At 55.7% G+C, this 54989-nt stretch carries 62 protein-coding genes (2 of these 62 running past the window's edge); 16 read left to right on the top strand and 46 right to left on the bottom strand.

Annotated features, from left to right (window positions below):
- The 4 genes in view from astB to WFN61_RS04435 are tightly spaced (each overlapping or abutting the next) and all read right to left on the bottom strand, a layout consistent with a single transcriptional unit that may run on beyond the window.
- Positions 1-647, bottom strand: partial view of an N-succinylarginine dihydrolase gene (gene astB, locus WFN61_RS04450; RefSeq protein WP_337037891.1) — the 5' end (the start) only. 679 nt of this gene lie to the left of the window's left edge; only the first 647 of its 1326 coding nucleotides appear in the window; its start codon is at positions 645-647; the stop codon falls past the left edge of the window.
- Positions 644-2122 carry a succinylglutamate-semialdehyde dehydrogenase gene (astD, locus tag WFN61_RS04445; RefSeq protein WP_312282119.1) on the bottom strand — a complete coding sequence of 493 codons (1479 nt, stop codon included), beginning with the start codon at positions 2120-2122 and terminating at the stop codon, positions 644-646. Before astD ends, astB begins: the two co-directional genes overlap by 4 nt.
- Entirely contained in the window at positions 2119-3153 is a 1035-nt protein-coding gene (astA, locus tag WFN61_RS04440) for an arginine N-succinyltransferase (RefSeq protein WP_312235424.1), read from the bottom strand. The genes astD and astA overlap by 4 nt, the downstream gene beginning before the upstream one ends.
- Positions 3150-4370, bottom strand: a complete 1221-nt coding sequence (locus WFN61_RS04435) for an aspartate aminotransferase family protein (protein ID WP_144812158.1) — start codon at positions 4368-4370, stop codon at positions 3150-3152. The genes astA and WFN61_RS04435 overlap by 4 nt, the downstream gene beginning before the upstream one ends.
- A 409-nt stretch (positions 4371-4779) precedes the next feature.
- On the opposite strand from WFN61_RS04435, the gene xthA reads away from it, so the two are divergent.
- On the top strand, positions 4780-5586 hold the full coding sequence (xthA, locus tag WFN61_RS04430) for an exodeoxyribonuclease III (RefSeq protein WP_312235426.1): 807 nt from the start codon (positions 4780-4782) through the stop codon (positions 5584-5586).
- Between the two features lie 43 nt (positions 5587-5629).
- Here the strand turns inward: xthA and WFN61_RS04425 are convergent, their stop codons facing one another.
- Positions 5630-5899: a YnjH family protein gene (locus WFN61_RS04425; RefSeq protein ID WP_312633820.1), complete on the bottom strand. Its 270-nt coding sequence runs from the start codon at positions 5897-5899 to the stop codon at positions 5630-5632.
- 227 nt (positions 5900-6126) lie between these two features.
- On the opposite strand from WFN61_RS04425, the gene gdhA reads away from it, so the two are divergent.
- The gene (gdhA, locus tag WFN61_RS04420) at positions 6127-7470 is read left to right on the top strand and encodes an NADP-specific glutamate dehydrogenase (protein ID WP_337037885.1); all 1344 of its coding nucleotides are present in this window, start codon (positions 6127-6129) and stop codon (positions 7468-7470) included.
- Between the two features lie 91 nt (positions 7471-7561).
- Here gdhA and WFN61_RS04415 read toward each other — a convergent pair whose 3' ends face one another.
- Genes WFN61_RS04415 through WFN61_RS04405 form a run of 3 tightly spaced genes read right to left on the bottom strand, consistent with a single transcriptional unit; the run spans position 7562 to position 11121 of the window.
- Positions 7562-9469: a DNA topoisomerase III gene (locus tag WFN61_RS04415; protein ID WP_312274899.1), complete on the bottom strand. Its 1908-nt coding sequence runs from the start codon at positions 9467-9469 to the stop codon at positions 7562-7564.
- Positions 9470-9472: 3 nt separating this feature from the next.
- A complete protein-coding gene (gene selD / locus WFN61_RS04410; RefSeq protein ID WP_144812175.1) occupies positions 9473-10516 on the bottom strand; it encodes a selenide, water dikinase SelD in 1044 nt (347 codons plus the stop codon).
- Between the two features lie 53 nt (positions 10517-10569).
- Positions 10570-11121: an NAD(P)H nitroreductase gene (locus WFN61_RS04405; protein WP_337037880.1), complete on the bottom strand. Its 552-nt coding sequence runs from the start codon at positions 11119-11121 to the stop codon at positions 10570-10572.
- Between the two features lie 163 nt (positions 11122-11284).
- On the opposite strand from WFN61_RS04405, the gene sppA reads away from it, so the two are divergent.
- From sppA to pncA, 3 genes are read left to right on the top strand one after another with little or no spacing between them, the layout of a single operon-like run.
- Complete coding sequence (gene sppA / locus WFN61_RS04400; protein ID WP_222890253.1) at positions 11285-13138, top strand: signal peptide peptidase SppA; 1854 nt, start codon at positions 11285-11287, stop codon at positions 13136-13138.
- A gap of 55 nt (positions 13139-13193) precedes the next feature.
- Positions 13194-14210 carry an asparaginase gene (ansA, locus tag WFN61_RS04395; protein WP_238084433.1) on the top strand — a complete coding sequence of 339 codons (1017 nt, stop codon included), beginning with the start codon at positions 13194-13196 and terminating at the stop codon, positions 14208-14210.
- 10 nt (positions 14211-14220) lie between these two features.
- Positions 14221-14862: a bifunctional nicotinamidase/pyrazinamidase gene (pncA, locus tag WFN61_RS04390; RefSeq protein ID WP_337037879.1), complete on the top strand. Its 642-nt coding sequence runs from the start codon at positions 14221-14223 to the stop codon at positions 14860-14862.
- Positions 14863-14910: 48 nt separating this feature from the next.
- On the opposite strand, the gene WFN61_RS04385 is transcribed toward pncA, so the two are convergent.
- A complete protein-coding gene (locus WFN61_RS04385; RefSeq protein ID WP_312177406.1) occupies positions 14911-15183 on the bottom strand; it encodes a YeaC family protein in 273 nt (90 codons plus the stop codon).
- Positions 15184-15224: 41 nt separating this feature from the next.
- A complete protein-coding gene (gene msrB, locus WFN61_RS04380) occupies positions 15225-15638 on the bottom strand; it encodes a peptide-methionine (R)-S-oxide reductase MsrB (protein WP_144812193.1) in 414 nt (137 codons plus the stop codon).
- 341 nt (positions 15639-15979) lie between these two features.
- On the opposite strand from msrB, the gene gapA reads away from it, so the two are divergent.
- Both gapA and WFN61_RS04370 read left to right on the top strand, forming a co-directional pair.
- The gene (gapA, locus tag WFN61_RS04375; RefSeq protein ID WP_042392940.1) at positions 15980-16975 is read left to right on the top strand and encodes a glyceraldehyde-3-phosphate dehydrogenase; all 996 of its coding nucleotides are present in this window, start codon (positions 15980-15982) and stop codon (positions 16973-16975) included.
- 74 nt (positions 16976-17049) lie between these two features.
- The gene (locus tag WFN61_RS04370; RefSeq protein WP_337037875.1) at positions 17050-17934 is read left to right on the top strand and encodes a D-hexose-6-phosphate mutarotase; all 885 of its coding nucleotides are present in this window, start codon (positions 17050-17052) and stop codon (positions 17932-17934) included.
- Between the two features lie 45 nt (positions 17935-17979).
- On the opposite strand, the gene WFN61_RS04365 is transcribed toward WFN61_RS04370, so the two are convergent.
- Together WFN61_RS04365 and WFN61_RS04360 are read right to left on the bottom strand one after the other, a co-directional pair.
- On the bottom strand, positions 17980-18834 hold the full coding sequence (locus WFN61_RS04365; RefSeq protein WP_312273082.1) for an aldo/keto reductase: 855 nt from the start codon (positions 18832-18834) through the stop codon (positions 17980-17982).
- An 87-nt stretch (positions 18835-18921) separates the two neighbouring features.
- Positions 18922-19668 carry a MipA/OmpV family protein gene (locus tag WFN61_RS04360; protein ID WP_144812203.1) on the bottom strand — a complete coding sequence of 249 codons (747 nt, stop codon included), beginning with the start codon at positions 19666-19668 and terminating at the stop codon, positions 18922-18924.
- 443 nt (positions 19669-20111) lie between these two features.
- Here WFN61_RS04360 and yeaG point away from each other — a divergent pair, with 443 nt between their 5' ends.
- The 3 genes from yeaG to ycgZ all read left to right on the top strand — a co-directional run bounded on the left by yeaG (position 20112) and on the right by ycgZ (position 24311).
- Positions 20112-22046 (top strand): protein kinase YeaG, encoded by a 1935-nt coding sequence (gene yeaG / locus WFN61_RS04355; RefSeq protein WP_144812206.1) that lies wholly within the window; start codon positions 20112-20114, stop codon positions 22044-22046.
- A 126-nt stretch (positions 22047-22172) separates the two neighbouring features.
- Positions 22173-23453 carry a YeaH/YhbH family protein gene (locus WFN61_RS04350; protein ID WP_144812209.1) on the top strand — a complete coding sequence of 427 codons (1281 nt, stop codon included), beginning with the start codon at positions 22173-22175 and terminating at the stop codon, positions 23451-23453.
- 606 nt (positions 23454-24059) lie between these two features.
- Positions 24060-24311 carry a regulatory protein YcgZ gene (ycgZ, locus tag WFN61_RS04345; protein ID WP_144817392.1) on the top strand — a complete coding sequence of 84 codons (252 nt, stop codon included), beginning with the start codon at positions 24060-24062 and terminating at the stop codon, positions 24309-24311.
- Positions 24312-24515: 204 nt separating this feature from the next.
- Here ycgZ and WFN61_RS04340 read toward each other — a convergent pair whose 3' ends face one another.
- Positions 24516-24839 carry a hypothetical protein gene (locus WFN61_RS04340; protein ID WP_337037871.1) on the bottom strand — a complete coding sequence of 108 codons (324 nt, stop codon included), beginning with the start codon at positions 24837-24839 and terminating at the stop codon, positions 24516-24518.
- Between WFN61_RS04340 and WFN61_RS04335 the strand changes: the two genes are divergently transcribed.
- Positions 24827-25066 (top strand): hypothetical protein, encoded by a 240-nt coding sequence (locus WFN61_RS04335; RefSeq protein WP_144817390.1) that lies wholly within the window; start codon positions 24827-24829, stop codon positions 25064-25066. The genes WFN61_RS04340 and WFN61_RS04335 overlap by 13 nt on opposite strands.
- An 87-nt stretch (positions 25067-25153) precedes the next feature.
- Here the strand turns inward: WFN61_RS04335 and WFN61_RS04330 are convergent, their stop codons facing one another.
- The 25 genes from WFN61_RS04330 to WFN61_RS04210 all read right to left on the bottom strand — a co-directional run bounded on the left by WFN61_RS04330 (position 25154) and on the right by WFN61_RS04210 (position 48109).
- A complete protein-coding gene (locus tag WFN61_RS04330; protein ID WP_337037869.1) occupies positions 25154-26356 on the bottom strand; it encodes a tail fiber domain-containing protein in 1203 nt (400 codons plus the stop codon).
- Positions 26357-26424: 68 nt separating this feature from the next.
- A complete protein-coding gene (locus WFN61_RS04325; protein ID WP_337037868.1) occupies positions 26425-27399 on the bottom strand; it encodes a hypothetical protein in 975 nt (324 codons plus the stop codon).
- The gene (locus tag WFN61_RS04320) at positions 27399-31205 is read right to left on the bottom strand and encodes a phage tail protein (protein ID WP_337037865.1); all 3807 of its coding nucleotides are present in this window, start codon (positions 31203-31205) and stop codon (positions 27399-27401) included. Before WFN61_RS04320 ends, WFN61_RS04325 begins: the two co-directional genes overlap by 1 nt.
- A gap of 53 nt (positions 31206-31258) precedes the next feature.
- Entirely contained in the window at positions 31259-31846 is a 588-nt protein-coding gene (locus WFN61_RS04315) for a tail assembly protein (RefSeq protein WP_337037864.1), read from the bottom strand.
- Positions 31846-32556 carry a C40 family peptidase gene (locus WFN61_RS04310; protein WP_337037862.1) on the bottom strand — a complete coding sequence of 237 codons (711 nt, stop codon included), beginning with the start codon at positions 32554-32556 and terminating at the stop codon, positions 31846-31848. Before WFN61_RS04310 ends, WFN61_RS04315 begins: the two co-directional genes overlap by 1 nt.
- Positions 32557-32558: 2 nt before the next feature.
- Positions 32559-33317: a phage minor tail protein L gene (locus tag WFN61_RS04305; protein ID WP_337037861.1), complete on the bottom strand. Its 759-nt coding sequence runs from the start codon at positions 33315-33317 to the stop codon at positions 32559-32561.
- Positions 33314-33652: a phage tail protein gene (locus tag WFN61_RS04300; protein ID WP_337037859.1), complete on the bottom strand. Its 339-nt coding sequence runs from the start codon at positions 33650-33652 to the stop codon at positions 33314-33316. Before WFN61_RS04300 ends, WFN61_RS04305 begins: the two co-directional genes overlap by 4 nt.
- A gap of 2 nt (positions 33653-33654) precedes the next feature.
- Complete coding sequence (locus WFN61_RS04295; RefSeq protein WP_337037857.1) at positions 33655-36918, bottom strand: phage tail tape measure protein; 3264 nt, start codon at positions 36916-36918, stop codon at positions 33655-33657.
- Between the two features lie 55 nt (positions 36919-36973).
- Complete coding sequence (locus WFN61_RS04290; protein WP_337037854.1) at positions 36974-37315, bottom strand: zinc ribbon domain-containing protein; 342 nt, start codon at positions 37313-37315, stop codon at positions 36974-36976.
- A 68-nt stretch (positions 37316-37383) separates the two neighbouring features.
- Positions 37384-37653, bottom strand: a complete 270-nt coding sequence (locus WFN61_RS04285) for a phage tail assembly protein T (protein ID WP_337037852.1) — start codon at positions 37651-37653, stop codon at positions 37384-37386.
- 23 nt (positions 37654-37676) lie between these two features.
- Positions 37677-38072: a phage tail assembly chaperone gene (locus WFN61_RS04280; RefSeq protein WP_337037851.1), complete on the bottom strand. Its 396-nt coding sequence runs from the start codon at positions 38070-38072 to the stop codon at positions 37677-37679.
- 49 nt (positions 38073-38121) lie between these two features.
- Positions 38122-38577 carry a phage tail tube protein gene (locus WFN61_RS04275; RefSeq protein WP_144817378.1) on the bottom strand — a complete coding sequence of 152 codons (456 nt, stop codon included), beginning with the start codon at positions 38575-38577 and terminating at the stop codon, positions 38122-38124.
- Between the two features lie 60 nt (positions 38578-38637).
- A complete protein-coding gene (locus tag WFN61_RS04270) occupies positions 38638-38967 on the bottom strand; it encodes a DUF3168 domain-containing protein (protein WP_337037849.1) in 330 nt (109 codons plus the stop codon).
- Entirely contained in the window at positions 38964-39413 is a 450-nt protein-coding gene (locus tag WFN61_RS04265) for an HK97-gp10 family putative phage morphogenesis protein (protein ID WP_337037847.1), read from the bottom strand. Before WFN61_RS04265 ends, WFN61_RS04270 begins: the two co-directional genes overlap by 4 nt.
- On the bottom strand, positions 39410-39751 hold the full coding sequence (locus WFN61_RS04260; protein WP_337037845.1) for a phage head closure protein: 342 nt from the start codon (positions 39749-39751) through the stop codon (positions 39410-39412). Before WFN61_RS04260 ends, WFN61_RS04265 begins: the two co-directional genes overlap by 4 nt.
- Positions 39748-40074 (bottom strand): head-tail connector protein, encoded by a 327-nt coding sequence (locus WFN61_RS04255; RefSeq protein WP_337037842.1) that lies wholly within the window; start codon positions 40072-40074, stop codon positions 39748-39750. Before WFN61_RS04255 ends, WFN61_RS04260 begins: the two co-directional genes overlap by 4 nt.
- A gap of 9 nt (positions 40075-40083) precedes the next feature.
- The gene (locus WFN61_RS04250) at positions 40084-40266 is read right to left on the bottom strand and encodes a DUF7210 family protein (RefSeq protein ID WP_337037840.1); all 183 of its coding nucleotides are present in this window, start codon (positions 40264-40266) and stop codon (positions 40084-40086) included.
- 52 nt (positions 40267-40318) lie between these two features.
- Positions 40319-41539, bottom strand: coding sequence for a phage major capsid protein (locus tag WFN61_RS04245; RefSeq protein WP_337037839.1), 1221 nt, complete (start codon positions 41537-41539; stop codon positions 40319-40321).
- 9 nt (positions 41540-41548) lie between these two features.
- Positions 41549-42397 carry a head maturation protease, ClpP-related gene (locus tag WFN61_RS04240; RefSeq protein ID WP_337037835.1) on the bottom strand — a complete coding sequence of 283 codons (849 nt, stop codon included), beginning with the start codon at positions 42395-42397 and terminating at the stop codon, positions 41549-41551.
- An 8-nt stretch (positions 42398-42405) separates the two neighbouring features.
- On the bottom strand, positions 42406-43719 hold the full coding sequence (locus WFN61_RS04235) for a phage portal protein (RefSeq protein ID WP_337037832.1): 1314 nt from the start codon (positions 43717-43719) through the stop codon (positions 42406-42408).
- A complete protein-coding gene (locus WFN61_RS04230; protein WP_337037829.1) occupies positions 43719-45476 on the bottom strand; it encodes a terminase large subunit in 1758 nt (585 codons plus the stop codon). The genes WFN61_RS04235 and WFN61_RS04230 overlap by 1 nt, the downstream gene beginning before the upstream one ends.
- A complete protein-coding gene (locus WFN61_RS04225) occupies positions 45476-45949 on the bottom strand; it encodes a phage terminase small subunit P27 family (protein WP_337037828.1) in 474 nt (157 codons plus the stop codon). The genes WFN61_RS04230 and WFN61_RS04225 overlap by 1 nt, the downstream gene beginning before the upstream one ends.
- Before the next feature lie 197 nt (positions 45950-46146).
- Complete coding sequence (locus tag WFN61_RS04220; protein ID WP_337037826.1) at positions 46147-46812, bottom strand: HNH endonuclease; 666 nt, start codon at positions 46810-46812, stop codon at positions 46147-46149.
- 17 nt (positions 46813-46829) lie between these two features.
- A complete protein-coding gene (locus WFN61_RS04215; RefSeq protein WP_337037824.1) occupies positions 46830-47186 on the bottom strand; it encodes an HNH endonuclease in 357 nt (118 codons plus the stop codon).
- Positions 47186-48109: a phage tail tip fiber protein gene (locus WFN61_RS04210; protein ID WP_337037821.1), complete on the bottom strand. Its 924-nt coding sequence runs from the start codon at positions 48107-48109 to the stop codon at positions 47186-47188. The genes WFN61_RS04215 and WFN61_RS04210 overlap by 1 nt, the downstream gene beginning before the upstream one ends.
- Positions 48110-48421: 312 nt before the next feature.
- Between WFN61_RS04210 and WFN61_RS04205 the strand changes: the two genes are divergently transcribed.
- From WFN61_RS04205 to WFN61_RS04200, 3 genes are all read left to right on the top strand, one after another.
- Entirely contained in the window at positions 48422-48583 is a 162-nt protein-coding gene (locus WFN61_RS04205) for a YnfU family zinc-binding protein (RefSeq protein ID WP_312227072.1), read from the top strand.
- Positions 48584-48682: 99 nt separating this feature from the next.
- Complete coding sequence (locus tag WFN61_RS20930; protein ID WP_409418497.1) at positions 48683-48859, top strand: YnfU family zinc-binding protein; 177 nt, start codon at positions 48683-48685, stop codon at positions 48857-48859.
- Positions 48860-48918: 59 nt separating this feature from the next.
- Entirely contained in the window at positions 48919-49188 is a 270-nt protein-coding gene (locus WFN61_RS04200) for a hypothetical protein (protein WP_337037815.1), read from the top strand.
- A 107-nt stretch (positions 49189-49295) separates the two neighbouring features.
- On the opposite strand, the gene WFN61_RS04195 is transcribed toward WFN61_RS04200, so the two are convergent.
- From WFN61_RS04195 to WFN61_RS04180, 4 genes are all read right to left on the bottom strand, one after another.
- Complete coding sequence (locus tag WFN61_RS04195) at positions 49296-49532, bottom strand: hypothetical protein (RefSeq protein ID WP_337037813.1); 237 nt, start codon at positions 49530-49532, stop codon at positions 49296-49298.
- 205 nt (positions 49533-49737) lie between these two features.
- Entirely contained in the window at positions 49738-50103 is a 366-nt protein-coding gene (locus WFN61_RS04190; RefSeq protein WP_337037811.1) for a hypothetical protein, read from the bottom strand.
- A complete protein-coding gene (locus tag WFN61_RS04185; RefSeq protein ID WP_337038094.1) occupies positions 50093-50590 on the bottom strand; it encodes a lysozyme in 498 nt (165 codons plus the stop codon). Before WFN61_RS04185 ends, WFN61_RS04190 begins: the two co-directional genes overlap by 11 nt.
- 6 nt (positions 50591-50596) lie before the next feature.
- On the bottom strand, positions 50597-50827 hold the full coding sequence (locus tag WFN61_RS04180) for a class II holin family protein (protein WP_282984726.1): 231 nt from the start codon (positions 50825-50827) through the stop codon (positions 50597-50599).
- Positions 50828-51286: 459 nt separating this feature from the next.
- Between WFN61_RS04180 and WFN61_RS04175 the strand changes: the two genes are divergently transcribed.
- Positions 51287-52108 (top strand): hypothetical protein, encoded by an 822-nt coding sequence (locus WFN61_RS04175; RefSeq protein WP_337037806.1) that lies wholly within the window; start codon positions 51287-51289, stop codon positions 52106-52108.
- Between the two features lie 23 nt (positions 52109-52131).
- Positions 52132-52617 (top strand): hypothetical protein, encoded by a 486-nt coding sequence (locus WFN61_RS04170; protein ID WP_337037804.1) that lies wholly within the window; start codon positions 52132-52134, stop codon positions 52615-52617.
- A 19-nt stretch (positions 52618-52636) separates the two neighbouring features.
- On the opposite strand, the gene WFN61_RS04165 is transcribed toward WFN61_RS04170, so the two are convergent.
- The 4 genes in view from WFN61_RS04165 to WFN61_RS04150 are tightly spaced (at most 17 nt apart) and all read right to left on the bottom strand, a layout consistent with a single transcriptional unit that may run on beyond the window.
- Positions 52637-52981: an antiterminator Q family protein gene (locus WFN61_RS04165; RefSeq protein ID WP_337037802.1), complete on the bottom strand. Its 345-nt coding sequence runs from the start codon at positions 52979-52981 to the stop codon at positions 52637-52639.
- A 17-nt stretch (positions 52982-52998) separates the two neighbouring features.
- Positions 52999-53988, bottom strand: a complete 990-nt coding sequence (locus tag WFN61_RS04160; protein WP_337037800.1) for a DUF968 domain-containing protein — start codon at positions 53986-53988, stop codon at positions 52999-53001.
- A complete protein-coding gene (locus WFN61_RS04155; protein WP_337037798.1) occupies positions 53985-54686 on the bottom strand; it encodes a phage antirepressor KilAC domain-containing protein in 702 nt (233 codons plus the stop codon). The genes WFN61_RS04160 and WFN61_RS04155 overlap by 4 nt, the downstream gene beginning before the upstream one ends.
- Positions 54687-54702: 16 nt before the next feature.
- A protein-coding gene (locus WFN61_RS04150) for a RusA family crossover junction endodeoxyribonuclease (protein WP_337037796.1) crosses the window boundary here: on the bottom strand, positions 54703-54989 show its 3' portion. It continues 100 nt past the right edge of the window; 287 of the gene's 387 nt are visible here — the last part of the coding sequence; the start codon falls outside the window, past its right edge — the gene reads right to left on this strand; it ends in the stop codon at positions 54703-54705.

Genomic DNA, 54989 nt, shown 5'->3' with positions numbered 1-54989 from the left:
TCGAGGGTCTGACGCGCAGGATAGCGCTCGGGTGCGGCGTGACCATGCTCCTCACGACCGTAAATAAAGAGCTGAAGACCTGGCTCACCATATTCGCCGCCGAGACGGTTATGGTTTGCCGCCCCCTCGTCGCCAAAGCGTGCCACCTGCGGCAGCGCCGGATGCACGGCGAAACGTTCCTCGTCACGGAAAATAGCCCGCAGCAACGCCTCGGTGGTCGGCGCTTCGCTTGAACGGTGGAACTTGTTGTTCAGGTTAGAAACGGTGAGATGCACCCTGCTGTCCATGGCGTCAGCGGAGGGGCAGACCGTCGCGGCGTTGGCGACCCACATAGAGGATGCCGAGCTGGCCGCCGAGAGCAGCTCCGGCGTCTGCGCTGCCGCTTTCGCTACCACCTGCTCATCGCTGCCGCTGAACCCCAGCTGGCGCAGCACCGCGACGTTGGGCCGCTCCTGGGGAGGGATCACCGCCTGAGGAAAGCCCGCGTCGCTCAGCGCCTTCATCTTCAGCAGGCCCTGCTTCGCCGCCAGCTTCGGGTTGGACACCTGATTACGGTGCTTTGTCGACGCCTCGTTACCAAACGAAAGCCCGGCATAGTGGTGGGTTAGCCCCACCAGGCCGTCAAAGTTTACCTCATGCGCTTTCATGCTCCCTCCCCCGGCGTAAAGTGCAGCCCTGGACTGAGCGTCTCTGGCAGGGTCAAGCTGGGTGACTCCAGGCTCGCCATCGGCCACGCACAGTAGTCGGCGGCGTACCAGGCGCTAGGGCGATGATTCCCCGACGCCCCGATGCCACCAAAGGGTGCGGTGCTTGCCGCGCCGGTGAGCGGCTTATTCCAGTTGACGATCCCGGCCCGCGCCGCCAGCAGCAGCGCGTCAAATTTTTCGCGATCCGCCGAGACCAGTCCGCAAGCCAGTCCGTAGCGGGTGGCGTTGGCCAGCGTAACCGCCTCTTCCCAGCTATCGTAGCGCCAGACGCCCAGCAGCGGGCCAAAGACCTCCTCGTCCGGCACGTCCGCAACGCCGGTGAGATCGATAATGCCAGGAGTGAGCAGCGACGTCCCGGCCTTGAGTCGCTTCGGTGCCAGCAGGGTTCTGCCACCGCGCGCCTCGTGGGCCTGCCAGGCCTTGTAAACCTGATCGGCGGCCTGCTCCGAGATCAGCCCGCCAATAAACGGCTGCGGCTCGGCGTTCCAGCTACCGGGCGCAATACGGCCCGCTACCTCTACCAGGCGGGCAAGAAAGGCGTCACCCTCCGCGCCGCGCTTCACCAGCAGGCGACGGGCGCAGGTACAGCGCTGGCCCGCGGTGATAAATGCCGACTGGATAGTCAGATGCACGGCGGCATCGCGATCCGCTATGTCATCCACGATCAGCGGATTGTTTCCCCCCATCTCAAGGGCGAGGATCTTCTCTGGCTGTCCCGCCAGCTGGCGATGCAGCTGGTAGCCGGTGCTGGCGCTGCCGGTAAAGAGCAGACCGTCAAGATCCGGCAGGCCACTCAGGGCCTGCCCGGTTTCACGCCCGCCCTGCACCAGGTTAAGTACGCCAGCGGGAAGGCCTGCCTGCTCCCAGAGCTTCACCACTGCTTCGCCGCTATGCGGCGTTAGCTCGCTGGGCTTAAACACCAGCGTATTGCCCGCCAGCAGGGCGGGAATAATATGGCCGTTGGGGAGATGGCCCGGGAAGTTATAGGGGCCAAAGACCGCCAGCACGCCGTGGGGGCGATGGCGCAGCGTTGCCGCCCCGTCCGCCATTGCCGTCTGCTGCTCGCCGGTTCGCACGTGCCAGGCCTTTACGGAGATGGCGGCCTTGTTAATCATGGCCCCCACTTCTGTCGCCGCCTCCCAGCGCGGCTTGCCCGTCTCCCGGGCGATGACTTCCGTCAGCGCGCCTCTATTCTCCTCCAGCAGCGCGGCAAATTTTTCCACCACGGCCTGACGGGCAGCAAAAGGCTGCGACGCCCAACCGGGAAAGGCAGCGCGGGCGGCCTGGCATGCCTGGGTTACCTGCCCGGCATCGGCATCGTTCCCCTGCCAGAGCCGATCGCCATTCACCGGATCGTGTTTTTCACGTCGAGCGCCCTGACCGGTCACCCAGTCACCGTTAATCCATAAGCTCATACACTTTTCTCCTCGGCGCAAAGGCGCACCAGGCGAACCTTGTCGCCCGGCTGGCATTTAAGTACGTCTATCTGGGCGGCGCTCAGCACCAGCCGCTCGGTATCGGGATTAGCGGCCACCAGCATGACGCGAAACTGCTGGTACTGCTCGTTAGCCACCATACAGAGCGGCCACTCTCCTGGCGCAGGCTGCCCTTCGGCCACCTCCACGAGGCGGCTTTTGCGAATGGCGCGCACCCGGTCGATATCACACTCCAGCGTCGGTCCGCCGTCGAAAATATCGATATAGTTCCGGTAGCGAAAGCCCTCTTTCTCCAGCACGGCACGCGCCGGGGCGGTTTGCGGATGCACCTCCCCAATCACCGCCTGCGCTTCCGCCGACAGGAACTGGGTATAGATCGGATGCTTGGGCATCAGCTCGGCAATAAACGCCTTCTGTCCGATACCGCACAGGCGATCGGCGCGGCTGAAGGACATGGAGAAGAAGGTTTTGCCCAGGCTGTCCCAAAAAGGCGAGTAGCCATCTTCGCTGATCACGCCGCGCATCTCCGCCACCACCTTGTCGTTGAAGCGATCGCGAAATGCGGCCATGAACATAAAGCGCGATTTAGAGAGCAGGTAGCCGTTGCCCTCCTTCCGCCACTCGGGATCGAGAAACAGCGTGCACAGTTCGCTGCTGCCGGTATGGTCGTTGCTTAAGAACAGCGTAGGCAGCGCGTTGTAGACGTTAAGCTCTTTGGAAGCATGCACCAGGGTCCCGACGCGGTAGTTGTACCAGGGATCGTTCAGGCCGACGGCGACCTCAATGGCGCAGACCCCAGCCACCGTGCCGCTGTCGCTATCTTCCAGCACAAACAGATAGCCCTGATCGCTTTTCGGCAGCTCACCCAGCCAGGTCTGTCGCGCCCGAGTAATACGCGCTGCCAGCGTGGCCTCGTCAGCAGGCAGCGAGGTTAGCCCGCCGCCGGTTTTTCCCGCCAGCTGCATCAGGGCGGGCAGATCGCTATGCTCAATCGGACGGATCACCATCATGTTGCGTACCCCGCAAGAAATCGTTCGCAGGCGCGGGAGAAGCGTTCCATGCCGGTGCGGATCTCCTCCTCGCTGATATTCAGCGCCGGGGCGAAGCGCACGACGTTGCCTCCGGCAATCAGCACCATCGCGCCCTCTTCGGCGGCAAGCTGGGCGATCTGCTTGGCTTTGCCGGCCCAGGCGGGATCCAGCTCGCAGCCAATCAGCAGGCCGATGCCGCGGATCTCTTTAAACAGCGCTAAGCGAACATTAATAGCCTCGAGCTGCTCGACGAATGCCTGCTGACGCTGTTTCACGCCGTCCAGGAAAGCTTTGTTGTTGACGTTATCCAGCAGCTCTCCCGCTACGGCAGCAGCCAGCGGATTGCCGCCGTAGGTGGTTCCGTGTGTGCCCACGGTCATCACGCTGGCGTACTCGTCCCGCGTCAGCATTGCGCCAATCGGAAAACCACCCCCGAGGGCTTTGGCCGTGGTCAGCACGTCAGGTGTAACGCCATAGTGCATATAGGCATACAGCTCGCCGGTGCGTCCTACGCCCGTCTGCACTTCATCGAAGATCAGCAGCGCGTTATGGCGATCGCACAGCTCACGCAGCGCCTGTAAGAATTCTGCTTTCGCAGGTACAACGCCACCTTCACCCTGAATGGGTTCAACGAGCACGGCGCAGGTATCATCGTTAATTAATGCCTGGGCGGAGGCGATGTCGTTGAATACCGCGTGGTGGATATCCGGCGGCAGCGGGGCAAAGTCCTGCGAGTAGGCAGGCTGGCCTCCGGCGCTAACGGTAAAGAGCGTCCGGCCATGGAAGGCATTTTTAAAGGCGACGATCCCACTCTTCTGCGCACCATGGCGATCGTGCGCGTATTTACGCGCCAGCTTGAGCGCCGCCTCGTTGGCCTCCGCGCCGGAGTTACAGAAGAAGACCCGGTCGGCAAAGGTGGCGTCGATAAGCCGTTTTGCCAGCCGCAGCGCTGGCTCGTTGGTATAGCCGTTGCCGGTATGCCAGAACCGAGCCGCCTGCTCGCTCAGGGCGCGACACAGCCCCGGATGGGCATGGCCCAGCGCGTTAACGGCAATGCCGCCAGCAAAATCGACATACTCTTTCCCCTGCTGATCCCACAGGCGGGAACCCTCCCCACGGACGGGAATAAAAGGCGCAGGCGCATACACCGGCAGCATCCACTCATCAAAACTCTCACGCGTAACGGGCAAAGACATAGCCACCTCATCAGGTAAATGAAACGTTGTTAATATGTTAATTATTGTGAACATCGGCCCTGTGAATGTAGATTGCACGCATCGTGCCAGCCAGCGATAAAAATGCATAACGCCGGAGCGGTGACGAAATATCAATGTGTTACAGCAGAGCGCTATGCAAATAAATTGCATAAAAAGTGAATAATTTTATTAAGAAGGCCGATGGCGGTGTCTGAGAGCAGCGGATTTATGCAGGTATAAGATTTAATTCTGGAAGTGTGATCGCAAGCGAAACTTACCGCCGTTTCGCGCCCTCATGCGGTGCGGACTGCCCTTTTTTAGTGCGTGATGGGCATGAGAAATCCAGGGCGGATACGCTGCGATTTTTCTGTTAACATCTGGGCTTACTTATTGCTATGTGGCAGAAAATATGAAATTTGTTTCTTTTAATATCAACGGGCTGCGTGCGCGCCCCCATCAGCTGGCGGCAATTGTAGAGAAACACCAGCCGGACGTGATTGGCCTGCAGGAGACAAAGGTTCACGACGATATGTTCCCGCTCGAAGAGGTCGCAAAGCTGGGCTACAACGTCTTTTATCATGGCCAGAAAGGGCATTACGGCGTGGCACTGCTTACCAAAGAGACCCCTGTCTCGGTGCGTCGTGGCTTTCCCGGTGACGACGGCGAAGCGCAGCGCCGGATCATCATGGCGGAGATCCCCTCGGCCCTCGGCAATATCACGGTGATCAATGGCTACTTCCCGCAGGGCGAGAGCCGCGATCATCCGACAAAATTCCCGGCCAAAGAGAAATTTTACGCAGACCTGCAGAGCTATCTGGATAACGAGCTGCAGAAGGACAGCCCGGTGCTGATCATGGGCGATATGAATATTAGCCCAACGGATCTCGATATCGGCATTGGCGAAGAGAGCCGCAAGCGCTGGCTGCGCGGCGGCAAATGCTCCTTCCTGCCGGAAGAGCGTGAGTGGCTGGGTCGTCTGCTGGGGTGGGGGCTGGTGGATACCTTCCGCCACGCCAACCCTGAAACCCAGGATCGCTACTCCTGGTTCGACTACCGTTCAAAAGGGTTCGATGACAACCGTGGGCTGCGTATCGATCTGCTGCTTGCCAGCCAGTCGCTGGCCAGCCGCTGCCAGGAGACGGGCATCGATTACGATATCCGTAGCATGGAGAAGCCCTCCGACCATGCGCCGGTCTGGGCCAGCTTCAAGCTCTAACCCTGGCTAACGTAACGCCGGGCGGCGCTAGCGCTTGCCCGGCCTACTCGCGTACTCGCCGCCACACCAGCGGATTGGTGCTAAGCGTGCGCTCGTCGCGCTGGCACTGCAGCAGGACGCCCTCCGCCTTGATCACTGCCCCTTCCGAATAGTTCCGATCTTCATAAATACAGCACAGATTACAGGGCTGCGGGCGCTGTCCGCCCGTGCTAAACACCTCCGGCGGCACGTTTACCTCTACGTCGGAGCGGAGGCGGTCGGCCTGTGCACCGGCGGATAAAAGTCCAAGCAGAGCAATCACGTAACGGTTCATCGACGAGTTTCCTTTTTTGTGCTGATTATCACTATAACGGTAAACCATGCCGGTTCCTTTAATTTATCTGCCCATCGTTTTTAGTTATGACTCAGGCCCGCTTATAAATTTCCCTTAGGGGGTTAACTTTTCGCTTGCCTGGCAAAGCGGTGCGGGTGGTATAGTCGAAAACGATGCTAAAACGCTCACACAACAACCATAATTTATTATAAGAGGAACTTATCTCTATGGATCAGGCACGCTCTCTGGAATCATTTCTAACCCATGTCCAACGCCGCGACCCGCATCAAAGCGAGTTTGCTCAGGCCGTCCGCGAGGTGATGACCACCCTCTGGCCTTTCCTTGAGGCAAATCCGCGCTATCGCCACATGTCGCTGCTTGAACGCCTGGTAGAGCCAGAACGCGTGATCCAGTTCCGCGTCGTGTGGGTAGATGATAAGAATCAGGTGCAGGTCAACCGCGCCTGGCGCGTACAGTTCAACTCGGCGATCGGCCCGTTTAAGGGCGGTATGCGCTTCCACCCCTCGGTGAACCTGTCGATCCTCAAGTTCCTCGGTTTTGAACAGACTTTTAAAAATGCCCTCACCACCCTGCCAATGGGCGGTGGCAAAGGCGGCAGCGATTTCGATCCCAAAGGCAAAAGCGAAGGCGAAGTGATGCGTTTCTGCCAGGCGCTGATGACCGAGCTGTACCGACACCTGGGGCCGGATACCGACGTTCCTGCGGGCGACATCGGCGTCGGCGGTCGTGAAGTGGGCTTTATGGCGGGGATGATGAAAAAGCTCTCCAACAGCAGCGCCTGCGTCTTTACCGGCAAAGGACTCTCTTTCGGCGGCAGCCTGATCCGCCCTGAGGCGACCGGCTACGGCCTGGTGTACTTCACCGAAGCTATGCTCAAGCGTCACGGCCTGAGCTTCGAAGGGATGCGCGTGGCGGTCTCTGGATCTGGCAACGTGGCGCAGTACGCTATCGAAAAAGCGATGGAGTTTGGTGCCCGCGTGGTGACCGCCTCCGACTCCGGCGGCACCGTGGTCGATGAAGCTGGCTTTACGGCAGAGAAACTGGCGCGCCTGTGCGAGATCAAAGCCAGCCGCGATGGCCGCCTGGCCGACTACGCCCGCGAGTTCGATCTGCTCTGGCTGGAAGGCAAGCAGCCGTGGTCCGTGCCGGTGGATATCGCTCTGCCGTGCGCGACCCAGAACGAGCTGGACGAGGATGCAGCGCGCCAACTGATCGCCAACGGTGTGAAGGCGGTGGCGGAAGGGGCGAATATGCCCACCACCATCGACGCCACCGATCTGTTCCTTGAGGCGGGCGTGCTCTTTGCGCCGGGTAAAGCCGCTAACGCGGGCGGGGTCGCCACCTCCGGTCTGGAGATGGCGCAGAATGCAGCGCGTCTGGGCTGGAAGGCGGAGAAAGTAGACGCCCGCCTGCACCATATCATGCTGGATATCCACAACGCCTGCGTGGAGTACGGTGGGGAAGGCAAACAGACCCACTACGTGCGTGGGGCAAACATTGCCGGGTTTGTGAAGGTGGCCGACGCGATGATCGGGCAAGGGGTAATTTAATTCTACGGCTACGCCGGGTGGCGGCTGCGCCTTACCCGGCCTACGGTTCGCGCCGTTATAGGCCCGGTAAACGCAGTGCCACCGGGCTTTTTTATGCTGAACTCTTCTTCTTTTTAAATGTCTTTTTGGTGCCGCCGCCCGGCGCAACAATCCCTTTAAACTGGCGAACCGGCGTGCTGCGCGCCTGGTCGATCAGCTGATAGAGCGTGCCCACCAGCGGCTGCATAAAGTCCTGGTAGCGGCACTGCTTCTCGCTGATCTGCGTCAGAACCGACTCCCAGTGGGCGGTCATGTCCGGCCTGGCGGCCATCTCCGGCAGAGAGTGGATCAGCGCTCGTCCCGCATCGGTAGAGAGAATGCTTCGCCCCTTCTTATGCAGAAAACCGCGCTTAAAGAGCAGCTCAATAATTCCGGCGCGGGTTGCTTCCGTTCCCAGGCCATCGGTGGCGCGCAGGATCTTTTTCAGATCCTTATCCTGCACGAAGCGCGCGATCCCGGTCATTGCCGAAAGCAGCGTGGCATCGGTAAAGGGCCGTGGGGGCTGGGTCTGACGCTCAACCACCTCACCTTTTTCACACAACAGCTCATCGCCCTTCGCCACCACCGGCAGCGGCGTGCCGTCGTTCTCTTCATCACGCTCTTTGTTGCCGAGCAGGGTTCGCCACCCGGCCTGCGCCAGAAAACGCGCCTTCGCCAGGAACTTACCGTTGGCGATATCCAGCTCGATCTCGCACTTGCGGAACACCGCATCCGGGCAGAACTGCATCAGATACTGGCGGGCAATCAGGCCATAGACCTTCGCTTCATTGTCATGCAGGTTTACTGTGCTGCTGCGCGCCGTGGGGATAATCGCATGGTGGGCATCGACTTTTTTATCGTCCCAGCAGCGGTTACGCCGATCCGTATCCACCACCGGCTGTGGGAGTAGATCCGGGGCATGGACGCCAATGGCCTTCATCACGGAATGGCGTCCGGCGAAGTGCTCCTCCGGCAGATAGCGGCTGTCAGAGCGCGGATAGGTGATCAGCTTGTGGGTCTCATAAAGCTTCTGGCAGATATCCAGCACGTTCTGCGCGCTTAGCCCGAAACGCTTCGCCGCCTCAATCTGTAACGAAGAGAGCGAGAACGGCAGCGGCGCAGGCTCCGACTCCTGCTTGTCGTTATAGCGCGTGACGTGCGCGGGCTGGCCGGAGATGCGTTTGACCACGTGCTCCGCCAGCGTCCGGTTGAGCAGACGCCCCTCTTCATCCTGATGCGGCTCGCAGGCCTCGCTCGGCTGCCAGAGCGCGGTAAAGCGCTCCTCTTTCGGCGTGACGATATGCGCCTTCACCTCAAAGAAATCTTTGGCGACAAAGTTCTCAATCTCTTCATCGCGGCGCACCACCAGCCCCAGCACCGGCGTCTGGACGCGCCCTACCGAGAGCACCCCCTGGTAGCCCGCGTTGCGCCCCAGCAGCGTCCAGGCGCGGGTCATATTGATGCCGTAAAGCCAGTCGGCCCTTGCCCGCGCCAGCGCCGAGACGCAGAGCGGAATAAATTCGCTGTTGGCGCGCAGGCGACCAATCGCCCGCTCTACCGCCTGCGGGTTGAGATCGTTAATCAAACAGCGCTGGACACGCTGACGCTTCTCCGCCGGGAGTTGGAGATAGTCGAGCACCTCATCCACCAGCAGCTGCCCCTCGCGATCCGGGTCACCGGCGTGAATAATCTCGCTGGCCTCGCCAAGCAGACGCTTGATCACGTTGATCTGCTTGGTGACCGAAGCGCGCGGCTGCAGCTGCCACTTCTCCGGCACGATCGGCAGATCCGCCAGGCTCCAGCGGGCGTAGCGGCTGTCATAGACATCCGGCTGCGCCTGCTCAAGCAGGTGACCGATGCACCAGGTCACCACCTGGCCGTTGCCACACTCGATATAGCCGTCGCCCTTGCGGTGCGGCTTTGGCAGCACGTCGGCAATGGCACGGCCCAGGCTGGGTTTTTCGGCAATAAACAACCGCATTGCTTAAATAATCTCAATCATTGGGCGACCTGCACGGGCAGTCACCAGCTCGCCGATGGCGCTCAGGGAGATATCAAACTCGGCGGCGGTGGCTTTCACCTCATCTTCCGCCTCCGGTGAAACCGCCAGCAGCAGGCCGCCGGAGGTTTGCGGATCGCAGAGCAGATCCCGCCATGCCTGCGGCATCGTGCCCATCAGGTGGCCGTAGCTGGCAAAGTTGCGCTGCGTACCGCCCGGTACCGCGCCCCTGGCAATATACTCTTCTACACCGGGCAGCTTGGGCACCGCCTCATAGCGGACCTGCGCCTGAACGCCTGCCCCCTGGCACACTTCGCTCAGATGACCGAGCAGGCCAAAGCCGGTGACGTCGGTCATGGCTTTCACCCCTGGGATGTTCGCAAAGGCTGCGCCAGCGATGTTCATCTGGCACATGACGTCCCGCGCCAGCCCCTGGTGCTCCGGTTGCAGCAGCGATTTTTTCTCGGCGGTGGTCAGAACGCCGATCCCCAGCGGTTTGGTCAGGAACAGTTTGCACCCGGCCTCGGCGGTGCTGTTTTTCTTCACTCGCGCGGTCGGCACAACGCCGGTGACCGCCAGGCCAAAAATCGGCTCCGGGGCGTCAATGGAGTGGCCCCCGGCCAGCGCAATCCCCGCCTGCTGGCAGGCAAAGCGTCCGCCCTCGATCACCTCCCGGGCGATCTCTGGCGGCAGCGTGGCGATCGGCCAGCCGAGGATCGCAATCGCCATGATCGGCTTGCCGCCCATGGCAAAGATATCGCTAATGGCGTTGGTGGCGGCGATGCGGCCAAAGTCGAAGGGATTATCCACGATCGGCATAAAGAAATCGGTCGTGCTGATGACGCAGGTCCCGTTGCCGAGATCGTACACCGCCGCGTCATCCCGCGTCTCATTGCCTACCAGCAGGTTAGGATCGACAAATTTCGCCTGCTCGCTGTGCAGAATGGTCTCCAGCACCTTTGGCGAAATTTTGCATCCGCAGCCTGCCCCGTGGCTGTACTGTGTTAAACGAATAGCCTGCTCGCTCATGGACATCTCCTGTCAATACGATTCCTGACTCATTAATAGCGCTATGGTAGCGCTTAGAAATAGCGGACGAAAGGGGATGTGTCCGGGATACTCACCGTGGTAGCGGCTTTCAGCTGCGGCGTGCCAAGGTAGAGGAAGCCCACGATCTGATCCTGCTCGCGGCACGCCAGCGCTTCGCGCACCACCGGGCTGTCGGTCAACGGCCCGCTGCGCCAGATGCCGTTAAAGCCCTGCGCCTGTGCCGCCATCTGCATCGCCATCACCGCGCAACCTGCGGAAAGCAGTTGCTCCCAGTGCGGCACTTTCGGATGTGCTTCACAGTGCGCAACCACCGCAATGATGAGCGGAGCACGAAACGGCGCGCTGCGGGCCTTGTCGATACCTTTCTCATCCTGTCCGGCCTCGGTGGCCGCCCGGGTCAGCAGCTGGCTAAAGCGCTCGCGCCCTTCCCCCTCTACGATGAAAAAGCGCCACGGCTGTAACGTACCGTGGTCCGGCGCACGCATGCCGGCACGCAAAATGTTTTCCAGCATCTCGCCTGCCGGTGCAGGTTCAGCCAGCCGGGAGGCGCTACGACGGTTAACGAGCAGTTCAAGTGCGTCCATTAGTTAACTCCTGTCATCAAATTTGGGCATAAAATTAACATGCGCGGGAACTTTGTTACAGCGTCGACGGTGATTCCTGCTGACAAGAGGCCGTCGGGTAATTAGGATAACCGCACATTCCCGCACGGGGTGCGGTGGTTGTTAAACAGGTTAGGGAGAAGACATGCGAACCCTTTGGCGGATTATTGCCGGATTCTTTAAATGGACGTGGCGAGCGCTCAATTTTGTGCGCGAACTGGTGTTCAACATTTTTTTCATCTTGTTGATTCTGGTGGGCGTCGGCATCTGGATGCAGCTGAGCTCCGGCCCGGCTGAGCATACCAGCCGGGGAGCATTGCTGATGGATATCACCGGCGTGGTGGTGGACAAACCCTCCAGCAGCAGCAAGCTCAGCGCGCTGGGTCGCCAGCTGTTTGGCGCGAGCTCAGACCGCCTGCAGGAGAACTCTCTGTTTGATATCGTGGAGACCATCCGCCAGGCGCAGGCCGACCGCAATATTACCGGCATTGTCCTCGATCTGAAAAACTTTGCCGGGGCCGATCAGCCCTCAATGCAGTACATCGGCAAAGCGCTGAAGGCGTTCCGCGACAGCGGTAAGCCGGTCTACGCCGTCGGGGATAACTACAGCCAGGGGCAGTACTACCTTGCCAGCTTTGCCAATAAAGTGTGGCTCTCACCGCAGGGCGTGGTGGATCTGCATGGCTTTGCCACCAACGGTCTCTACTACAAGTCTCTGCTCGACAAGCTGAAGGTCTCGACTCACGTTTTCCGCGTCGGCACCTATAAGTCCGCCGTTGAGCCGTTTATCCGTGACGATATGTCCCCTGCCGCGCGGGAAGCAGACAGCCGCTGGATTGGCGAGCTGTGGCAGAACTATCTCGGCACGATTGCCGCTAACCGTCAAATCACCCCGCAGCAGGTCTTCCCTGGCGCGCAGGGCGTGCTTGATGGCCTGAGCAAGGTCGGCGGCGATACTGCCAAATACGCGCTGGACAACAAGCTGGTGGATACGCTGGGCAGCAGCGCCGATGCTGAAAAAGTGCTGGTCAAACAGTTTGGCTGGAGCGATGTGGATAAAAACTATCGCGCCATCAGCATGTATGACTATCCGCTGAAAAAACCGAGCGAGGTGGGCAGCAGCGTTGCGGTGATCTTTGCCAACGGCGCCATCATGGACGGTGAAGAGACGGCGGGCAACGTCGGCGGTGACACCACCGCCGCGCAGATCCGCGACGCCCGCATCGATCCTAATGTTAAAGCCATCGTGCTGCGGGTTAACAGCCCTGGCGGCAGCGTCAGCGCCTCGGAAGTGATCCGCGCAGAACTGGCCGCAGCGAAAGCGGCGGGCAAACCGGTGGTGGTCTCCATGGGCGGTATGGCCGCATCGGGCGGCTACTGGATCTCTACCCCGGCCAACTACATCGTGGCTAACCCCAGCACACTTACCGGCTCCATCGGTATCTTCGGGGTGATCAACACCGTTGAGAAGAGCCTTGATGAGCTAGGCGTCCACACCGACGGCGTGGCGACCTCTCCGCTGGCGGATGTCTCGGTCACTAAAGCCCTGCCGCCGCAGGTGCAGCAGCTGATGCAGCTGAGCATCGAGAACGGCTACCAGCGCTTTATCTCTCTGGTCGCCCAGGCGCGTAAGTCAACGCCGGAGCAGGTAGATAAGATTGCTCAGGGGCACGTCTGGACCGGCGAGGATGCGAAAAACAACGGTCTGGTGGATGCGCTGGGTGACTTTGACGATGCCGTGGCGAAGGCCGCCGAGCTGGCGAAGCTGAAGCAGTGGCACATCGAGTACTACCAGGATGAGCCGACCTTCCTGGCCCGCCTGATGGACGGTTTCTCCGGTGAGATCCGCGCCATGCTGCCGCAAGCCTTGCAGGCCTATCTGCCTGCCCCGCTGGCCGCGGCGGCAGATACGGTAAAAGCTGAGACCGACAAGCTGGCGGTATTTAACGATCCGCAAAGCCGCTACGCGTTTTGCCTGACCTGCGCCAACATTAAATAACCCATCTCCCCCCGTCATCGGGGGGATTTTCTTTGCGGTACAAGAACTGACAACCATGCAAAAAAAATCAATTTACGTCGCCTACACCGGCGGGACCATCGGTATGCAGCGCTCAGAGCAGGGCTACATTCCGGTCTCTGGTCATCTGCAACGCCAGCTGGCGCTGATGCCCGAGTTCCATCGCCCGGAGATGCCGGATTTTACTATCCATGAATACGATCCGCTGATGGACTCGTCGGATATGACCCCGGAAGACTGGCAGCATATCGCAGACGATATCAAGGCTAACTACGATCGCTACGACGGCTTTGTTATTCTTCATGGCACCGACACCATGGCCTTCACCGCCTCGGCGCTGTCCTTCATGCTGGAGAATCTTGGCAAGCCGGTAATTGTGACAGGGTCACAAATCCCCCTCGCCGAGCTGCGTTCCGACGGGCAGATTAACCTGCTTAATGCCCTCTACGTGGCGGCGAACTTCCCGATTAACGAAGTGACGCTGTTCTTCAACAACCGTCTTTTTCGCGGCAACCGTACCACGAAAGCCCACGCGGACGGCTTTAACGCCTTCGACTCCCCTAACCTGCAGCCGCTGCTGGAGGCGGGGATCCATATTCGCCGCCTCGGCAACCCTGGCGCGCCAGGCTGCAATGGCGAGCTGATCGTTCACCGTATCACCCCGCAGCCCATTGGCGTGGTCACGATCTATCCAGGGATTTCGGCCGACGTAGTGCGCAACTTCCTGCGCCAGCCGGTGAAGGCGCTGATCCTGCGCTCCTACGGCGTAGGCAACGCGCCGCAGAACGGCGAGTTTCTCAGGGAGCTGGAGGCAGCGAGCGCGCGCGGCATTGTGGTGGTGAATCTTACCCAGTGCATGTCCGGCAAGGTCAATATGGGCGGCTACGCCACCGGCAACGCTCTGGCGCATGCGGGGGTCATTGGCGGCGCGGACATGACGGTTGAAGCGACCCTGACTAAGCTACACTGGCTGTTGAGCCAGGATCTGGATGCGGACGCCATTCGTCAGGCGATGGCCCAGAACCTGCGCGGTGAGCTAACCCCCGACGAATAAGGAGCCTGTGATGACGCAACGAGCACTCTTGCTGGTGGATATACAGAACGATTTTTGCGCCGGTGGGGCGCTGGCGGTGCCGGAGGGCGATAGCATAGTAGACGTGGCTAACGCGCTGATCGACTGGTGTAAAGCCCGTGGCGAGGCGGTGGTAGCCAGTCAGGACTGGCATCCGGCCGATCACGGCAGCTTCGCCAGCCAGCACGGCGTAGAGCCCTATACTCAGGGAACGCTGGATAATCTGCCCCAAACGTTCTGGCCAGATCACTGCATACAGGGAAGCGAAGGGGCTGAACTGCATCCTCTGCTTCAGCAAAAAGCCATTGACGAGATCTTTCACAAGGGTGAAAACCGGGTCATCGACAGCTACAGCGCTTTTTTCGACAACGGTCATAAGCAGAAAACCGGCCTGGACGCCTGGCTACGCATGCGCGGCGTCACCGAGCTTATCGTGCTGGGTCTGGCGACGGACTACTGCGTGAAGTTTACCGTGCTGGATGCACTGCAGCTGGGCTATCAGGTCAACCTGATTACCGACGGCTGCCGGGGAGTCAATATCGGCAAGCAGGATAGCGCCCAGGCGTTTATGGACATGGCGTCAGAGGGCGCGACGCTCTATACGCTGGCGGATTGGGTAGAGACGCACGCATAACTAACGCCCGGTAACGCTACGCTTACCGGGCCTACACATTCTACCTACCTACTTGAATGTCGCGATCGGTTTGGGCGTGATGCCAAACTCCTCTTTCAGCTGCTGTTTACTCTTCATCACCATCTGACCGTTGGTATCGATGGTCATATGCTGCGCATCAGTGTTGTGACGCGCCTGCCAAAGCATTACCAGCTGTATGCTGTTCTCTTTTTGTTCCGGGGTTAGCGCCACGCCATCGGGCCATTTTCCGGTCTCTACTGCGGTCGCCAAACGCTGATACACCTCAGGCGTCATGCTGGCCACAAGCTCATTAATTTCCATCGTTCACCTGCTTTGGTGGAATAATTTGCTGAATCGATTCTCTAGCCCTTGATCTGCTCGCCATCGGCCTCATCGTTGAAGCTCAGAGAGGCGGAATTGACGCAGAAACGCTCCCCTGTTGGCTTCGGGCCATCAGGGAAAACATGGCCCAAATGGGCGTCACAATTGCCACAGCGGATCTCAATTCGCTGCATGCCATGTGAGTAATCGTTGAGATAACGGATCGCATTTTCACTTACCGGCTCGTAGAAGCTCGGCCAGCCGCAGCCGGAGTCATATTTACTCTGGGAGTTGAACAGCGCAGCATCGCACACCAGGCAGTGATAAACGCCTTCGCGCTTGTTATGCAACAGCTTACCGCTAAACGGTGGCTCTGTACCGTGATTTTGCGTCACATAAAACTGCATTTCAGTAAGGCTGTTTTTCAGGTCATCCTGAGAGGATTCATTAGCCATATGCTTGCTTCTCGCTATAGGTTCATTTACATCTTTTGTCTGATTCTAACAAAACATTAACAGTGGCGTCCTGACTTTTGTTCTAAACTTAGGCGGTGCGAAAATGTAGCGGAGGAATTGTGATCTATTTCACGTTTTTATCCTGCATGCCCTTTAAAATCCACGCCGGCGGCCCCATACGGGTTGTAGCTGATTGGAATAGTGAGACGACATCGCCGCGCAAAGGTTATGCACAGGATTGATTTGTCGCAATGATTGACACGATTCCGCTTGACGCTGCGTAAGGTTTTTGTAATTTTACAGCCAACCTTTTATTCACTAACAAATAGCTGGTGGAATATATGACTATCAAAGTAGGTATCAACGGTTTTGGCCGTATCGGTCGCATTGTTTTCCGTGCTGCTCAGGAACGTTCTGACATCGAAATCGTTGGTATCAACGATCTGTTAGACGCTGACTACATGGCGTACATGCTGAAGTATGACTCAACTCACGGTCGTTTCAACGGCACCGTTGAAGTCAAAGACGGCCATCTGGTTGTTAACGGCAAAACCATCCGTGTTACCGCTGAAAAAGACCCGGCTAACCTGAAATGGGACGAAATCGGCGTTGACGTTGTTGCTGAAGCTACCGGTATCTTCCTGACCGACGAAACTGCTCGTAAGCACATCACTGCTGGCGCGAAAAAAGTAGTGCTGACCGGTCCGTCTAAAGACAACACCCCGATGTTTGTTAAAGGCGCTAACTTTGACAAATACGAAGGCCAGGACATCGTTTCTAACGCATCCTGCACCACCAACTGCCTGGCACCGCTGGCGAAAGTGATCAACGACAACTTCGGCATCATCGAAGGCCTGATGACTACCGTTCATGCGACTACCGCTACTCAGAAAACCGTTGATGGCCCGTCTCACAAAGACTGGCGCGGCGGCCGTGGCGCGTCCCAGAACATCATCCCGTCCTCTACCGGTGCTGCTAAAGCAGTAGGTAAAGTACTGCCAGAACTGAACGGCAAACTGACTGGTATGGCGTTCCGCGTTCCGACTCCGAACGTATCCGTTGTTGACCTGACCGTACGTCTGGAAAAAGCAGCGTCTTACGAAGAGATCAAGAAAGCCATCAAAGCCGCTTCTGAAGGCGACATGAAAGGCGTTCTGGGTTACACCGAAGACGACGTTGTTTCTACCGACTTCAACGGCGAAATTTGCACTTCTGTGTTCGATGCCAAAGCAGGTATCGCACTGAACGACAACTTCGTTAAACTGGTCTCCTGGTACGACAACGAAACCGGCTACTCTAACAAAGTACTGGACCTGATTGCTCACATCTCCAAATAAGATGTGACACTCAACTTAAGAGCGACTTCGGTCGCTCTTTTTTTTGGCTTAAGACAGAGGATTGAGAAACGAATATGATTAATAAAATTTTTGCTCTTCCGGTAGTCGAAAACATTACCCCGGTTATTTCCCGCCGCCAGCTGGACGAGCTGGAGTTGATTGTCATCAATCACCCGCAGGTGAAAGCCTCTTTTGCCCTGCAAGGCGCGCATCTGCTGTCCTTTAAACCGGCAGGCGAAGAGGAGGTGCTGTGGCTGAGCGACAATACGCCGTTCAAAAATGGCGTGGCGCTGCGCGGTGGCGTTCCGGTGTGCTGGCCGTGGTTTGGCCCGGCGCAGCAGCAGGGGCTGCCCGCTCACGGTATTGCCCGCATCCTGCCATGGACGCTGACAGCCCATAATGAAGATGAGAACGGCGTGGTGCTGACCTTTGAACTGCAAAGCAGCGACGCGACCCGTGAACAGTGGCCGCACGATTTCACTCTCTTTGCCCGCTTTAAGCTCTGCCAGACCTGTGAGATTGAGCTGGAAGCCCACGGCGAGTTTGAAACCACCTCCGCCCTGCATACCTACTTTAACGTGGGCGACATCAGCGCGGTGAAGGTCAGCGGGCTGGGCGATCGCTTTATCGATAAGGTAAATAACGCGCAGGAAGATGTCCTGGCCGACGGCGTGCAGACTTTCCCGGACCGTACCGATCGTGTTTATCTGAACCCGGAAGCGTGCAGCGTGATCCACGATGGCGCGCTGAATCGCACTATCGACGTGATCCATCACCATCACAGCAACGTGGTGGGCTGGAACCCAGGCCCTGCGCTCTCTGTCAGCATGACCGACATGCCGGACGACGGTTATAAGACCTTCGTGTGCGTAGAGACTGCCTGCGTGACCGTTCCGCAGAAAACGACTGAAGAGAAACCGTCCCGCCTGGCGCAAACCATTCGCGTCAGCAAGCGTTAATCATTAAAAACGCTATGCCCTCTCACCCAGAGAGGGCAGTTTTCCCTAGACCATATCCAGCGGCGTTTTGTGCCCCGGTGCCGGAAAGGCACGATCGAGCTGGTTCAGCTCATCTTCGCTCAGGTTTACCTCAAGCGCGGCAGCGTTCTCCTTCACATGCGTAACGCTGGCAGCCTTCGGGATCGCCATCACGCCTTGATGACTAATAACCCACGCCAGTAGCACCTGTGCGGCGCTTACGCCATGCCCATGCGCGATCTCCCGAACGGTGGCGTTTTCCAGCAGGCCATCGCGCAGACGTCCGGCCTGGGCCAGCGGACAGTAGGCCATCACCGGCAGAGAGTGCTGCTGGCACCAGGGCAGCAGATCGAACTCAATGCCACGGGAAGCGAGATGATACAGCACCTGATTGGTGGCGCAGGCTTGACCGCCTTCAACGCGCCACAGTGCCTGCATATCGTCATAGTCCAGATTGGAAACGCCCCAGCGACGAATTTTGCCCTGGCGGATCAGGGTCTCCATCGCCTCTACCGTTTCGGCCAGAGAGTAGTTCCCCCGCCAGTGCAGCAGATAGAGATCGAGACAGTCGGTGCCGAGACGGCGCAGGCTGGCTTCACAGGCGGCAATCGCCTTTTGGCTTCCCGCATTCCACGGGTAGACTTTCGACACCAAAAACACCTCGTCGCGCCTGCCCATAATAGCTTCACCTACCACCACCTCTGCGCCACCGTCAGCATACATTTCAGCAGTGTCGATAAGGGTCAGGCCGAGGTCGAGCCCCGCCCGAAGCGCTGCCACCTCGTTTTGTCGCTGACGGGGATTTTCACCCATATACCACGTGCCTTGGCCGATAGCGGCCAGCGGCTGTCCGTCGACAAACTGCACACGTTTTTCTGCCATGGTTTTCTCCTGTGTTGATTCTCCTGACGTAAAAACAAACAGGGCGCAAGCGCCCTGTTTAAATTCACCATCATCTGAGTATAAACATCAGAAGCTGTAAGTCACCCCGGTAGAGAAGACGCCGGCCCAGGACTTATCAACCATCGGGCTGTCTTTGATCTCATCACCCAGACGGGTATAGCGGCCCAGGCCATATACACTCCAGCTATCGTTCAGCTGGTAGCTGGCGCTCAGCTCCAGGTAAGGACTCCAGTCGCTGTCCGGATCGTAAGTACGCAGACCGCTGCTACGAGACTCATGGCCCGAGACGCCGTAGTAGTATTCGTTCTGGTTTTCGCTGCTCCACTCGGCACCAATCCCCGGTGTCAATGTCAGACCGCCGTTGGTATAGCGGTAGAGCCAGGCCAGATCCCAGGTGATACCATTGCTGTTATCAAGCGTGTCGCCCGCCAGCGAGGTGCGTAAAAAACCGTACTGGGTGTTATGCACATAGGAGAGACCCGCCATCAGCGTAGATTTACGCTTATCGAGCTGGCGCAGCTGCCAGTCATCGCTATCTTTCGGCCGGAAGTGGAACGGATTGTAGTAAGCGGTGACAGAGAGCTTATCGCTCTCATCATTCCAGAGATAGTAGCCGCCGCCCAGGCCATGGAACCAGAAGTTTTCGCCTTCGTAGTTGATCACCGGAACGGGGGCGACATCGCGATCGTAATCTTTATAAGGCGTCTCAAGCACACCAACACCCGCGCCAATCGACCAGGGGCCCGCTGCGTTTGCCGTTGCGGCACATGATGCGATAAATACACCAAGCGCCAGAAATTTGAGTTTGGTCACAATCCTTTCCTTCCTGTAGTCAAATAATCAGCGGGAGCAGTGTAACCGCCCGCCTCCGTCATCCCAAATTTTTTCGCTGATTATTATATAACTGAACGCAACAGCATGCTTTTTTAGCATGACAACCTGCTTACGGATAGATGACAGAGAGATGAATCGCCTGCCCCCCCTTTATCTATAAAGAAAATAAATACAGATGAGTTATTGATATGTCATTGAAATTAGATTCGCGTCCAATGCAAGTTTTGCAAATGCCATCTACGCTTAATTTTAAGAAGGTGTATCGCGGGCGCGTTAACTGCTGGCGTTCACAACCTGGCATAAGGGTTGCTGCATTCCGGTGCTGAAGTAGAGCTAGCGTCGTTCAGCTTATCTCTTCCGGGAGCCTCCACTATTCATATGAACGGCTCTTTTCTTGTGCTAAAACGAAAGGACGGCATGCCATGAATATATTCGATCACTATCGCCAGCGTTATGAAGCTGCCAAGGACGAAGAGTTCACCCTGCAGGAGTTTCTCACCATTTGCCGCCAGGATCGCAGCGCCTATGCAAACGCGGCAGAACGGCTACTTATGGCTATCGGCGAGCCCGTGATGGTAGATACTGCTCTGGAGCCCAGGCTTTCCCGTCTATTTTCGAATCGGGTTGTCGCACGTTATCCAGCGTTTGAAGAGTTTTATGGCATGGAAGATGCCATTGAGCAGATTGTTTCCTATCTGAAACATGCCGCACAGGGGCTGGAAGAGAAGAAGCAGATCCTTTACCTGCTGGGGCCGGTCGGCGGCGGTAAATCCTCGCTTGCTGAACGTCTGAAATCTCTGATGCAGCGCGTGCCTATCTACGTGCTGAGCGCCAACGGCGAGCGTAGCCCGGTTAACGATCACCCTCTGTGCCTGTTCAACCCGCAGGAAGATGCGCAGATCCTTGAGAAAGAGTATGGCGTTCCGCGCCGCTATCTCGGCACGATTATGTCCCCGTGGGCGGCTAAGCGCCTGCATGAGTTCGGCGGCGATATCACTAAGTTCCGCGTTGTGAAGGTATGGCCCTCTATTCTGGAACAGATCGCCATTGCGAAAACCGAGCCCGGCGATGAGAACAACCAGGATATCTCCGCGCTGGTGGGTAAAGTCGATATCCGTAAACTGGAAAACCACGCCCAGAACGATCCCGACGCCTACGGCTACTCCGGCGCGCTGTGCCGCGCCAACCAGGGCGTTATGGAGTTCGTCGAGATGTTTAAAGCGCCTATTAAGGTGCTGCACCCGCTGCTGACGGCCACCCAGGAGGGGAACTATAACGGTACGGAGGGGATCTCCGCCCTGCCGTTCAACGGCATTATCCTGGCACACTCGAACGAATCCGAGTGGGTGACGTTCCGTAACAACAAGAACAACGAAGCCTTCCTTGACCGCGTTTACATTGTGAAGGTGCCCTACTGCCTGCGCATCTCGGAAGAGATTAAAATTTACGAGAAGCTGCTTAACCACAGCGAGCTGACGCATGCCCCTTGCGCGCCGGGAACCCTGGAGACGCTTTCACGCTTCTCTATTCTCTCGCGCCTGAAAGAGCCGGAAAACTCCAGCATCTACTCTAAAATGCGCGTCTATGACGGCGAGAGCCTGAAAGACACCGATCCGAAAGCGAAGTCGTATCAGGAGTACCGGGACTACGCCGGGGTAGATGAAGGGATGAACGGCCTGTCGACGCGCTTTGCGTTTAAAATCCTCTCTCGGGTCTTTAACTTTGACCACGCAGAGGTTGCGGCCAACCCGGTACACCTCTTCTACGTGCTGGAGCAGCAGATTGAGCGCGAGCAGTTCCCACAGGAGCAGGCCGAACGCTATCTTGAGTTCCTGAAAGGCTACCTGATCCCGAAATATGCCGAATTTATCGGCAAAGAGATCCAGACTGCCTACCTGGAATCCTACTCTGAATACGGTCAGAACATTTTTGACCGCTACGTGACCTATGCGGACTTCTGGATCCAGGATCAGGAGTATCGCGATCCGGATACCGGTCAGCTGTTTGACCGTGAATCCCTGAACGCCGAACTGGAAAAAATCGAGAAGCCTGCCGGGATCAGTAACCCGAAAGACTTCCGCAACGAGATCGTCAACTTTGTGCTGCGCGCCCGCGCCAATAACAGCGGTCGCAATCCGAACTGGACCAGCTACGAAAAACTGCGCACGGTTATCGAGAAGAAAATGTTCTCGAACACCGAAGAGCTGCTGCCGGTGATTTCGTTCAACGCTAAAACCTCTACGGATGAGCAGAAGAAACACGACGATTTTGTCGACCGGATGATGGAGAAAGGTTACACCCGCAAACAGGTGCGTTTGCTGTGCGAATGGTATCTGCGCGTTCGTAAATCGTCCTGATAGCCCGGAGCCCGGCGGCGCGTTGCTTGCCGGGCCTACTAAAGATGCGAACCGTAGGCCGGATAAGTGCAGCGCATCCGGCTTTACGCCGCAGCATAGAGTTGGCAAATGCAGTACGGGGGGCTTATGACCTGGTTCATCGACCGGCGTCTTAACGGCAAAAACAAGAGCACGGTTAACCGCCAGCGTTTCTTGCGCCGTTATAAATCGCAAATCAAGCAGTCGATCTCTGAGGCGATCAACAAGCGCTCGGTGACCGACGTAGAGAGCGGCGAGTCCGTCTCTATTCCTTCAGAAGATATCAGCGAACCGATGTTCCACCAGGGACGTGGTGGCCTGCGCAACCGCGTACATCCGGGGAACGATCACTTTGTGCAGAATGACCGCATCGAACGTCCGCAAGGTGGCGGCGGCGGAGGCAGCGGCCAGGGTCAGGCCAGCCAGGACGGCGAAGGCCAGGACGAATTTGTCTTTCAGATCTCAAAAGATGAGTATCTTGACCTGCTGTTTGAAGATCTAGCCCTGCCGAACCTGAAAAAAAATCAGCATCGGCAGCTTAACGAGTACAAAACGCACCGCTCGGGCTACACCTCTAACGGGGTGCCAGCCAACATCAGCGTGGTACGCTCGCTGCAAAACTCGCTGGCACGCCGGACGGCGATGACGGCGGGTAAACGGCGCGAGCTGCGGGCGCTGGAAGAGGATCTCACCACCGTTGCGAAGAGCGAGCCGGCACAGCTGCTGGAAGAGGAGCGGCTGCGCAAGGAGATTGCCGAGCTGCGGGCGAAGATTGAACGTGTGCCTTTTATCGACACCTTTGACCTGCGTTACAAGAACTATGAGAAACGACCAGAGCCCTCAAGTCAGGCGGTAATGTTCTGCCTGATGGACGTCTCCGGCTCGATGGATCAGGCCACCAAGGATATGGCCAAGCGTTTCTATATTCTGCTCTATCTCTTCCTGAGCAGAACCTATAAGAACGTAGAGGTAGTCTATATCCGCCACCACACGCAGGCTAAGGAGGTCGATGAGCATGAGTTCTTCTACTCACAGGAAACCGGTGGGACGATTGTCTCCAGCGCGCTGAAGCTGATGGATGAGGTGGTTAAGGCGCGCTACGATCCGGCGCAGTGGAACATCTATGCGGCGCAGGCGTCGGATGGCGATAACTGGGCCGATGATTCACCGCTGTGTCATGAGATTCTGGCGAAGAAAATATTGCCGGTGGTGCGCTACTACAGCTATATCGAAATCACCCGTCGGGCGCATCAGACCCTGTGGCGTGAGTATGAGCATCTGCAGGCGACGTTTGAGAACTTTGCTATGCAGCATATTCGCGATCAGGAGGATATCTACCCGGTGTTCCGGGAACTGTTCCACAAACAAACGTCCGATTCGCATAGTTAATATATATAAATCAGCCAGTTAACCTCAATTTTCTGGCTGTTTTTTTGTGTTTTTAGTTGCCAAAATATTGCTATTAGATCAGTTAGTTACGCGGAGTTTTGGGGAAAGAATTTTACTAATATGGCAACGATCGCCGTCATGGGGTGTCGGGGGTCGGAGGTTCAAATCCTCTCGTGCCGACCAAATAATCCCAGAAAAACCAGCCTCTTACGGCTGGTTTTTTTATGCCTTAAATTCGGCTGGGGTACTGTTGGGGTAAAATGGGGGTAAAACCCCCGTTAAATTACCTTACAGCACCGGGCAGTCGTCGTCCCTTCTTACAGCATTTATCAGCGCGATTACCACACCGATAACCGTCACGCCGTCCAGCGCCACACCCTCTATCGCTTCACCTTCTTCCAGCACCAGCGCACCATTCATCCAGCTGACAGACTAGTTAAAATGTCCGCCGACTAAGTCATACTCTTTTTATCAACGAGTGGGGCTCTTCAAAGAAAAAAATCATTTAATTTGTTAAAATTTTCTGTACAGGTTTCGTTTTTTTGTATAACTTTCGCGAACCATCATTCGATGACATTTTAATCACTCTTTTAAGAGATACTTACTATGCGCCAGAATAGCTTTAAACCTGACTCTGCGGGAGACATTGCCTGTTATTTTGCCGAAGCGCAGCTTTACTCGCAGCAGGAAACGCTGGGGCAAATCGTTAAAGAAATCATGCGCAGCGGCAGCGACCTTAGTCGTAAAACCATTTGCGCAAAGCTTGCATGCCGTCTGGAGCAGGCCAGTAATGCAGAAGATGAACAACGCTTCCGCATTTTGATTGACCTGCTGTCTGGCAGCCCTGAAGGTCTCTAAGTCGCTTAACAGCCCTTTTAGCTGCCGCTGGCCCTGCTTATGCAGGGCCTGATTATTCTTATTGGTAAGCATGATTACTCTTTTTTCGCATGCTGAATTATCCAGTACAATCGGCAAATCTGAATACTGCGTTCTGTAAAGTGGTGAGAGCATTTCACGCTTCGTCTTACAAACCTGCAGGCCCCCCATGCATGGCAAAATACTTTACAGCACCGGGCAATCGTCGCCCCGTTCCAATGCATTTATCAGCGCGATAACCGGTCCGATAACCGTCACGTCGTCCAGCGCCTCACCCTCTATCGCCTCGCCTTCTTCCGTTATCAGCGCATCGCCCATCCAGCGGGCGAACTGGTTGTAGCCGTCGACGTTCACCAGCAGCACAATGCCTGGGTCTGGCCGCTTCGACTTATCAATCACCGCCCAGCCACTCGACGTCTCTATCAGCAGAGTATTGCCGTTTATGTTAAACAGCTGGTTGAGGCATAACGGTTGCAGTACGTAGTCCTGCGCCGGAGATGGAAAGCCCATTAGAGGATCCTCCCCATGCCGATCATGAAATAGCACCGGTCATCACCCTCATGCGGGGTATAGTCCCGGAAATAAGTCTGGTACCGCGCTATCCACCGGTTCGCCTGCTCAGGCGACCAGTGATGATGCCGCGTCGCCAGCTGCTGCACAAAATCAGCAGTTGTTACGACAAATCCTCGTTTGGGATCTGGTTTAACGGCTGCGGTGAACGCCGCGCCAATGTCTGAATATTTAGCCACTCTGTGCCCCTCCATGTTAAATACTGTATATATGAACAGTAGTTTCAAAGAGGGGTCAGATCAAGACGGTGCGGCCTATTGATTTTCAGCGCTGGACTGATCCATTAGTTTCTTAATCATTTCCTTTAACTCAGATACTTCATTCCGAAGCTCTGTATTTTCATCATTCATGATACGGTAAAGCGCCTTTATGGCTGCGCCATTCAGTGCCGCACCTGCTTTGCCGGGGTCAATGCTTTTCATGCCCTCAACTACCAGCAGCTCATTATTATCACCACGACAGCGGTAACCCGGTAGCGCCTCAGATATTTCAGCAGTATTCACCGCATCTGGCAGATATTGCTCCAGATCCTGGGCGAGATAGCCCACGCTGCGTTCGCCAGTCACCCAGCCACCCTCTCCGTCGGGACGGTCCCGCATTTTGAAGGTGACGTGTCTCAGATTCAGCACAGCATTCAGGGCGAAATCTGGATCGATATCATTGATATCCTCTTTAATGCGCTCATCAGATCCCGTCTGCCATCCGCCAGGAGCATAGCCAACTCCCGTGTAAGCCAGATGAAAAACAGATATTTCCGCAGTGTTCGTGCTGTTAACCGTGCGGAATCGGAAACCACCGGATCCGCCGCCCCGGTTGTTTTGCAAAATCGCAGCACCGTCACCATATTCGTTCCAGCCAAAATAATGTCCCTGAGCCGAGGGCGTAGGTGAAGAGCCTGCGATAAAGCCTGGCGACGATACCGCCGTGGTAATGTTGCCGCCGCTTTTTCCGTCTACTGAGTTAAGCTGTTTATCGCTGATACCCAGATTACTGCGGGCACCGGCAGCTGTTGTCGACCCGGTACCACCCTGGTTAACGGGTACGCCGCCAGAAGCGTCTTTCTGAGCGAGAGACTTTTGCGCGGGCACGGTTACAGCCACACCGTTAATAGTGATAGTTACATTTCCCGTGCCGGTCATGACGTCGGCAAACCCGCCCATGTAGCGCTGATACATGCCAAACGTCTCAGCAATATCCAGCGCCAGGCCATCAACGCTTAACGAATCGCTGAGCAGGATCGCGTAACGCGTGCCTGCCGGGATTGCCGGGTTAACAGCGGGCGACACTGCCAGCTGCGTGGCGCTGGTAACGCCGGTGATCTGGAATGCCTGTGGCGGGCTGGTCAACACGATTACAGTACAACCGTTGCGGATAAGTGTGCCCGCTGCGGTGAAATTGGTGCCGGTACCAGTGAGTGTGCTGCCGCTGCCAGCGATCGTGCCAGTGGTGTAAATCATGTGTTCTCCGGACATAAAAAAACCCGCACGCAGCGGGTTCAGGATGAAATATGGAAATGGCAGGCGGGCTAAACCAGCCCGAGCGCATAGGGGTAATACTGATCGTAAATGCTGCAGTCGATGAGGCCAACCCTGCCACTGATAGCCCACGGTTTGAACGCAGCAGCCTCACTGGACGAAATAATCCGGCTGGAATAGACCACAGCTGAGGACGCCTTCCAGACGCCACCAGAAATACCCGCGCTTGAGCAGTTCATGTTCAGGTAGCCTCCGTACTGGGGGTTCGATGGGTCCTGTGGAATATAAATTCCTGAAGTGATGCCGGGCGTGACTGCCATGGGGCCTGCCGACGTTACATCCCCCGCCAGAAGTCGCATGTTCAGTGGCAGGCAGTTGCTGTGCCACACCATGGCGCCGTCCCGGTACAGGAAAAAACCATGCGTCGGGATGTTAACCAGATAGTTTGAGAAGATGTACATCCGGCAGCCCGTCTGCGTCATGCCGCCCGTCTGCACGAACGAGAAGCCGTAATTCCCCCCTGCGTTGTACTGCGACGAATAGAACGAGGTCGGCATTCTTGCCGTATCTCCATCCCTCGCTCTAATGAACGTCACGATCTTGTTGCTTAGCGGTATGGATGTTGCAATGTTCTGGCTTCCGGGCGGAACATCAATCACACTCACCAGGCAAAACGGGGTGAAGTCAGGCGCAAGTTTGATTGTCCGGTTACCGTTGCTGTCGTAGGAATAGAGAGAGAACCCGTAATAATCCGACTCCCGCCCCGCATTGGGCGAGGCGAAAACTGCCAGCCGGATCGGCGTGGCCACGTTCCACGAAACCGTATTCCCTGAAATGTTTATCTGATACGGATTAGTGGTCGGCATTACCTGCACCACCGACTCGATAATTAGCGCCGCCTGATAGGTGCATCCCACCGGGTAGCTTTTGCTACCCGTGCCGGAAATATCCAGAACATCCATAACGTAGTTAACTGCCATTGAGTTTATGGCATCAAACGAAGTCCCCTGTATAAATGTCTGCATTACAGCCTCTGCCCCATCACTGCCGCCGGGCGTCCGTACTGGTCATAAGAAACGAGCCGGTTATTGTCGAGCGTGAATCGACCCTGTCCTGCGTTAGCGCCATTGATCTGCACTGCTCCTGTCCTGAAGTTGATAGACATACCCGTCTGTGCTGGCACGAAATTAACTGAATCGATCGTCTCGGCCAGTTTGGCGCGCGTAATGGTTGCATCCCCAATGAGCGTCTCCCGAATAATCACCTGCCCGTTCTGGATAACAAACGGCAGCGTCACCGTACTACCTGCGGTGGTGGTAACGGCGAACCGGTCAGCCAGGAAGACGATCTGCGACTGCATTCCTGACGGTGAGTTCTGAACGCCGATCCCCATGCCTGCAGCGTAATACTGTCCGTTGCTGGCAACACCGACCTTGATGTTAAACATCGCATTGATGTTGCCGTTGAGGTCAGCAGTAGCCTGGGCATTTTGCGTGATCGCCGCCGTCTGCCCGTTCATTGTCACGGTCATGGAGTTAATGCGCTGCGCAGATACCTGCGAGAAATCCGCGAGCGTTCTGGCAAGGTCTGTGACGTTAGACGTTCCGCCGCCTGCCGCCGCGTCCAGCGTTTTCAGTGACTCGCTGACCGCCCGGCTGGCATCCGCCATCACGTTATCAACGCGCTGGATCCCCGCCTTGCTGTCGCCATACTGCACGCTCATGCGCTGCTGCAGGTTGACGTTCGCCAGGGTGCTCTGAATCAGCGCGATCGCCGTGTTCTGTACGCCGCCGCTGGCAGAGTCCGTTTTGCCGGCGATCTCTTCGAACCGGGAAGCGGTGGAGCTGTCCAGCGTGGTGACCACCTGGTCGAGCTCGGTGATCGCCGCGGTGTTCTGCGCGCTTTCCTCTGCTGCAGCACCAGCTGCTTCAGCTGCCGCATCGGCTTTATCAGAAGCGGTTTTGGTGGCTGCTGTCAGTTGGGTAACCGCCGTCGCCCGCGCCTCCTCCTCGGTGGCCAGTGCCTGGCGCACTTCGGTAATACCCGCCGCGTTCTGCTCCGTTGACGCCTCAAGGCGCGTAACGTCAGTAACCCTGGCCTCCGTCTCAGTGGCGATCACCTCGCGCAGCTGCTCGAACTGCGCGGTGCTTGCTCCCTGCTGGGCAGACTGACGGAACACAACCTCTGCGATCGCCAGCGCATTCTGGATAACGCCTTCGGCGGTTTCCCGGGTCGCCCCAACGGCCGCCGCCAGCTGGTCAGCGTTTTCGGCTATCGTGGCGGCCATGTCCGCAACGGTCTGGCTCGCCTCCACGGCGTTCTCGATCAGGTCTTTGAAAAGCTCAGTATCTTTGATCTGCTCCAGGATGGCGTCGGTGATGTCAGAGACATCGATGCTCGCCTGCCCGCGCACCCAGTCGGTGTAACCTGACTCATTACCGGTTCGGTCCACCAGCTGCGCGCGGTACCAGAAAATTTGCCCTGCCTTCAGGCCCATCTGCTGATACTTACGTGCCGGGTATGGCACGTCGGCCAGCAGCATGGCATCGTCCTCTGAGCCGGTAACGCTGTACTGAATCTCCGTCTTCAGCGTGTCACCAGTGTTTTCAGAGAACCCCCAGTTAAGCTCGATGCCAAACACCACGTTATCCGATGCGGTGAGGCCCACCGGCTTCGGCGGATTACCGACCTTACCCGTCAGCACCACCTCATCCGAGAAGCTCCAGACGCTCGATGCGTCCATTGCATTGATGGCGCGCACGCGAACCAGGTAGCGCCCGGCGTAGATCCCCGGCACCTCAAAGCCCTGAGTGGAGGTGCGTGGCATGCTGACCCAGTTACCTGAGTCTTTTCTCCACTCTGCCTCATACGCGATCGCCCCGGCGACAGAATCCCACGCCACGCGCATCGTGGTGACGGCGATCCCCTGGCTGACCTGCGAATAGCTGTCGATTGTGACATTGTCCGGCGGTGCCTGGACACCCGGCGGAATGACGCTGATCGGACGCTCATCAAGGCGGGCACCGTGATCCACGGCAAAATAAAGATCCGGGTTGTACGTTGTACCGCTGACCGCCCAGGTGCCGTCGTTATTGTCGGTGACACCCGTCACGCGAAACAGCGCCATATACAGGTCGTCTGCTTCTACGGCCCAGTTACTCTCCGCTTCCGGCGTCTCGCTCCAGGGCGTGGTTACCGTGACTGTATCGCCGTTAACAGCCTGAACCGTACGCGCCTGCGCCTGGCCGGAAGGCAGATTAACGAACAAGCGATCGCCGGGCTTAACGTCTGCCACGCGGTCGAGCTTAACGTTGCGCCCGCTCACAGCGCTGATGCGGCCACCAATGATCCGCCCGGCCAGCTCGTTGGCGGCCACACCAATCACCTTGCCTACCGGTGGCACGTCGAGACCGGTGGCGAACGTCACCACCTCACCCGCGCCGTTCGTCAGCAATATCCAGCGCCCGTGGCGGTTGGCCTCTGACTGCCGATCGCACCCGATAGCTGTCAGTTCAATCTGCCGGTAGTCGTAACGCATTGCCAGATCGTTGTCGTAAACGGGTTCGGGCGTGGATTTGTAGTGGTTTTTGGGATCGTCCCAGTTAACCAGCGCTGTGGTGTAGCGCGTCGTTTCGCTGGGGTCTGAAAAGGTAAATTTTCCGTCCACCACATTAGCGTGGTTGTAGATGTGCCAGGTGTCGTCCGGCATATCCGCCAGGACATACATGCGGTCGTCGCCCCAGTACGTCATGCCCCGGAACCGCGCCGCCAGATCGCGCAGCACGGTCCAGGCCTCGGCGCGGTCCTGAATGTACACGTTACAGCGGTGGCGTGGTTCCATCCCGCCCCTGCCATCCGGTATCAGCTGATCGCAGTACTGCGCGATGCGGTAGAGCTCCCAGCGGTCGAGCTGTTCGGTACCAATGCGCTGACCCAGGCCAAAGCGCTCGCTCAGGACAATATCGTAAAAAATCCAGGCGGGGTTGTCGGTCCATGCCCATTTGAACGTGCCGGTCCATGTCCCGCTGTAGGTGCGGGTCTCCGGATCGTAAGTATCCGGTACGCGGATGATCCGCCCGCGCGGGCTGCACACCACCTGAGGAATGCCGTTCGGGAACTGCCGGGCATCAAATTCAACGTACAGCAGTGCGGTGTGAGGGTAACGAAGCTTGGCATCGATGATCTCAGTTACCGCCTGCACTTTCATCGTGTCGACGATGTTGATGCTTGTGGCGTCCGGAGTGACCCGACGCACGCGCAGCTGCCAGCCGGTAGTGGCCTTCGGCAAGTTTATGCGGTGGCTTCGCTCGTAGAGAGTCGTCACCTTGTCGTCCACAACGCCGTTAATCACCGTCTCGTATGCGCCGCCATCAACAGACAGATCGATGGCGTACTCCACACGGGTACCGACCTTATCGCCATTATCCTTCTGCCACAGCAGCGTCGCCCAGCCAACGCGGACCCGCACCGCTGACAACTGCGTGTTCGAAATGGCACGAACGTAGGGAACGGCATATTTCAGCTCATACTCAAGCCGCAGCTCATTTTCAACGCCGGGAAATCCCTGAATGTAAGGCTGATCCTGTACGCCGGACCGGAACTCCCAGACCACACCGGGGAAGTTCTCTGAGCCATCGGCATTCTGCAGCGGTGTATAAGAGGTTCCGTCACCAAAAAAAATCGTCTGGCCCGTCAGCCCGCCGGCAAACTCCCCCTCACCCAGGGCAATCAGCATTTTGGCGCGGGCGATCGACTGGGCGCTGTCCGGAGACTCAACCGGGGTATGCCCCTTTTTGCTGCCGCTCTTGCGGCCTTTGATTTTGGTGGTCATATTGCGCCCATAAAAAAAGCCGCTCAGAGGCGGCCGTAGTAGAAAGAGATAAGTTACTGCTGGTCTTCGGTGTAGATGCCCGCTGATATGATGGCTCCGCCGATATCGCGCTGACCGTACAGCAGCGGTACCGGATTCCCTGCAGCTGTGGTGTTCACCGGCCCGCCGAAGGCATAGGAGGGTTTGTTATCCGGATCCTCACGCGAGCGCAACCCGGATACCTGCGGGGACAGCATCTGCACCACGCCGCCGACGGCCATAGATCCGGCAGCAGCATACAGTGCGCCCTGCGTGGCGGCCGTCCACCCGATAGGGTTCCACCAGGCGAAGGCAGCGATCGCAGCAGCGGCCACTATCTGGAATACGCCCGCGCGCTTGCTGCCCCGGATAACAGGGATAATGCGCAGCTCATTACCGCCACTGCACATCCCGAACTCATCCTCACCGATATTGCGGCGGTTGCGGAAGATGACAAAATCAAGTCCCAGCGCCCGCGCCTCACGCAGCCATGCATCAAAGCCGTCAATGGTTGCGGAAAGCGCCCGGAATACCTCCCTCGAAGAGTCGAGCACCCGGTAATGCGTTCGCCCGAAGCGCTGCGCCATCGAGCCGCTGAGTTTGATCACGGTGCAGTTCTCCATTACATCAGCTCCTGGTGACGCACAATTTTGATGGTACGGTCGAGGTAATAGCCGCCATAGGGTACCCGCTGGCTCAGCTGGCCGTACATGTGGTGCAGCAGCATGTTTCCCTCCAGCAGCACACCGGCATGGTTTGGCACAGGTGACTGAACCTGCATGATCACCACATCACCCGGGCGCGGCGGCCCGCTGAACTCCCGGAAGCCGCACTCGTGCCAGTTATCCATATACAGGTTCTCGCCCTGCTCCCACCAGTGGCGCTCCACGCTGTAATTGGGCAGTGTGATGCCGTGCTCTGTACGGAAATAATCCATCAGCAGAGACCAGCAGTCGGCGTGGCCCAGAACGAACTGCCTGCCGGTCAGCGGGCGATCGCCACGGGGCATGATGGTGCGGATATCACCTTCTGGCCATGACGCGATCACCCAGGGCACCTCGGTGGCATCACACATCAGCATATCGAGCTCGCTGGGCTGTGTGGTTGCGCCGTCGCCGGGGTGGCTGTGAACCACCGCCACCACCGTGCCCTGGTCCTCTGCTGCGGCATATTCCTCCGGCGCGATCTCGAACTGCTCGCCGGGCTCGGCAGCGCGGTTCTCACACGGGATGTATTTTTCAACCCGGCCCTTCTGGATAACCAGGCCGCAGCACTCAGAGGGGAACGCTGATTCAGCGTGCTCCATGATGGCGCTGATAGTTTTACTGCGCATGGTTAACTCCTCAGAAGGGACGCCCCCGGCATCCCGCCATAATCAAGCTCCTCGTTTTCACCGAAGCGCGGCTTACAGCCGGTCGAGAGCAGTCCGGAACACACATCCAGCGCAGGATCATCCACCCGATTGCCGTCTTTATCGAACCAGCCGTTTTGCCCGGCGTAGGTGCAGCCATTACCGGTTTTGTACCAGCCCCGCATGCACCAGGTGCACAGCGGCTGGATCTGCCGCGTCGGGATCTGCTGGCCGCGCAGCTCGGCGGGGCTGGACAGCTCAAACTCCACCGTTTCGTCATCACCGCCGGATTTGCGATCCACATAGAAGACCTGCCTGCGCTCCTCCAGTGGGTCGGCATCCGGGTTGCCCTGCGAAAAATTGCGGGCATCCAGATAGTGGGCAAAGGTGTCATGAATGATGACTTTCGCCCGGGCCATGCCCTGGAACCGGCGGCACAGCGCGCCGATGGTCCCTTTGATGTTTGCCACGGTCAGTTTTGGCCTGGCGCTCTGCCCGTCGCTGCTGAAGGCAAGCCCCTCTAGCTGGAACGGCCAGGCGCTGTACTCCAGACCCTGCCACCAGAGCGATTTCGGATCGAGGCGGTCTTCATCGCCACCCGCTGCGGCAAGCTCGGCCTCTGTATGAGGAATGTTCTCGTTGTGAAAGCGCAGGATCCCCGCGCCGAACGCCGAGCCGTCCACCTCCAGCAGCCTGACCTTCTCGCCGGGCTCCAGCTTCTGTACGTCAGATGTAATACTCATGGGTGAAACGCCTGTGTGAAGGTGGTGCTGAGGGTGTAGAGACCAGCACCATGGGTGACAATGTTGATGGATTCGGATCGGTAAAGCCCCATGGACTCAAGCGGAGGTTTCCACTGGAAAGACTTCCACCCTGCATGCCGTTCGAGAAAGGTTTTTATCTCCAGGATATAAGCCTCCTTTCCGGTAAAGCTGACACTCCACTGCGGTGTCCTGGGGTTGATGCCGTCGCCGGACACCTGGGCATATCCGTCCCCGAACTGCGCCTTGCGGGTCCGGAAGCTGGTATCGCCTTGCGCGCCAACGCGCGGGCACCAGGTAAAGGTTTCAGTGGCCAAGGTTAAACTCCTTTGATTGCCCGCCAGAGAGGCGTGCCGGGGCGGCTGACTTCATCGTTGACCGTACGCACAATCGCATCCGTCAGCTGGCGGCCAGCGGCGCTGGCAATGCCCTGACTGGCTGGCTGCTGCGTCTGGGAATTGAAGTTGATATCGCCGATGTTGATGGACATTCCGCCGCCCTGACCCTGGCCTAAATCCACCGCCCGGACTCCAAGCGAGCCATTAGCAGTGCGAGTCAGCGGCATGATTGCCTCTGGTCCGGCCTCGCCCATGACGCCCGCGCCTTTAGCAAATGCGAAGAACGTCGGCGTATCGACAATGCTGTTGCTGTATGCGCTAAGCGAAGGCGAGTCGTAAAATCCGCCTTTAGCGTTGAATGTGAGTGCGCCAGCAGCTGCGGAATAAGCTCCCGACGGCGTTGCACCAGCCGCAGCCGCGGCACCACCACCCAATGCCCCCGCCACGCTACCTACCAGAGAGCCCAGCAGCCCCGACGAGCCACCCAGCGTACTGACCGCTGCCATCTGCAGGCTGACCTTCGCGATCATCTCCAGAGCGGACAGCCCCCACTCTTTCCAGTCCGCTTTTCCACGAACGAGCATAGAGGCTACGTTATCCAGCGCGCTGTCCATGGTTGAGGTAATTCCTTGCGAAACTGTGCCCGCGATATTGCTGACATTATCCATCCAGTCAGCAAGACCAGCGCTTACACCGGCCCGCCAGTCCAGTTCGCTGGCTTTAGCCTGTTGATATTTTTTATCAAGCGCATCGAGCGCTGAAGCGCGAGCGGCAACAGCCTCTGCGCCTTTATCCGTTTTATCAAAGACTCGCTCTACTTCCTGTCGTTCACGGTACTGATCCTGATCACGACTCCCCATCCCTGACGTCGCGACATTCAGGCTTGTTTCATCCTGATATCGGCGCGCTGCGTCTTTGAGATCCTTAAGCGCATCGGTCATCTCACGTTGTTTACGAACTGCCTCGTCGGCTTTTTGCGACCACTGGGCTAGGGCCACTGCCCCGGCTTCGATGGATTTACGCTGCTCTTCACTCCATTTAGTTCCGTTCTCATGCGATGCCGCGTACAGTTCTGCAGCCTTTTCGCCTTGAGTAGCGCGAACCTTTTGCACTTCGGTAGCAACACTAAGATCGGCCATTTTTCGGCTAAACTGCTCGGCTGTCTGAGTAGCTTCTCGCGCCGCCTTGTTCTGCGCATTTGTTGCCGCCGTTTCGTCTTTTTTCGCCTGCGCAGAAGCATCATCTTTTCGAGCGGCCTGATCCTTGTTGTAGATATATTGGGTGTAAAGAGCACCTGTAAGCTTAAGGTCTTGAGCTTCGTAAACATGCTGTTGATGAAGTTTTTCAAGGCCTGACAGGCTAGCGAGTTCATTATCACGACGGGCTTTCTCTACCGCTGTTGCCTGCTGAGGGGTAGCGTTCGCAGTGGAAATAACCGGACCGGCATATGAAGCGGGGCGATTAGTTGGAGTTACACCCATACTCCGGTTAAGAAGATCATACGCCCCTTTAAGAGTGGCTATTGCCCCTGCTTCCTGGATAGCTTTTTGTACTGCCTGCTCGCTAGCACTATTAAACAGCGTCTGCGTTTGTTGCAGTTTAGAAACAGATTGCTCGCGCTGGAACTGAAGTTTATTTAGCTGGTCTGTAAGGGAAATATTCTTTTCAGTAATGGCCGCCTGATCCATGAATGTATTAATCCATGTCATGGTAGGACTTTCATTATAGTTTTGCTGTATCTGCGCTAATCCAGCAAGGCTGTCTTTTACCTTTGCTATCTGAGTGTCGAGATCAGCAATATCTTTTTTCTGGGCATCAATTGAAGAACGGGCGTCAGCTGCTGTGGAACGTAAGCCTAATGAGGACATTTCCTTCAGGCGAGAATTAATTTCTTCTAAATTACTGGCGAAACCTACAGCTTCTTTATGTACCTGCTCGGTGTGCTGGTACAGTCCATACATAGCAGCACCAGAGGCAAGAATCACTCCAGGCCACCCACCCAGCAGGTTGAGAACGCCACCTCCTAGCCTCGACATTACAGATGCGGTTTCAGTTAAGCGACTTGAAGCAGAAGTACGAGCTGAAATGGCAGTATTTAGTTGCGCTTGCGCAGCAATAAGTTGGCGCTCCGCAACTATTTGCGCATCAATACTCGCCGCCGCAGAGCGTGCCTGCTGAGCTCTGTAAACGGTCTGTCGTGCAGTAGCCACACTTATTTGCGTGCCACGTAACTGTGCCTCTGCCAGCGCCACCTCTGCTGTGGTATTTGCCACAACAGAAGCGGTAGCAGTAGTAACGCTGGAAACCATGTTTCCAAAATAACGCGCAACACCCAAGCCAACTAGGGTGCCAGTGACATTTGCCACGGTATCGATATTGCCAGCTAAACCATCCAGTACACCTGAAAGAGTTGAAGATGCGCCCACCGCCTGGTTTGCTCCACCCACCCATGCCATGAATGCGTTTTCAACCTTTTGAGCTGATCCGCTGATACTTGCTGGCAACGAATCAAATTCTTTACGCAACTGTGACACATTGGTAAGCAGAGGAACAATTTTGTCGGTCGTTAGCTCACCATTGTTAGCCATATTACGTAAGCCACCAATAGAGGTATTAAGACCGTCGGCGAGAAATTTAGCGAGGCGACCGCCGCTTTCCATAATGGCGTTAAACTCTTCACCTCTTAGAACTCCAGAACCGAGTGCTTGGCTTAGCTGCGTAATAACAGAACTGGCCTCTTCTGTGCTAGCGCCTGAGAGCTTTAAAGAGGTAGCGACTGTTTCAGTTACCTTGGCTACATCTGAAGATGCATAACCTGCGTCTCGCAGAGATTGGGCGACACGGCTGTAAAGATTAGCGTTTGCTTCAAAGGATGTGCCAGTACGCTGGCTTATAGACATAAGGGTCTGTTGAGCTGTTGAGAAATCATCTGCAGACGATGACGCCAGGCGTAAGCGACCGTTCAGTTGATTCCAGGTATCTGCATAATGAATTAGCTGGCTCGTAGCAAAAGCGCCAGCAAACGCTCCTGCCATTCCTGCTGCTGTAGAGCGAACCGAGGCTAATTCAGCATTAAGATCACTTAAAGAACGTTGAGTTTCTCGGGTGGCTACTGCAGCCTTTCTCCCGCCCTGCTCCATCGTTTTGTAATAGTCAGATCCCATGCGGGATGCGCGGGAAATCTCAGATTGAAAAGATTGAGAGTTAGCTGAGATCTTTATAATCAGTTCGCGCAGCGTAGCCATAATTCACCCAATAAAAAACCCCGCTGGAGCGGGGTTTGTAGTGGTTAATATATCATTAAAGAAGCCCGGCTTTTTTCCTTGCTTCCTCTAAATATTCTTCATCGGATTTTTCATTGTTTACTAAATGATTATTTCCGCTAATGTCGCTGCCACAGTGCTTGCACTTTACAGCTTCGTTACGTACTAATTCAGCACAAAAAGGACACTTTTTCATCCCATCATCTATCATCTCCTGCTCAATCACTTTAGTGTCTTTTTTAATAACCAGAGAATGAACTAAGGCGATGACAAATAATAGAAAACCATAAAACCACCATGCTGCAAATGAGCGCCCCTTACTATGAGCGATCAGAGCAGGAATTACCCCCAGTACGGCGGCAGCTAGAAAAAACTCCATATCACATTCCTTATCTTTAACTATCAGGCTTAATCCTAATATCATCGATATGAAATGTCACTTCATGTTCAGCCAGCCAATGCAGCAAAGAACCCCTCCAGCCCGGCACTGCTCTCTTCATGTTCAGGCACATTCCACTGAAGGATCACATCATCCATGCTTACCTTAGCGCCCTGCGAGTTGAGCACGGCAGCGGAAATCTGCGCTGCCTGAATATCGCCGCGCCGATCGCTGATGGGATTGATACGGTCAAACTCGATCCACATACGCAGCTCCCTGGCAGTCAGGGTTTGCTTCAGCTCATCAAGCGTGCGCCCCAGGCGGAGCGCCAGCGTCATTAGGAAGAACGTGCCGGGCTGGCTTACGGCTTTTCCACCTCAGCCGCCGAAGTAGTCAGATCAAGCGCCTGTTTGAGAAGACGGGAGTGCACCGGGCCATAGAACTGCTCGACCTGCGCCTTATCCTCTTCGCTGAAGACCTGCGTGCCATCTTCCTCAAGCAGCACGTCAATAAACAGCACCACGTCTGCGCTCTTGTTACGCAGCGCGCGTTCTGCTGCTGTCAGCTCTTTTGGTTCGCCTTCTTCCTGCTTCGGATTAAGTACCTGCTGCCATTCCAGCCAGGCCTGCGCTGAGGGCTCACGCAGTTTTACCGTGGCGTTTTTCCACTCCGGAACGGTGACGGTTTTGGTACGGAAGCCTGCCATCGGCGCCAGCGCGAGCGAGCGAAGTGAATTCTGTGAAACCTTATTGGCCATTTCATTGTTCTCGTTTCGTTTTCAGGAAAAGCGGCTTTCGCCGCTGTTATTAACCCGCAGAGGGTGCAGGCACGATCGCGACGGGCTTGCCTTTGATGCGCAGCGTAAACGATGCCGTCACCACCCCGGCGGTACCCAGACTCCAGCTGTTCTGACGCACTTCTGCCAGAAACGCGTAACCGTTGCCGGACGGGAAGATCACCTGAAACGCATGCAGTGCGTCGGTATCGTAAGCGGTGCGCAGCGTGTTCTGCCCCTCTTCTTCTGATGACCAGTTACCGGAAACCGTCATTTCACCCGGTGCGGCCAGTCCGTTCGTCATCTCCTGCTCGGTGGAGCAAAGGGTTGTGGTGTCGATGTCTGACTTCTGGCCGCCGGTATAGCTCAGCTCTTTGGTAGAGCAGTTAATAGATTGCCAAGTTGCGCCAGCGGGATTGGCTGAGGTAGCCGGCTCGGAGGAAACGTTGATTTTCGTTCCCTGTGTTTTTTCGTACTTAGAGGACATGGTGATCTCCGGATATAAAAAAGCCGCCCGGAGGCGGCAGAGTTAATGTGACGTGTGGAGTTATTGCCAGATCTGAACTTCAAGCGTGGCCCTGTAAAGTCCGGTGTCAGGCTCGTAGCCGTTGATTTCGTTCAGCCCTACAGGGTGCAGATCGGCTAAAGCAGCTTTAACCTGATTACGCAGCGCCCGGGCTTCATCAATCGACGAAGCCCAGGCGTCAACCTGAACCGTGATTGCTGTTTCTGCCGGTCCGCAGAAAACATCCTCCCCGGCAGAGGAAGGCAGCAGGTAAATAACCCACGGTGCAGAGGTTCCCTGCGGCGCCATGTACGGAAAGACTTTGCCCCCTGCCAGCGCACTGAGGTGTGGATAGATATCGGCTTCGGTCATTTCGCCAGTACCTCATCGATAGCCTGATTCATTCGCGACATCGCCGCCTGGGTGGCTTCTTCCTGCCGAGTGTCAAACGCTGGACGCACAAAGGGGTGTGCTGGCATATTCGATGTCCCGAGCTCGACAAACCGCCAGTAAAAAGCGTTGCGACGGTTGTTAGCTTTCATGGTGTTATCGCTGTTGCCAGTATTCGGGTTGACGCCCCGAATATGTACACCGGAAGTGATTTCGCCGCGACGGCGTCCCTTCTGGGTTACCACCACTACGTTTTTTTTCATCTTTCCGGTTCTGACTGGCGCGAGATTCTCTACTTCTTCTTTCAGAACCTGAGCGCCCGCCCGGGTGGCGTCACGCAAAACTTTGTTATTTTCTGCCCGGCTTAGCGTTTCCAGATCCTTAGCAATGTCAGCCAGGCCGGAGAAATCAAGACTCGTTGAAATCACTGCTTCACCCCCTTCTCACACAGTAACTCCAGGCGGGTACCGTTCTCGGCAGAGATAGCCGATTTGATGTCGTATATCTCGCCGCTACCGGTTGGCGGCAGGTGAACGGCACGCCAGCCCGCAGATACGGGAATGGACGGATAGCGCCGCATCCAGATCCGAGTAGTCGTGCTGCTTATCTCAGCGCCGCCATCTATCATCTCTCGCCCGGATACGTCCGCCACCTCAGCGCGGACAGAAGTTACATCCACCCAGCCAGTGGCAGGCTGTCCGGAAGGTAATCTTCCTGATGCTGGCTTTTGTAACGTAACCCGGTGTCGCAGTCTTCCCGCTCTCATACGCCATATATCCGGTAGGGTTGAAGAAGCGCTTCAGTGGAGAACGCAAGCGCAGAAGTTACGTTACCTACGTTTACAGCTTCACGGTTTGCGTACCAGTGACCGATAAGCAGCAGCATAGCCATTTCGATGTCTTCGCCATAAAGCAACCGATCAGGGTCAGCGAGATAGCCAGGATCATCGGCAGTGTCATAAAGCCGACGGCGGGTCCATGTTTCGACGTACCGCGCCGCAGCTTTGATACTGGTGTCGATCCAGTTATCGTCTTCCGTGAAATCCTGCTCAATGTTGCAGTGGCGCTTAACCTGCTCTTTGGTCAGCATGCCCACTCCTTATTTGGTCTTGTTCCCTTTCGGCTTTTGGTCTTTATCAGGATCCGGCTTTTTCTCGCCAGGCTCCTGAGCGTAACCGCTGGCCAGAAGGTCGCGACCGTGTTGCTCCAGCGTCTCAAACTCAGTGCCCTCGGTCAGTACGCTGCCTTCAAAGTAGATTGGCTTGATAGCGATCAGCTTCATGGCTGTCTCCTTTAAGGAAAAAGAAAAGCGGCCCATAGGCCGCCGTTAAGGTTTACGCACCGCCGCCAGCAGCAGGCGCGGTGAAGGAACCGTAGATAAACGCTTCCGGACGTTTCACGGCCAGCGCCAGGCGTTCTTCGCAACGAATCGAGATCATGTTCTTCTCGAAGTCGTCGGCGTTCTCGGTGGAGATAACCACGTTGGCGTCTTCACGGTCGAACAGTTGCGCCGCAGCGTTAAACGCACCGGTCAGGAATTTACCCTGGAAGGCGGCGGCCTCGGTGGCCACCACCGGCAAGCCCCACAGAGTCGGACCGGTCAGGGCCGCCGGGTTCGCCAGAATGTAGCGGCCCAGGGTGTCTTTGGTGAGCTCAATCTTCGCCCAGTCAACGAAGTGAAGGACGTGGCCGGAAGCCGGGAAGCGCGCCAGCTGAGCCTGCAGCATTGCGAGACGCAAATCGTCGATGCCGTTCTGCTGTTCGACGGTGAACTCAGCGTCGTACGCCGAGGCCTGAGGCACGATGCCTTTCAGATGCGCGCCGGTGCCGTCGCCGAACAGGATTTCCTGCTCTTCTACATACTTCAGGCCGTAACGCATTTCTGCATCGATGGTCGACTGGAGCTGCGCGAAATCGTCCAGGATTTGCTTGGATGCTTTAAACATGTGCGCGATGGTGGTCACCGGAGTGATCTGCGTGGCGAACTGGATATCGCTGTACGGCTTGGCGGTGCCTTCAGGCACAACCTTCGCCGCATTAGTGAAGCCAGTCTGCTGTACCCAGAAGATGGCCGGTGCAGAAGTACGGCCCGGCGCAATCAGATCCCGGATGAAGAGGCGCTGCTTCGGCGCGGTATCAATACCCGGCAGGCGCTGCGGCTCAACCACACCGGTTGCCACGTCAGTGGAGATCAGCGCAGCATTTACAGGAACGCTGACGCGCTTCCCGCCTTCAACGCTTGCCGCGAACGCTTTGAGCGCTTCACTGCTGATAACGGTCTGGCCAACGGTCTCGATAATTTTTGCAGCACTGGCCAGCGGCATCTGCGCTACCTGCTGCTCAATTTCACCCACTGAAGATTTCAGCAACTTCAGTGCATCGTTCAGCGCATTATGTTCAGTGGCAATTTTATCTACCGCCTCTTTGGTCTGCGCAGAAAGCTGTCCAGAGTTTTTAGCCTCCCTCAGCGCGTCCTCGGCTTTCTGGCTGAAAGTGCTGGAAACTTCTTCCAGCTTCGCGGAGACTTTTTTCAGTAATTCGTTAACTTCAGACATGGTCTTTCCTTATTGGCCGAACGCCGCCAGGGCGTCTTCAAGTTGTTTGAGATTGTCAGGGTTGATTTCTTCGGTAGCGCCCGGCGTACCTTCAGAGGTGGCAACAGCGCCTGGCTTGCTGCCGGATAAGGCTTTAAGGAGCTTTCGACGCTCAGAGCGCGGCGTATCGGTTTTGGCCAGCAGCGCATCAAGCTTGCGCAGCGCCGCCGCCGGGCTGTCGTCGTCATCAGCAATTTCATCAGCGGAAAGAAGGCTGTCAGCAAAGCCCTTCGCTACTGCGTCGCTGCCGCCAATATAGGTTTCGCCGTCCATCATCTTTTCGACGGTTTCGGCATCAAGACCGCTGCGGGCCTGGTAGATATCGCTCATTGCTTTATCAAACGGCTCCATGTCAGCGGCGATCTGCGCAAGGTCATGACGGTTACCCATCGCATAGACCCAGCAGTTGTGAATCATCAGGAACGCGCCGCGCCCGATCTGTATATCGTCACCGGCCATCGCGATAACCGACGCGGCAGATGCTGCTAGGCCCAGCACTTTTACAGTGACTTTGCCGTCATACTCGCGCAGCAGGTTGTAAATCGCCAGGCCCTCGAACATGTCGCCGCCGGGGCTGTTGATGTTAACCGTCACGTCAGCGCCGCCGAGCGAGCGCAGCGCACCTGCAATGCGGCTGGCCGTTACGCCTTCTCCCCAGTAATCAGCGCCGATCACGTCGAAGATAGAAATGCTGTTGTCTCCGTCCCGGGCGGCGCGGATGCCGCCGTTCCAGCGCTCCATCGCTGCAGCTGGCAGATCAGGTTTTTCGCGCGCAAACGGTCGCCCCTCCGGCGCCGCCGGAAGGCTTTTGATTGTCATGGATGCTCCTAAGCCGCTTTTTTTAGCGGTGACTGTTCAAACGGGATGTCGGGGAATACGTGGTTATGGACCTGCTGCAGCGCAAATGCCTGCGCGGCCTGGCTGTTTTGCTTCAGTTCTTCGAGCGGCGTCAGGTTGAGCTGCACCGTATAAATATCGCCACCTTCGATAGGTGGCATATTCTCCAGGCGGCGCACATCGTTGCGGGACATCCAGCCGTTCTGCAGCGCACTGGTGTAGTAAGCAGCGCGGCCAGCGCTGTCAGCGCGCAGCAACCCTTCGACTGAGAACTCGGCAAAGAGGTCCTCTTCACCGTTCAGCAGGCAGCGGGAAATCTCCTGCTCGATGTTCACCAGCAGCGGGCGCAGGGTATGCGTCAGGAACTGGAGGTTCATTCCCTCCAGGCTCGACGCCCAGCTGCTCTGTTTCGAGGTGTGACCAACCATAAACGGCGGCACGCGGAACCAGCGGCAGATCTCCTCAATACTGAAGGATCGCGATTCAAGCATCTGTGCCGCCTCGGGGTTCATGGTGACGTTCTGGTATTTCAGCCCGCCCTCAAGAACCATAATTTTCCCGGCATTCCGGGAGCCAGTAAAGGCCTGCATATAGCCGCGAAGCCGCTCGCGCTGTTCGTCATTGAGCGCTTGATCCGCTGAAAGAAAACCAGAGCTTTGCAGGCCATTCTCGAAAATCTTGGCGGCTGACTCTTCGACGGCCATCGCCGCGCCGATTACGTCCCGGCCCGTCATCATTGGCATCATGCCGCAGACGCCATCAAGCCCGAATCCGCGTATATGCATCAAATTTTTTTCAGGGATAACGCGCTCTTTACCGCCCTCGGTATAGGTGTACTCCAGCCGCCTGTTATCCAGCCGCTTCACCACCATGTTCTGGGGGAGCAGCGGCACCAGCGATACCAGTTTGCTACCGATAAAGAGCTTCTCGACGAACGCATTACCACGGAGGCAGATACTGGCCACCACCATCAGCATGAACCGGGATGGCGTCATTTCAAGGTTGGGTCGGCGGCACAGAACCTGATAAACCGGATGATCCTGCGCCAGCTTGCGCGAGCCGTCAGCCTGTCGGATGTAGATCTTGACAGGTAATGTAGAAACCGACTCGCTCAGGAGCCGGACGCAGGACCAGACCGCTGATAGCCGTATCGCTTTATCTGCCGTCACCGCTTTGCCGCTGCTGCTCGTTCCGTACCACTCCTGCCAGAAAGTCCCGGTGGTCAGGCTGATGGGGACGCCCAGCCAGTTGAGCAAGGCGCTTTTCACCTTTCCCGGCTGCCCCGGCTGCTTATTTTTCTTCATCAGAAACCTACCATAATGGGGTTATCAAAGAAGCCACTCAGATCCTGCTGGTCGTTGCCACCGTTAACCAACAGTCGGCTCATTGCGGTAAACAGTGCCGCCGGGCCGTCAATCTTGGCTTCTGGTGTCGATTTATTGGGGAAGATATTGTCATTACGATCGGGCCTTACCGTCACGTTCGACATCATCCAGTTCATCACCGGGTGGTTGCTGTGATGGAACCGCCCGCCATACACCAGCGCCTCGACTTCCTTCATGGCCTCAGAGAAGTTGCGGACTGTCTGAGGCACCTCCACCAGCGGCAAACCTTCTTCGGCAAGTGCCAGGCTGAACTGCGTGGCGCTCCATGGGTCGAAGCCGATTTCCTTCAGGCTTTCACCAGCCACCCAGGCCTGTAGCTCTTCCTTGATCTGGGCGTGGTCTATCACATCCCCGTCGGTCAGGATAAGCTTGTCCAGCTCCTCCCATTTACGGTAGAGCTCAGCCATCTGTCGGGAGCACTTCTCAAGCCGCCCCTCAGGCAGCCAGAATTTGAAGTCAGCGTGAACATGGCCATCAGGAGAGCGCCAGGCTTTTACGGCAGCGCAGATGTCAATTTTGTTCGACAGGTCAACGCCCACCCAGAGCGGATAGGTTTTCAGCTCATGAGCTGGCGCGACAGGCTCACATTTTTCCCACTTCAGCATATCCATCCAGGAAGACTCCGCAGTAACCCAGATATTCATGTGCTTGGTGAAAAAGTTAACCCGCGCGGACACCTGCTCTTTGGCTTTATTTGCGAGCCGCCGCAGATCATCCCAGCGCTTACAAATCCCCAGCCCAGGGTTGGCCTTCTGCCAGACCGTTTCATCGAACGGATCGTCGCCTTCGTCCAGGGTGTAGATGATGGCAAAGAATGTGTCGTCCTTAACCGCACCCTCGACATCACTGTTGAAATCGCGCAATACCTTGATGGCGTAATCGCGCAGCTCGTAGCAGATGCCTTCTTTGTTGAAGCCTGCGGTGGTGATGCCGAACAGCAGCGACTGCAGGCGCGCGCCGGTCGCCGTCTCCAGAACGTCCCAGACATCACGGGTTTTGTGAGCATGCAACTCATCGACAATGCCGCAGTGAATGTTCAGGCCGTCAAGGTTGTTCGCGTCGCTGGAAAGCGGCTCGAATTTTGACGCGCTTTGCTCCTGATAAATCGCCAGCTTGTTGTACTCGAACAGACGGCCCAGCGTCGCTTTCGCTTTCTTCACCATGTTTTTGGCATCTTCGAAAACAATGCGTGCCTGATCGCGGGTAGTAGCCGCAGAGTAAACCTCAGCGCCACCCTCGCCATCTGCGCCAGCCATGTAAAGGCCGACACCGGAAGACAGCGTAGACTTGGCGTTTTTACGCGCCACCTCGTTGTAGGCGGTGCGGAACCGGCGCACCATCACCGGACGGCCGCTGCCATCGTTTCGCAGCACTACTTCACCGGATTCCTCATTCACCAGCGGAATGACGAACCCGTAGATGTTGATGAGAATGAACACATGCCAGTCCATAAGGTCAATGGGCTGCCCGGCCTGCGCACCTTTCACGTGGGGGATGAACTTATAAAAATTCAGAATGTGTTGCGCCCGCGGCTCGCTGAAGAAGATCCCACGCGCCTCGCCGTTTTTCAGATCACTCAGAAAACGCTGGCAGGCCATCCGCACAAACTCACAGGCGATAACCTCCCCTGCCACTACGCGCTCGGCGTAGCGGATACCATCGACAACCTTAGCCATTAATCCCTCGCTTTCATAAATTCTGCCAGCGGATCAACCGCGTCCGGCGTTTTGGCGCTTACCTTAGAGCGGCTGGCGGGCGTCATGCCAAATTCTGCAAGCATGGCGCGCAGCCTTTTCCAGGCATCTGCTTTCATTATTGCGGCAGGATGCGCCTTAATCAGCACATCACCCGTCTGCGTTTCAGTTCGATACGTATAACCCTCGATCTCCAGCGTGTCGCAGTGGTGCCGGTACTCGGTATATGCCTCAACCAGCAATTCGAGCGCCCGGCCGTCCAGCTGAGAGATGACACCGACGGCATCCAGCTCCTCAGCCATGCGCTTAAACCAGTACTTCGCCTGCTTGTCGAAATGCTTAGGAGTTGGGGGTACCCCTGCGGGCGGTTGCGGCTCATCTTTATTGATCGGGCGTTTTGATGGGTTACCCCTCACCAAACGTAGATGGGTCGGGGTTTTCGGTGGTCCTGACATAATCGAAAACTCCTATTAATCATCGAGTGGGGGACCCCATAAAAAAGTTTTCTAACCTGCGGCGATGCGAGAAAGGGTTAGGCGGCGGTCCTCAGGCGGCAAGGCCCTGAACTTTCGACCCGCCCTCCCTGTTGATGAGAATCGATATCATTCATCCTGAAATGATTGCATTTGAAATCGTTTATCGATATTGATTCTCATTTGACGCTGTCATGTACCGCCTTGGCAAGCTTTCTGCTTGGTGGCCCGCTGTTTCCGATACGAGGGCCGAACACCTTGCTGATATCCCAGCCTGCTTTGAGTCGGTACTCAATCGAGTTGCGTGAAATGCCAAGATAGTCAGCCCATTCATTCAGGCACATCGTCTTGCCATGAGCTGTATAACGTCGATGAGATTTATCCCGCATCGTCTTCACCATCTTCTCGCGGCCGCGCTGCTGATTACATACGGCGCAACTGGCAACAAGGTTTGATGGCTCGTTATTGGTCTTACAGTCATCGAGATGATCGATGTGCAAGTTATCCCAATCGATAACCTTCCTACACCAATGACACCCAAATGGCCCAGCGCCGTGTGCGTCGTAATAGACCTTACGGTGCTCGTAGACACGACCACTGCCACCAGCCAGCGGGTGATCAGGCGCATATACCAGAAGGTACCCGCCTGAGTGCTCAAGCTTGCCAGCCTTCCTTGTGCTGAGCTTATCCGTCGAACCATGACGGCGAACACGCATGTAATGTTTTTCGCAATACGGCGTGTTATTGGCTCTTGTTGGCAACTCACACCCTTCAACAGAACAAGCAGGTCGCAATGCCTTAGCACCGACGTGCGTGCGCCCTGAGTCAATTAATGAATCAGTCATGCTTTCACCTGTAAGGGTCAGTTTCGGTTTAAACGATCCCGGGCGGTTTTGGCCTTATGGCACTTGAAGCAGATCGCAACCAGATTGCTGTCTTCATCAGTGCCGCCATGAGCTTTGGGTTTGATGTGGTCAACCGTAGTTGCCGGAACGGGCTTCCCATTCCTCATGCATTCCTGGCACAGGTGCCGATCGCGGGTAAGGATGCGCGCCCGGATAATGTCCCACTTACTGCCATAGCCGCGCTGGTGGCGGCTCAGCCCCCGCTGATGCTGTTGCCAGCCTTCGTTGCGGTGAGCCTCGCAGTAACCAGAGCGGTCTGTCGTTGTGCCTGAGCAGCCGCGTTTACGGCAGGCACGAGGGATAGCGGCGGGCATTAGCGCTTACCAAACAGCAGACCGCCGGGCTTCAGCGCGTTGCGGATGGCGTTCGTTGCGGCCTGTTCAATAGCCTGCTGCGTGGTGACAATTGTCGATGCCTGAGCATCCCGTGACGCCAGCAACGCCTTAAACAGATCGCTTTCACGTACAGCATCAATAACAGCTTCGCGCATATCGTCAGAGAGGCGAGTCTTTACTTCAGCGGCAGCAATACGAGCATTAGTGATTGCCTTTGCGTTTTCGATAACGATCTGTGCCGCGTTTGTAACCTCAAACTTTTCGGCTTTAAACGCAACCTGCCCTTTACCATCCTCAACAGTAATACCCATACCAGCAGCATAAAGACGGCCGTTCTCATCGCGCTTTACCTTCATTAAGCTGCGCTCTGTTGTAATGCCATTGCCGATAAACGCATCCTTGATGAATGCCTGCTCACCCTTAAAATAAAACGGTGATGCCTCCTGCGCGGCCTTGCTGAACTCCTTTCCAGACCTGATTGCCTGAATGTGCTCCACTGCCGCTTTTATCTCTTCAGGGGTGTAGCCTCCGCCAATAACTGTGTAGCGATCTGACAGCATGATCACCGGAGTCTTACCCTCTGACGACGTGCCCAGACGCTGCCCCCAGCAGTCCTTTAAATGGTCAAGCTGATCGGCTATAGCTTTCTGCATTGCCAGCAGGTCACCTAGGCTCGGCTCGGCTACCTTCTCAGAGCTGGTCTCATTTGTATCTGATGCGGGAATGTCAGGCCCTTTAAGTGAGATAGAAATAGGGAAATACTCCGGGATGCCGTGCACTTCTTCCCGAATGCCCCACGCATCATATTTGGCGGTACCGGCAGCATTATGGAGTTCATAGCCACACTCAAGCGTGACAATGCGAAGGCTGTTCATTACCGTTTTCAGTGGTAAACGTTTCATGGTGGTTTCCTTTTAGATGTGAGCCTGTCGCACGGGACAGCCGCCCGAGAGAAGCGGATCCCCAGGCTCACGGCTGAAAGACTCTCTTTGGTGCGCGTGCGAGGCGCATAAAAAAAGCCATCAGCGGATGCCAGTGGCTTGCTAATTAAGCATTGAAGAAAGGTTTTCTCACCCAAATGTTTAAGCGCCTTTCGGAAGTGCGAAACCTCGTACAGACCGTTTCACCTTACGAAAAGCATAACTGAACAATAAGTGAGCAAATAAAAGTCAGGAGGGATACAATGATTACCCACACATTTATAGAGTAAATTTATGACTATTTTCGATGACCTAAAAATGTACATGGATAAGCCAGTTAAAGTTAACTGTCCACACTGCTCTTACGCAATGGAACAAAAAAGTAGCAAAATCCGTAAGAACATTACCTGTATATGCCCGAAATGTGGGCACTTCTTTCTCCCCGAGGAACGGTAAGTCCCCTGAAAACCTTCTTGTGAGATTTTACCCCCCTCATTTAGCTATAAGTTGTTGGTAGCTTGTACCTTCCTGTCCAAAAGTTTGGAGTAGCATACCGTGTCGTACACCAGCGGACTTAGAAAGCTCAAAGAGCGCCCCGTACATGTCACCTGTCCCAGGTGCTCTCAGATCGCAGACCAGAAAGCAGGAAAAATGCGTAAAGATTTATCTCTTGAATGCCCGTATTGCGGTCTGGATTTCTTACCATCTGAATGTAAATGCATTGGAGGATAAGCCGCTCTTCCTTCAAACAAACTTTTAGTAACCAGAACACTTTGAGATAGAAGGCAATCATGAAAAATACTACAGACGTAATGCTCACATGTGGCATTATTGAGAGCCGTTTTCAGGGAGAATCTTCACATCCGATTTGCATTCATCGGGTCGCTTTTAATAACGGTAAATTCGCATTAATTCGCAGTGTGAATAATATTTGCTTTGCAAATGGCTCAGTTCTTAAGCGCAGCAGTCAGGGCTGGTTTTCGGAGAGCAAACCAGAAAAGTTGCTGCCTTTTGAGTACATCAGTGAACAAGAGTCGATAAGAAGATTCAGAGAAGGTTAATTATATATATGTTTCTAATGTCATTTGTTACCTTCTCAAAGAAACGTTATTTAAATTTACTCTCGATACAGGCATATATTCAGCAATAAAAAACCGCCCGCAGGCGGTCAGTCTTCTTTCATAATAGCAGGCCTGATATTGCAGCTCCGCAGCTGGTAATCGCCATGCTGAGCCCGTAACTCAGGGTCAACTTCATCAAATATCCGGTCATATAGCTGGCGTGTAGATTCGTTCTTCAGCGCCCGCACAAAGTGGATGCCCTGGCCGTCAGGCACTGACGCAGTCGAGAACCGGAACGTAAGCTGCCATACCGCCACTTTGCTCAAATCCAAAGGCTGTTTCATATCCCCTCCGCTGCAATTAGTCGCAGTCAGGATAGGTCATTATATCGGCACTGGATATTGACGTACTGTAAAAATTTGAGCGACTCCGCATTACTTAACCGCCTTATACCAGGCCTGCCAGCGGTACTTATCCAGTCGCAGCTGGCGGAGGCATTCCGCCGTCTCAGTATCCGCCTGCAGGTCTGCGTCGCTGTCTGCGCCAGCATCACTTGCCCTGCATGGGGGCTGCATCAAATCCGCTGATGGAGTTGGCAGCGTTGATAGCGCGTTGCCGCAGCCGGACAGACTCATCATCAAAAACACAAACGGTACGATTCGGGTCCTGGACATATTTCACCACGTCGCGGGTTATGGTTCGGTAGATGATTCGGCCTTCGTCGCTGGCCTGCGCGGCCTTCTGCTCAACAGGCTGAATGGCCTTCTCAGCTTTGGCGCGCTTACCGGCGGCCAGGGCGTTGATGTGGTCAGCGTGGGCGTACCAGCCATTCCGGTACCGTAGCTCGCCATAGCCAATACCAAGCAGCATGACCACGAGAGCGATCATCAGGATCGTTCGAATGCTAAAGGTCATTCTTCCCCTCCGCCAGGCACAAGCTGCGCTCCATTTCGCGCCGGTTCTGGAGGCCTTTCCACTTCATGCCACCAGCGTAAACCCAGCGGCGCATCTCTTCGCACGCTCCGGCATGGTCGCCTTTGTTCAGCTTGCGCAGCAGCGTTGATTTCGAGAACGCGTCAGAGCCAACGTTAAAGACGAAGCTGTAGAGCGCGGCGCGCTGATACTCGTTCAGCGGCGCTTTGACCAGACTATCAACCGTCTTCTTGGCTGGCTGTAAGTCTTTCCATAGCAGGTTGTCACACTCGCGATCGGTGTAGGTCTTCCCTCTCACGATATCCCGGCCTGTATGGCCATCGCAGACGGTCCATACTCCGGCTACGTCTTTATAGGCTTCGTACTTCCGCCCCTCTACGCCGTCTTTGCCGCCGAGGAATACTGTGGCGATCGCCAGCGCACCAGCACCAGCTACACCGATGAGTTTTTTGCGCAGGCTGCTGGTCATTGGCATTTAATCATCTCCGACTTTGACTGCGGGGCCGTACTTCTCCAGCGCTTTGACCTGGGCGTTCGTCACCTTGCGCTTGAAGTACCAGTTAACCAGCCCGGTAATGATAATCCCGGCAATACCTGCCAGCACACCGATCGCACTCCACTCATCAGGGCTGAACTTTGTCAGGATCCCGTTAACGATTGTGCCGCCAGAAGTGCCTAGGGCGACGCCGGTTACAAGTTTGCTCATATGGGTCATTCTCTCACCTCCGATAGGGTCGGGGTGCTCTGTGTAGTAGTTGAAGTCATGGCCACCAGCTGGCGGCTAAAATGCACTCTGTCAAAGGCCACAGGACAGCGACCTTTTGCACAGTGTTATTTTTTGGATTTGAACGGCCAGTAGCGGAATGCCAGCAGCGCACACAGTAGGATGGTCAGCCCACAGAGACGGTCACACCGACCATCACTCTGGCTCACCTCTGAAAGGCTCTGTGGTTGAAGTGCGCCGAGCGTGGCGCGAGAGAATTACGGCAATCTAAAATCTCAGTGGTTACTAGGGCTCAGAAGCGCAAAAACCCCGCCATTGCTGGCAGGGTTTAGATGATTAAGCTGTGTGTCGAAGTGACCACTCTTAACAGACTACGATAGTTTTTGCGTACGCGTTAGCATTTGTATTATATTCTTAAAAAAACTATCAGTAGGAATTAGCATGAACTTTTCAGCAACCAAGCAGGATGGAATGACCAAGAAATGCGTTGTAAGAGCTTTTAAGGTAAACACTTCATCTACAGATATTCTTTATGACCAAATTGTTAAGAGCGGCAAGTTTACTGTGGGTACAATAGTAAAAGTCTCTGCTAGTAAACATATCAAGCTTAAAGATTTTTCTTCGGACGGGACTCTGCACTATCTACATTTTGCAATGTATAACCCGAAGGAACAGGTTTCAATTACTCCTACCTTGCCAGCAACTAGCGATCTACTTGATGTAGAAAACCTTGACAGCCTTCACGCTTTTTTGCTTGTTAAAGGCAATAAGATCGCATCGCTAATGCAGATATCCATGAATTTCTGTGAAGTTAAAATTGCAACACTCTTTGAACATTTTGGTATAAAAGTTACTCCTTCAGCAATTCTAAAAAAGGATGTAATAAAAAGAATTAAGCAAGATGGCTTCAGAGCACTACATGTAAATGTATCTGTTGATGAAACTGACTTTGTGAAAACGCCATCTTTTTTTGTCTCCATGCTAAAAAATGAGCCTGCTATCAAAGCTAAAGGAATTACGGGGCATTTAACTATAGATGCAAGAGGCAATGCTGAACTTGCATCTTCCGTTGAAAATAATACTAATGTTTGGCTAAATGATTTGGATAACGATTTTTATTTCGAAACCAAAAAAGGCGAAAACATAAAAGGCGATGATTTGAAAGTTTTAAGTACTTACTTTACAGTACCGTACGGCTCAAAAACCATAAACGCAAAATATGCTAAAGAAATACTAGAAGATTTTGCCTCCAAAGAGCTATAATAGATACTAAAAAGGAGGCTAAAATGGCTAGCAACTATAATATCAAAGGTATATCAATCACGAGCGTGAACCTTATAGCCTCTGGTTGCTTCTCATATTTTTTAAGTAATAGTTTAACCAATAACACTGACGCATTAAATCTTGTTGCAAACGTTTTTTCTATACTGTCAGGTTTTTTATTGCTCGTAATCACTATGTCTGGTGAAAACTCTTCTCTCATGTTAAATCTAAGTGAACTTGATATCGTTAATCAAGAAAAAAGATTTACCATGCGATTTAATAAATATTATGCATTATTTCTTCTTTACATATTTACCTTGGTGCTTATTTTCATATTCTATCTCTTATCAAAAGATAATATTATCGCCGAACCATATAAAGGGCTAGCAAAATCCTACATTGGTCATGCGATTTCATTTTTAACATGCTTTTCTTTTATTCAGTCAACATTCATACCATTAAAAATTAAAGAACTATTTAAGGAAAAGCGCCAGTTAAACAAAAAATAAGCCGCATAAGCGGCTTATTTTATTTTAAAAAACTTAGACAACCATCAATGAAACCAAGTGCAGTTTGCATGTCCTTTCTGATTGTTCCATCGGAACATTTGCGTTTCTTAGCAATAGCTCGTAATGAGATACCTAATACGAAATGAGCAATAATAAGCTCATGTTCTTCAGGCTTGCACTTTCTAAGGCGTGCTACACACCCATCAATCATGATCCCATCATCATCATCACATTGAAGTCGTGATTTCTTACCGTGCGGCAACAGTCCTTTGAATCCAGCGGCGATTGGTTGCCAGTCCACTCCGCTATGATCAGAAGCAGCCCAAGCACCCCATAAGTCCATTACTTCGTACATATCACGCATCAACTCTCTCCACAAAATTACGCCAGAACACCGATCGCCAGCGCGCGGTCTAATGTCTTCAGCAGCAGCTCGGGCTGCGTGCCATATTTTTTCTCAAACGCCTTCATGTCAGCGTGCAACTCGTCGTGATGCGCTCTGCACAGCGGTATCACAAACAGATCATGCGCCTTGGTACCCATTCCCCCCTGGCCGTAGCCAATCAGATGATGTGGATCGTCAGCCTGCTGACCGCAGCATGCGCACGGCTGCTGCTTAGCCCAGCGGGTGTACTTCTCGCACTCCCAGCGCGTCCGCTTCGGGCGCAGCATGAAAGATTGCGGCGATTCAGGATCCACCTTAAGCGCCAGCACCTGCTTTGCTTTCTCCTGCACGATCTCCGTAGCGGCGGGCATGTGCCTTAGTTCGCTTTCACGGTATACCGATTTAATCGGCTCGTCCGGCAGCCGTAATGCGTGACGGGCCAGGTTCTCGGGGATAGTCTCGGCGAGGCCGTTACGCGTCAGCCACCAGCACAACTCCGGGATCGTCAGCTGGTGGTCGGCACCAAACTGGAGATCATCCAGGATAAACCGGATAAGCCACTTCGCGACGTTCGCACGGGCCATCGCGGCCAGCGTTTTGTTGTGCTGGCCGCTCAGCAGATTATCGCAGTGCCAGCAAACCCGAATTGCGCCTGGCTCGTGGCGCAGCGTCTTCAGGTTGGCATCGTGCCAGTTACTGTGCGGCCACTGGCAGCCAGTACCACGCATGAGCCAGCCCTCCAGTGCCTGAATGCCTCCGGCGCGGCGGATCACCCGCTCGTTTTCGAATACCGGCACCAGTAGCGGATCCTCGGCCAGAGGCTGCGCGGAGGGCGGGATTTCTCCGGTTGGCAGGTTGGCCAGTCGCTCCGGCTCGTTCTCCAGCAAAATGCGGCCCTGGCTGAACATCGACATAAGATCAGGTCCCGGGCGAAATACAACCTGGCCCAGCTCGCGAACCACCACAGGATTGAGTAGCGCCCTCATGCCGCCCGCCCCGCTGCCAGATGTGCAGCCCACAGTCCGCCGATCCACTGAACACCTTTGGCAGTGAAGCGTGCCTGGCTGAATGCGCGGTTAGAGGCAGCAGCGGTACCGGTCTTAACCTCAAACCGGCCCGCCTCGGTGTGCTGGTGGTACGGGGTCAGCGTCCCGCCCAGCCGATACATGATGTTGTTGTCTTGCAGGAACATGCGGAACTCCGGCTCTTTCGCCTTCAGCAGCTTCGCCACCTGGCGGAACGACATCGAGCCGCTGGCGGTGCAGTAGCGATCGACAAACTCAACTTTTGGCGCAGCGGCGGCCAGCTCGTCGGTGAGGCGCTGCTTTTGTTCGGCCAGATCGGCAGCCAGGCGCAAAGCCTCCGGCAGTGACTGCGGTACGCTCACCTGCTGGCTGTTCTCCAGCTCCAGCCAGCGGTCGATAATGCGCTTGCGCAATACCACGCTATAACCTGACACGAGCGTCAGGCATAAATCCTTAGGCAGGTGAAACAGTAGATAGCTGCGGCCTCTATCGTCCGTGTATTCTCCCCAAATTTGGGGAGATTGAATGTTGAGCTGCTCCAGCATCACTTTAATGTCACGGCAAACGTGGTCGTGCCGCTTATCACATAGCCCTGCAATCTCCAGGCTGGTCATCGCCGGGAAGCCTGGGTCATTTTTAACGTTGATTAACTCGTTCATGTGTTTCTCCACTTATTCAGGCGGCTGCAACCGCCGGTTCGTATTTACTGATCGTGATCTCGACTCTTCCCTTACTGGTTACCGGCCCCCACTCCACCAGCATCCGTTTAACCTGGCTGTCGTCCTCCCACACGCCAGCATGCGTCAGCGCGTCAAATAGCGCTTTGTTGTAGTTGTCGATATCCCGGCGGCGCGCGTCCGGTGGGAACAGGATGATTTCTACCGCTGCTGGCGTGCTCGTCGGCTTAGGCAGGCGACGCAGCTGTTCGACGATCGCAGCACAGTCGGCGCTCTGATAAGCAC

This window comes from Pseudescherichia sp. AS216, assembly GCF_037152055.1.
Lineage (GTDB): Bacteria > Pseudomonadota > Gammaproteobacteria > Enterobacterales > Enterobacteriaceae > Pseudescherichia.
Note: the sequence above shows the minus strand (reverse complement) of the source record. Positions and strands in the feature narration are given on the sequence as shown.

Bases quoted from the DNA above. Each gene is read 5' to 3' on its own strand.
- WFN61_RS04245 (WP_337037839.1), bottom strand. From the start codon at position 41,539: ATGTCTGAAGTTAACGAATTACTGAAAAAAGTCTCCGCGAAGCTGGAA.
- WFN61_RS04255 (WP_337037842.1), bottom strand. From the start codon at position 40,074: ATGCTGACCAAAGAGCAGGTTAAGCGCCACTGCAACATTGAGCAGGAT.
- msrB (WP_144812193.1), bottom strand. From the start codon at position 15,638: ATGGCTAATGAATCCTCTCAGGATGACCTGAAAAACAGCCTTACTGAA.
- WFN61_RS04160 (WP_337037800.1), bottom strand. From the start codon at position 53,988: ATGAGGGCGCTACTCAATCCTGTGGTGGTTCGCGAGCTGGGCCAGGTT.
- WFN61_RS04365 (WP_312273082.1), bottom strand. From the start codon at position 18,834: ATGGCAGAAAAACGTGTGCAGTTTGTCGACGGACAGCCGCTGGCCGCT.
- WFN61_RS04235 (WP_337037832.1), bottom strand. From the start codon at position 43,719: ATGAAGAAAAATAAGCAGCCGGGGCAGCCGGGAAAGGTGAAAAGCGCC.
- WFN61_RS04195 (WP_337037813.1), bottom strand. From the start codon at position 49,532: ATGAAACAGCCTTTGGATTTGAGCAAAGTGGCGGTATGGCAGCTTACG.
- WFN61_RS04385 (WP_312177406.1), bottom strand. From the start codon at position 15,183: ATGGAAATTAATGAGCTTGTGGCCAGCATGACGCCTGAGGTGTATCAG.
- WFN61_RS04220 (WP_337037826.1), bottom strand. From the start codon at position 46,812: ATGACTGATTCATTAATTGACTCAGGGCGCACGCACGTCGGTGCTAAG.
- WFN61_RS04175 (WP_337037806.1), top strand. From the start codon at position 51,287: ATGAACTTTTCAGCAACCAAGCAGGATGGAATGACCAAGAAATGCGTT.
- WFN61_RS04285 (WP_337037852.1), bottom strand. From the start codon at position 37,653: ATGACGCTGGCGCTCCGCCTGGGGCGCACGCTTGATGAGCTGAAGCAA.
- WFN61_RS04320 (WP_337037865.1), bottom strand. From the start codon at position 31,205: ATGACCACCAAAATCAAAGGCCGCAAGAGCGGCAGCAAAAAGGGGCAT.
- WFN61_RS04225 (WP_337037828.1), bottom strand. From the start codon at position 45,949: ATGTCAGGACCACCGAAAACCCCGACCCATCTACGTTTGGTGAGGGGT.
- WFN61_RS04315 (WP_337037864.1), bottom strand. From the start codon at position 31,846: ATGGAGAACTGCACCGTGATCAAACTCAGCGGCTCGATGGCGCAGCGC.
- gdhA (WP_337037885.1), top strand. From the start codon at position 6,127: ATGGATCAGGCACGCTCTCTGGAATCATTTCTAACCCATGTCCAACGC.
- WFN61_RS04295 (WP_337037857.1), bottom strand. From the start codon at position 36,918: ATGGCTACGCTGCGCGAACTGATTATAAAGATCTCAGCTAACTCTCAA.
- WFN61_RS04180 (WP_282984726.1), bottom strand. From the start codon at position 50,827: ATGAGCAAACTTGTAACCGGCGTCGCCCTAGGCACTTCTGGCGGCACA.
- WFN61_RS04230 (WP_337037829.1), bottom strand. From the start codon at position 45,476: ATGGCTAAGGTTGTCGATGGTATCCGCTACGCCGAGCGCGTAGTGGCA.
- WFN61_RS04370 (WP_337037875.1), top strand. From the start codon at position 17,050: ATGATTAATAAAATTTTTGCTCTTCCGGTAGTCGAAAACATTACCCCG.
- WFN61_RS04305 (WP_337037861.1), bottom strand. From the start codon at position 33,317: ATGAGTATTACATCTGACGTACAGAAGCTGGAGCCCGGCGAGAAGGTC.
- WFN61_RS04310 (WP_337037862.1), bottom strand. From the start codon at position 32,556: ATGCGCAGTAAAACTATCAGCGCCATCATGGAGCACGCTGAATCAGCG.
- WFN61_RS04325 (WP_337037868.1), bottom strand. From the start codon at position 27,399: ATGCAGACATTTATACAGGGGACTTCGTTTGATGCCATAAACTCAATG.
- WFN61_RS04280 (WP_337037851.1), bottom strand. From the start codon at position 38,072: ATGGCCAATAAGGTTTCACAGAATTCACTTCGCTCGCTCGCGCTGGCG.
- WFN61_RS04340 (WP_337037871.1), bottom strand. From the start codon at position 24,839: ATGGGCTTTCCATCTCCGGCGCAGGACTACGTACTGCAACCGTTATGC.
- WFN61_RS04350 (WP_144812209.1), top strand. From the start codon at position 22,173: ATGACCTGGTTCATCGACCGGCGTCTTAACGGCAAAAACAAGAGCACG.
- astA (WP_312235424.1), bottom strand. From the start codon at position 3,153: ATGATGGTGATCCGTCCGATTGAGCATAGCGATCTGCCCGCCCTGATG.
- WFN61_RS04290 (WP_337037854.1), bottom strand. From the start codon at position 37,315: ATGGAGTTTTTTCTAGCTGCCGCCGTACTGGGGGTAATTCCTGCTCTG.
- WFN61_RS04190 (WP_337037811.1), bottom strand. From the start codon at position 50,103: ATGACCTTTAGCATTCGAACGATCCTGATGATCGCTCTCGTGGTCATG.
- WFN61_RS04170 (WP_337037804.1), top strand. From the start codon at position 52,132: ATGGCTAGCAACTATAATATCAAAGGTATATCAATCACGAGCGTGAAC.
- WFN61_RS04240 (WP_337037835.1), bottom strand. From the start codon at position 42,397: ATGACAATCAAAAGCCTTCCGGCGGCGCCGGAGGGGCGACCGTTTGCG.
- WFN61_RS04275 (WP_144817378.1), bottom strand. From the start codon at position 38,577: ATGTCCTCTAAGTACGAAAAAACACAGGGAACGAAAATCAACGTTTCC.
- astD (WP_312282119.1), bottom strand. From the start codon at position 2,122: ATGAGCTTATGGATTAACGGTGACTGGGTGACCGGTCAGGGCGCTCGA.
- pncA (WP_337037879.1), top strand. From the start codon at position 14,221: ATGACGCAACGAGCACTCTTGCTGGTGGATATACAGAACGATTTTTGC.
- WFN61_RS04210 (WP_337037821.1), bottom strand. From the start codon at position 48,109: ATGAAACGTTTACCACTGAAAACGGTAATGAACAGCCTTCGCATTGTC.
- ansA (WP_238084433.1), top strand. From the start codon at position 13,194: ATGCAAAAAAAATCAATTTACGTCGCCTACACCGGCGGGACCATCGGT.
- WFN61_RS04155 (WP_337037798.1), bottom strand. From the start codon at position 54,686: ATGAACGAGTTAATCAACGTTAAAAATGACCCAGGCTTCCCGGCGATG.
- WFN61_RS04415 (WP_312274899.1), bottom strand. From the start codon at position 9,469: ATGCGGTTGTTTATTGCCGAAAAACCCAGCCTGGGCCGTGCCATTGCC.
- WFN61_RS04270 (WP_337037849.1), bottom strand. From the start codon at position 38,967: ATGACCGAAGCCGATATCTATCCACACCTCAGTGCGCTGGCAGGGGGC.
- WFN61_RS04250 (WP_337037840.1), bottom strand. From the start codon at position 40,266: ATGAAGCTGATCGCTATCAAGCCAATCTACTTTGAAGGCAGCGTACTG.
- sppA (WP_222890253.1), top strand. From the start codon at position 11,285: ATGCGAACCCTTTGGCGGATTATTGCCGGATTCTTTAAATGGACGTGG.
- xthA (WP_312235426.1), top strand. From the start codon at position 4,780: ATGAAATTTGTTTCTTTTAATATCAACGGGCTGCGTGCGCGCCCCCAT.
- WFN61_RS04205 (WP_312227072.1), top strand. From the start codon at position 48,422: ATGACTATTTTCGATGACCTAAAAATGTACATGGATAAGCCAGTTAAA.
- WFN61_RS04215 (WP_337037824.1), bottom strand. From the start codon at position 47,186: ATGCCCGCCGCTATCCCTCGTGCCTGCCGTAAACGCGGCTGCTCAGGC.
- WFN61_RS04200 (WP_337037815.1), top strand. From the start codon at position 48,919: ATGAAAAATACTACAGACGTAATGCTCACATGTGGCATTATTGAGAGC.
- ycgZ (WP_144817392.1), top strand. From the start codon at position 24,060: ATGCGCCAGAATAGCTTTAAACCTGACTCTGCGGGAGACATTGCCTGT.
- WFN61_RS04335 (WP_144817390.1), top strand. From the start codon at position 24,827: ATGGAAAGCCCATTAGAGGATCCTCCCCATGCCGATCATGAAATAGCA.
- WFN61_RS04405 (WP_337037880.1), bottom strand. From the start codon at position 11,121: ATGGACGCACTTGAACTGCTCGTTAACCGTCGTAGCGCCTCCCGGCTG.
- WFN61_RS04330 (WP_337037869.1), bottom strand. From the start codon at position 26,356: ATGATTTACACCACTGGCACGATCGCTGGCAGCGGCAGCACACTCACT.
- WFN61_RS04165 (WP_337037802.1), bottom strand. From the start codon at position 52,981: ATGCGTGATATGTACGAAGTAATGGACTTATGGGGTGCTTGGGCTGCT.
- WFN61_RS04425 (WP_312633820.1), bottom strand. From the start codon at position 5,899: ATGAACCGTTACGTGATTGCTCTGCTTGGACTTTTATCCGCCGGTGCA.
- WFN61_RS04260 (WP_337037845.1), bottom strand. From the start codon at position 39,751: ATGAGAGCGGGAAGACTGCGACACCGGGTTACGTTACAAAAGCCAGCA.
- WFN61_RS04185 (WP_337038094.1), bottom strand. From the start codon at position 50,590: ATGACCAGCAGCCTGCGCAAAAAACTCATCGGTGTAGCTGGTGCTGGT.
- selD (WP_144812175.1), bottom strand. From the start codon at position 10,516: ATGAGCGAGCAGGCTATTCGTTTAACACAGTACAGCCACGGGGCAGGC.
- WFN61_RS04435 (WP_144812158.1), bottom strand. From the start codon at position 4,370: ATGTCTTTGCCCGTTACGCGTGAGAGTTTTGATGAGTGGATGCTGCCG.
- gapA (WP_042392940.1), top strand. From the start codon at position 15,980: ATGACTATCAAAGTAGGTATCAACGGTTTTGGCCGTATCGGTCGCATT.
- yeaG (WP_144812206.1), top strand. From the start codon at position 20,112: ATGAATATATTCGATCACTATCGCCAGCGTTATGAAGCTGCCAAGGAC.